This window comes from Aeromonas sp. Y293-4 (assembly GCF_027705905.1).
Classification (GTDB): Bacteria; Pseudomonadota; Gammaproteobacteria; order Enterobacterales; family Aeromonadaceae; genus Aeromonas; species Aeromonas veronii.
Genome location: NZ_JAPDCI010000005.1, coordinates 171,012 through 228,682, shown reverse-complemented (window position 1 = coordinate 228,682; position 57,671 = coordinate 171,012). Strand labels below are relative to the sequence as shown.

46 protein-coding genes, 3 tRNA genes and 1 riboswitch (2 of these 50 cut by a window edge) are annotated in these 57,671 nt (G+C 60.7%); of the genes, 22 read left to right on the top strand and 27 right to left on the bottom strand.

Annotated features, from left to right (window positions below; genetic code table 11):
- Nucleotides 1-1,138, top strand: the 3' portion of a protein-coding gene (argA, locus tag OKC31_RS08280; protein ID WP_270656747.1) for an amino-acid N-acetyltransferase. The gene continues 191 nt to the left of window position 1, outside the view; only the last 1,138 of its 1,329 coding nucleotides appear in the window; its start codon lies off the left edge, out of view; the stop codon is at nt 1,136-1,138.
- A 107-nt stretch (nt 1,139-1,245) separates the two neighbouring features.
- Nucleotides 1,246-1,469, top strand: a riboswitch (Lysine riboswitch).
- Nucleotides 1,470-1,559: 90 nt separating this feature from the next.
- The gene (gene lysC / locus OKC31_RS08275) at nt 1,560-2,912 is read left to right on the top strand and encodes a lysine-sensitive aspartokinase 3 (protein ID WP_270656746.1); all 1,353 of its coding nucleotides are present in this window, start codon (nt 1,560-1,562) and stop codon (nt 2,910-2,912) included.
- A gap of 82 nt (nt 2,913-2,994) precedes the next feature.
- Here lysC and OKC31_RS08270 read toward each other — a convergent pair whose 3' ends face one another.
- A complete protein-coding gene (locus OKC31_RS08270) occupies nt 2,995-4,080 on the bottom strand; it encodes a hypothetical protein (RefSeq protein ID WP_107684959.1) in 1,086 nt (361 codons plus the stop codon).
- 255 nt (nt 4,081-4,335) lie between these two features.
- On the opposite strand from OKC31_RS08270, the gene OKC31_RS08265 reads away from it, so the two are divergent.
- Nucleotides 4,336-6,591: an LTA synthase family protein gene (locus tag OKC31_RS08265; RefSeq protein ID WP_270656744.1), complete on the top strand. Its 2,256-nt coding sequence runs from the start codon at nt 4,336-4,338 to the stop codon at nt 6,589-6,591.
- A gap of 64 nt (nt 6,592-6,655) precedes the next feature.
- Here OKC31_RS08265 and OKC31_RS08260 read toward each other — a convergent pair whose 3' ends face one another.
- Complete coding sequence (locus OKC31_RS08260; RefSeq protein ID WP_270656742.1) at nt 6,656-7,672, bottom strand: S66 family peptidase; 1,017 nt, start codon at nt 7,670-7,672, stop codon at nt 6,656-6,658.
- A gap of 265 nt (nt 7,673-7,937) precedes the next feature.
- On the opposite strand from OKC31_RS08260, the gene OKC31_RS08255 reads away from it, so the two are divergent.
- From OKC31_RS08255 to cysG, 5 genes are all read left to right on the top strand, one after another.
- Complete coding sequence (locus tag OKC31_RS08255) at nt 7,938-8,780, top strand: patatin-like phospholipase family protein (protein WP_270656741.1); 843 nt, start codon at nt 7,938-7,940, stop codon at nt 8,778-8,780.
- 200 nt (nt 8,781-8,980) lie between these two features.
- Nucleotides 8,981-10,039 (top strand): anaerobic sulfite reductase subunit AsrA, encoded by a 1,059-nt coding sequence (asrA, locus tag OKC31_RS08250; protein ID WP_257696711.1) that lies wholly within the window; start codon nt 8,981-8,983, stop codon nt 10,037-10,039.
- 1 nt (nt 10,040) lies between these two features.
- Nucleotides 10,041-10,880: an anaerobic sulfite reductase subunit AsrB gene (asrB, locus tag OKC31_RS08245; RefSeq protein ID WP_257696712.1), complete on the top strand. Its 840-nt coding sequence runs from the start codon at nt 10,041-10,043 to the stop codon at nt 10,878-10,880.
- An 11-nt stretch (nt 10,881-10,891) separates the two neighbouring features.
- Nucleotides 10,892-11,902, top strand: coding sequence for a sulfite reductase subunit C (gene asrC, locus OKC31_RS08240; RefSeq protein ID WP_270656737.1), 1,011 nt, complete (start codon nt 10,892-10,894; stop codon nt 11,900-11,902).
- A gap of 197 nt (nt 11,903-12,099) precedes the next feature.
- Nucleotides 12,100-13,491, top strand: a complete 1,392-nt coding sequence (cysG, locus tag OKC31_RS08235; RefSeq protein ID WP_270656735.1) for a siroheme synthase CysG — start codon at nt 12,100-12,102, stop codon at nt 13,489-13,491.
- A 100-nt stretch (nt 13,492-13,591) separates the two neighbouring features.
- On the opposite strand, the gene OKC31_RS08230 is transcribed toward cysG, so the two are convergent.
- The 9 genes from OKC31_RS08230 to OKC31_RS08190 all read right to left on the bottom strand — a co-directional run bounded on the left by OKC31_RS08230 (nt 13,592) and on the right by OKC31_RS08190 (nt 23,858).
- On the bottom strand, nt 13,592-14,194 hold the full coding sequence (locus OKC31_RS08230; RefSeq protein WP_139731061.1) for a hypothetical protein: 603 nt from the start codon (nt 14,192-14,194) through the stop codon (nt 13,592-13,594).
- A gap of 252 nt (nt 14,195-14,446) precedes the next feature.
- Nucleotides 14,447-14,764 (bottom strand): heavy metal-binding domain-containing protein, encoded by a 318-nt coding sequence (locus tag OKC31_RS08225; protein ID WP_005333757.1) that lies wholly within the window; start codon nt 14,762-14,764, stop codon nt 14,447-14,449.
- 170 nt (nt 14,765-14,934) lie between these two features.
- Complete coding sequence (gene dedD, locus OKC31_RS08220; RefSeq protein WP_005352757.1) at nt 14,935-15,735, bottom strand: cell division protein DedD; 801 nt, start codon at nt 15,733-15,735, stop codon at nt 14,935-14,937.
- Between the two features lie 74 nt (nt 15,736-15,809).
- A complete protein-coding gene (gene folC / locus OKC31_RS08215; protein WP_270656732.1) occupies nt 15,810-17,069 on the bottom strand; it encodes a bifunctional tetrahydrofolate synthase/dihydrofolate synthase in 1,260 nt (419 codons plus the stop codon).
- 2 nt (nt 17,070-17,071) lie between these two features.
- Nucleotides 17,072-17,935 carry an acetyl-CoA carboxylase, carboxyltransferase subunit beta gene (gene accD / locus OKC31_RS08210; RefSeq protein WP_005333765.1) on the bottom strand — a complete coding sequence of 288 codons (864 nt, stop codon included), beginning with the start codon at nt 17,933-17,935 and terminating at the stop codon, nt 17,072-17,074.
- A 119-nt stretch (nt 17,936-18,054) separates the two neighbouring features.
- A complete protein-coding gene (truA, locus tag OKC31_RS08205) occupies nt 18,055-18,864 on the bottom strand; it encodes a tRNA pseudouridine(38-40) synthase TruA (RefSeq protein ID WP_005361297.1) in 810 nt (269 codons plus the stop codon).
- Between the two features lie 200 nt (nt 18,865-19,064).
- Complete coding sequence (locus OKC31_RS08200; protein ID WP_270656729.1) at nt 19,065-21,254, bottom strand: FimV/HubP family polar landmark protein; 2,190 nt, start codon at nt 21,252-21,254, stop codon at nt 19,065-19,067.
- Nucleotides 21,255-21,525: 271 nt separating this feature from the next.
- A complete protein-coding gene (locus tag OKC31_RS08195; RefSeq protein ID WP_005344937.1) occupies nt 21,526-22,542 on the bottom strand; it encodes an aspartate-semialdehyde dehydrogenase in 1,017 nt (338 codons plus the stop codon).
- A gap of 194 nt (nt 22,543-22,736) precedes the next feature.
- Nucleotides 22,737-23,858 carry a 4-phosphoerythronate dehydrogenase gene (locus tag OKC31_RS08190; RefSeq protein WP_270656727.1) on the bottom strand — a complete coding sequence of 374 codons (1,122 nt, stop codon included), beginning with the start codon at nt 23,856-23,858 and terminating at the stop codon, nt 22,737-22,739.
- Nucleotides 23,859-24,105: 247 nt separating this feature from the next.
- Here OKC31_RS08190 and OKC31_RS08185 point away from each other — a divergent pair, with 247 nt between their 5' ends.
- The 3 genes from OKC31_RS08185 (at nt 24,106) to OKC31_RS08175 (ending at nt 27,222) form a co-directional block, all read left to right on the top strand.
- A complete protein-coding gene (locus tag OKC31_RS08185) occupies nt 24,106-24,849 on the top strand; it encodes a phosphatase PAP2 family protein (protein WP_270656726.1) in 744 nt (247 codons plus the stop codon).
- Between the two features lie 99 nt (nt 24,850-24,948).
- On the top strand, nt 24,949-25,626 hold the full coding sequence (rnt, locus tag OKC31_RS08180; protein WP_005333780.1) for a ribonuclease T: 678 nt from the start codon (nt 24,949-24,951) through the stop codon (nt 25,624-25,626).
- A gap of 273 nt (nt 25,627-25,899) precedes the next feature.
- Nucleotides 25,900-27,222 carry a Na+/H+ antiporter family protein gene (locus tag OKC31_RS08175; protein ID WP_270656723.1) on the top strand — a complete coding sequence of 441 codons (1,323 nt, stop codon included), beginning with the start codon at nt 25,900-25,902 and terminating at the stop codon, nt 27,220-27,222.
- Nucleotides 27,223-27,713: 491 nt separating this feature from the next.
- On the opposite strand, the gene OKC31_RS08170 is transcribed toward OKC31_RS08175, so the two are convergent.
- From OKC31_RS08170 to ydiJ, 4 genes are all read right to left on the bottom strand, one after another.
- On the bottom strand, nt 27,714-29,615 hold the full coding sequence (locus OKC31_RS08170; RefSeq protein ID WP_042053100.1) for a DEAD/DEAH box helicase: 1,902 nt from the start codon (nt 29,613-29,615) through the stop codon (nt 27,714-27,716).
- 180 nt (nt 29,616-29,795) lie between these two features.
- Nucleotides 29,796-30,257 carry a hotdog fold thioesterase gene (locus OKC31_RS08165; RefSeq protein WP_270656720.1) on the bottom strand — a complete coding sequence of 154 codons (462 nt, stop codon included), beginning with the start codon at nt 30,255-30,257 and terminating at the stop codon, nt 29,796-29,798.
- 168 nt (nt 30,258-30,425) lie between these two features.
- Entirely contained in the window at nt 30,426-30,914 is a 489-nt protein-coding gene (locus OKC31_RS08160) for a hypothetical protein (RefSeq protein WP_129503821.1), read from the bottom strand.
- A complete protein-coding gene (ydiJ, locus tag OKC31_RS08155) occupies nt 30,914-33,985 on the bottom strand; it encodes a D-2-hydroxyglutarate dehydrogenase YdiJ (protein ID WP_270656718.1) in 3,072 nt (1,023 codons plus the stop codon). Before ydiJ ends, OKC31_RS08160 begins: the two co-directional genes overlap by 1 nt.
- Before the next feature lie 167 nt (nt 33,986-34,152).
- On the opposite strand from ydiJ, the gene OKC31_RS08150 reads away from it, so the two are divergent.
- From OKC31_RS08150 to OKC31_RS08135, 4 genes are all read left to right on the top strand, one after another.
- On the top strand, nt 34,153-35,079 hold the full coding sequence (locus OKC31_RS08150; RefSeq protein ID WP_005361338.1) for a cation diffusion facilitator family transporter: 927 nt from the start codon (nt 34,153-34,155) through the stop codon (nt 35,077-35,079).
- A 302-nt stretch (nt 35,080-35,381) separates the two neighbouring features.
- A complete protein-coding gene (locus OKC31_RS08145; protein ID WP_127007501.1) occupies nt 35,382-36,917 on the top strand; it encodes a TerC family protein in 1,536 nt (511 codons plus the stop codon).
- A gap of 196 nt (nt 36,918-37,113) precedes the next feature.
- Nucleotides 37,114-38,235, top strand: a complete 1,122-nt coding sequence (locus tag OKC31_RS08140) for an alkene reductase (protein ID WP_270656715.1) — start codon at nt 37,114-37,116, stop codon at nt 38,233-38,235.
- Nucleotides 38,236-38,382: 147 nt separating this feature from the next.
- Nucleotides 38,383-39,369 (top strand): zinc-binding dehydrogenase, encoded by a 987-nt coding sequence (locus OKC31_RS08135; RefSeq protein WP_270656713.1) that lies wholly within the window; start codon nt 38,383-38,385, stop codon nt 39,367-39,369.
- 111 nt (nt 39,370-39,480) lie between these two features.
- Here OKC31_RS08135 and OKC31_RS08130 read toward each other — a convergent pair whose 3' ends face one another.
- A complete protein-coding gene (locus tag OKC31_RS08130) occupies nt 39,481-40,545 on the bottom strand; it encodes an adenosine deaminase (protein ID WP_270656712.1) in 1,065 nt (354 codons plus the stop codon).
- 197 nt (nt 40,546-40,742) lie between these two features.
- On the opposite strand from OKC31_RS08130, the gene OKC31_RS08125 reads away from it, so the two are divergent.
- From OKC31_RS08125 to OKC31_RS08105, 5 genes are all read left to right on the top strand, one after another.
- Nucleotides 40,743-41,492, top strand: coding sequence for an HAD-IIA family hydrolase (locus OKC31_RS08125; protein ID WP_005337281.1), 750 nt, complete (start codon nt 40,743-40,745; stop codon nt 41,490-41,492).
- Nucleotides 41,493-41,546: 54 nt separating this feature from the next.
- Nucleotides 41,547-43,121, top strand: coding sequence for a cation:proton antiporter family protein (locus tag OKC31_RS08120; RefSeq protein WP_270656710.1), 1,575 nt, complete (start codon nt 41,547-41,549; stop codon nt 43,119-43,121).
- A 130-nt stretch (nt 43,122-43,251) separates the two neighbouring features.
- Nucleotides 43,252-43,620 carry a cupin domain-containing protein gene (locus OKC31_RS08115; RefSeq protein WP_270656708.1) on the top strand — a complete coding sequence of 123 codons (369 nt, stop codon included), beginning with the start codon at nt 43,252-43,254 and terminating at the stop codon, nt 43,618-43,620.
- A 192-nt stretch (nt 43,621-43,812) separates the two neighbouring features.
- The gene (asnB, locus tag OKC31_RS08110; RefSeq protein ID WP_270656707.1) at nt 43,813-45,477 is read left to right on the top strand and encodes an asparagine synthase B; all 1,665 of its coding nucleotides are present in this window, start codon (nt 43,813-43,815) and stop codon (nt 45,475-45,477) included.
- Between the two features lie 245 nt (nt 45,478-45,722).
- Nucleotides 45,723-46,247, top strand: coding sequence for an acyloxyacyl hydrolase (locus OKC31_RS08105; protein WP_167569946.1), 525 nt, complete (start codon nt 45,723-45,725; stop codon nt 46,245-46,247).
- A 611-nt stretch (nt 46,248-46,858) separates the two neighbouring features.
- On the opposite strand, the gene OKC31_RS08100 is transcribed toward OKC31_RS08105, so the two are convergent.
- The 11 genes from OKC31_RS08100 to OKC31_RS08050 all read right to left on the bottom strand — a co-directional run bounded on the left by OKC31_RS08100 (nt 46,859) and on the right by OKC31_RS08050 (nt 57,083).
- Nucleotides 46,859-46,945, bottom strand: a tRNA-Leu gene (locus tag OKC31_RS08100).
- A 41-nt stretch (nt 46,946-46,986) separates the two neighbouring features.
- Nucleotides 46,987-47,060: transfer RNA gene (locus OKC31_RS08095), tRNA-Cys, on the bottom strand.
- Nucleotides 47,061-47,095: 35 nt separating this feature from the next.
- Nucleotides 47,096-47,171: transfer RNA gene (locus OKC31_RS08090), tRNA-Gly, on the bottom strand.
- A 181-nt stretch (nt 47,172-47,352) separates the two neighbouring features.
- Nucleotides 47,353-47,907 (bottom strand): CDP-diacylglycerol--glycerol-3-phosphate 3-phosphatidyltransferase, encoded by a 555-nt coding sequence (pgsA, locus tag OKC31_RS08085; protein ID WP_031227442.1) that lies wholly within the window; start codon nt 47,905-47,907, stop codon nt 47,353-47,355.
- A 199-nt stretch (nt 47,908-48,106) separates the two neighbouring features.
- Entirely contained in the window at nt 48,107-49,960 is a 1,854-nt protein-coding gene (gene uvrC / locus OKC31_RS08080) for an excinuclease ABC subunit UvrC (protein ID WP_270656706.1), read from the bottom strand.
- Nucleotides 49,961-50,087: 127 nt separating this feature from the next.
- Entirely contained in the window at nt 50,088-50,732 is a 645-nt protein-coding gene (gene uvrY, locus OKC31_RS08075; protein ID WP_005337448.1) for a UvrY/SirA/GacA family response regulator transcription factor, read from the bottom strand.
- A 212-nt stretch (nt 50,733-50,944) separates the two neighbouring features.
- A complete protein-coding gene (kdsB, locus tag OKC31_RS08070; RefSeq protein ID WP_236367081.1) occupies nt 50,945-51,712 on the bottom strand; it encodes a 3-deoxy-manno-octulosonate cytidylyltransferase in 768 nt (255 codons plus the stop codon).
- Entirely contained in the window at nt 51,709-51,897 is a 189-nt protein-coding gene (locus tag OKC31_RS08065; protein WP_005347033.1) for a Trm112 family protein, read from the bottom strand. The genes kdsB and OKC31_RS08065 overlap by 4 nt, the downstream gene beginning before the upstream one ends.
- A gap of 121 nt (nt 51,898-52,018) precedes the next feature.
- A complete protein-coding gene (gene lpxK / locus OKC31_RS08060; RefSeq protein ID WP_236367080.1) occupies nt 52,019-53,014 on the bottom strand; it encodes a tetraacyldisaccharide 4'-kinase in 996 nt (331 codons plus the stop codon).
- A complete protein-coding gene (gene msbA / locus OKC31_RS08055; protein WP_005359702.1) occupies nt 53,014-54,777 on the bottom strand; it encodes a lipid A ABC transporter ATP-binding protein/permease MsbA in 1,764 nt (587 codons plus the stop codon). The genes lpxK and msbA overlap by 1 nt, the downstream gene beginning before the upstream one ends.
- Nucleotides 54,778-54,881: 104 nt before the next feature.
- Entirely contained in the window at nt 54,882-57,083 is a 2,202-nt protein-coding gene (locus OKC31_RS08050; protein ID WP_270656705.1) for a DNA internalization-related competence protein ComEC/Rec2, read from the bottom strand.
- A gap of 27 nt (nt 57,084-57,110) precedes the next feature.
- On the opposite strand from OKC31_RS08050, the gene OKC31_RS08045 reads away from it, so the two are divergent.
- Nucleotides 57,111-57,629, top strand: coding sequence for a DUF2062 domain-containing protein (locus OKC31_RS08045; protein WP_005350890.1), 519 nt, complete (start codon nt 57,111-57,113; stop codon nt 57,627-57,629).
- Nucleotides 57,623-57,671: the 5' portion of a DUF2062 domain-containing protein gene (locus OKC31_RS08040; protein WP_042081972.1), read on the top strand. 455 nt of this gene lie beyond the right edge of the window; 49 of the gene's 504 nt are visible here — the first part of the coding sequence; the start codon lies at nt 57,623-57,625; its stop codon lies beyond the right edge, outside the window. The genes OKC31_RS08045 and OKC31_RS08040 overlap by 7 nt, the downstream gene beginning before the upstream one ends.

Sequence of the window (57,671 nt, the reverse complement as noted above, 5' to 3'; positions counted from 1 at the left end):
ACGTCCGCAAAACGATGAAGCGCTGGCCCGCGCCGGTATCGAGGCCCAGTATCACAAGCGGATCCGGGTCACCGATGACGAGAGTTTTACCATCATCAAACAGGTGTGTGGCGGCCTGCAATACGACATCACCGCCCAGCTCTCCATGGGGCTCGCGAACACACCAATGCAGGGAGCGCGGATCAGCGTGGTGAGCGGTAACTTCGTCACCGCCCAGCCGCTGGGGGTGGATGATGGCATCGACTTTTGCCACAGCGGCCGGGTGCGCCGCATCGACGTGGAGGGGATCACCCGCCAGCTCGACCAGAAAAGTCTGGTGCTCATCTCCCCCATCGGCTGCTCGGTCACCGGCGAGAGCTTTAACCTGAGCTCGGAAGAGGTGGCCCGCCGGGTGGCGGTCGAGCTCAAGGCGGACAAGCTCATCTGCTTTAGCAGCACCCAGGGGGTGATGGACAGGCGCGGCGAAGCCATCTCCGAACTCTTCCCCGAGCAGGCCGAAGAGCTGCTGGTGGAGCTGGAGCAGGCGGGCGAAGAGATGTCTGGCACCGCCCGCTATCTGCGTGCGGCCATTGCCTCCTGCCGTGGCGGGGTGCCCCGCTCCCATCTGGTGAGCTATCAGGATGATGGCGCCATGCTGCAGGAGCTGTTCAGCCGTGACGGCCTCGGCACCCAGATCGTGCGGGAAAGTGCCGAGCAGGCCCGCGCCGCCACCATCGAGGATATCGGTGGCATTCTGGATCTTATTCGCCCGCTGGAGGAGGAAGGCATTCTGGTGCGTCGCTCCCGCGAGCAGCTGGAGATGGAGATCGACAAGTTCACCATCATCGAGCGCGATGGCCTGATCATCGGCTGCGCGGCCCTCTACTGCTTTATGGAAGAGGCGATGGCGGAGATGGCCTGCGTTGCCATCCACCCCGACTATCGCAACTCCAACCGGGGGGATCAGCTGGTGGCCAAGGTGGCCGAGCGGGCCAAGCGGCTTGGCATTCGCCGCCTGTTCGTGCTCACCACCCGCTCCATCCACTGGTTCCGGGAGCGGGGCTTCGATCCGCTGGAAGTGGAAGATCTGCCGGTGGCACGCCAGCGTCTCTACAACTGGCAGCGCCGTTCCAAGGTTTTGTCAAAGACCATTGCCTAAGCCATTGATTCTGTGTTGAGTTAGCCGACAATTTGAACTTTTTCACAAACTCGATTGACAGTGCAATCCAACGCAGGGTATTTCTAAATGCACTCCACCGCCCTGGTGGAGCCAGAAGAGGAGCGCTGCCCAGGCAGCCCAGGGGAGGACGCCAGCGTCCGGTGAACTTGGGTCAGGGGGAGCAGCGCCGAGACGAGTGAGGAGACTGGTAACCTCAACGTCGGCTGCGGGGGCTGAATCCCCCGGGTTGTCATCGGTAGTGATCATCCCCCACCGCGCCCTGTCAGGGGCGGTACGGGATGGGCTCTGCAGGTGGAGTGCTTCTGGCCGGGATAGCTTCGTTCATTCCTGCCATTTTCAGCCTCCTCCTCTCTTTTTTGCCCGATGGAACCGGAATCTTAAAATAAGACAGGAGTAAGCAATGAGCCCGATCAATGTCGCCAAGTTTGGCGGAACCAGTGTCGCCAACTTCCCGGCCATGAATAACTGCGCCGACATCGTGCTGGCCAATCCCGCCACCCGGGTGGTGGTACTGAGCGCCAGTGCCGGTGTCACCAACCTGCTGGTCGCTCTGGCACAAGGGGAGCTGGACGAAGCGGGCCGCGACGAGCAGCTGGCCAAACTGGCCGGGATCCAGCAGGCCATTCTGGCCGATCTCGGCAGCCCCGTTGATGTGAGCGCCCTCATTCATGGCCAGCTGGACGAAATTCGCCTCATGGCCCAGCAAGCCCACCAGCATACCGATGCGGAGCTGGCCGACCGCCTCATCGCCTGCGGCGAGCTGATGTCTACCCGCCTCTTTACCGAGCTGCTGCGCCAGCGCGGCGTCAAGGCCCACTGGCAGGATGTGCGCCAGCTGATGCGCACCGACAGCCGCTTTGGCAAGGCCACCGTCGATCTGGCCACTACCCGTACCCTCTGCCAGCAGACGCTGGGCCCGCAGCTTGGCGACAGCCTCATCATCACCCAAGGCTTTATCGGTGCCGATGGCGATGGCCGCACCACCACGCTGGGGCGCGGCGGCTCTGACTACAGCGCAGCCCTCTTGGCCGAAGCGCTCGATGCCGCCAGTATCGAGATTTGGACCGATGTGCCCGGCATCTACACCACGGATCCGCGCCTCGTCACCCGCGCCCGTCCCATTCCCGAAATCAGCTTTGTCGAGGCGGCAGAGATGGCCACCTTCGGCGCCAAGGTGCTGCACCCCGCTACCCTGCAACCGGCGGTGCGCCAGAATATTCCGGTGTTTGTCGGCTCCGCCAAGGAGCCCGCCGCCGGTGGTACCTGGATCCGCGCCAGCACAGATTCAAACCCGCTGTTTCGCGCCGTCGCCCTGCGCCGCCAGCAGGTGCTGGTGACTCTGCACAGCCTCAACATGTTCCACGCCTACGGCTTTCTGGCCGAAGTGTTCGGCATTCTGGCCCGTCACCGCATCTCGGTCGACCTCATCACCACGTCGGAGGTGAGCGTATCGCTGACGCTGGATCACACCGGCAGCCAGAGCAACGGCGAACCGATCCTGAGCGACAAGGTACTGGCCGAGCTGGGGCAGCTCTGCAAGGTGGAGGTGGAAACCGGTCTGGCACTGGTGGCGCTCATCGGCAACCGGATGAGCGAAGTGAACGGGGTGGGCAGTCAGGTCTTTGACGCCCTGCGCGAGCACAACATCCGGATGATCTGCTACGGCGCCAGCGCCCACAACCTCTGCTTCCTGGTCAAGGAGAGCGAGGCGGGCAATATCGTCAACCGCCTCCATCAGGAGTTGCTGGACTGACCCTCACCGCGAGGCAATTCCGGCCATGCAACAGGGCGCCAACACGGCGCCCTGTTCATTTGTACTCCGCAAAGGTATTGGCTCAGGCAAGGCTGGTGGCTGGCAACTGACAGGCGACGGCTTCCCGGCGCAGCTGCTGCAAGCGGGCCAGCAGCCCGGTCTGGCCGAGCTCCGTCTCCTGAGGCGAGAGATTGTCCACCAGCAGCGAATAGTGATCCGTCACCGCCTGCATCAGCCAGTCGAGGCGACGCAGGGTGAGCGGGCCGCAGCTCTGGCCGCTCAGATCATCGGCCACATCGAGCCGGTGGCTGCGATACATGTCCCGCCACCAGTTGGCGACCAGCGCCTCGTCGCTCGCCAGCGCGGCGCTCCACTCCCCTTGCAGGGCATGCAGGCGGGCCAGCACGGGCGCGCTGGCCCCTTCACGGATCAGGTGGTGGATCTCCCGTTTGACCCATTTCAGACAAAGCTCGCGCCAGTAGCGAAATTGCGGCAGAGGATCGGCCTCATCGAGCCAAAGCCCCGAGAGGGTGCGGGTCTCCAACCGCTCCGGCACATGGAACTGCGGGTCGACCAGACCGTTGGAGTTGTATTCAAAGCGGGGATCGAAGGTCCACATATAGCCAAAGTCGAACACGCAGATCTGCTCGCCGTCATCGAGCAGGTTGCCCGGGCTCGGGTCCCAGTCAAACCAGCCCCAGCGGGCCAGCTCCCCCTGCACCTCCAGCATCTGGGCCAGATTGCGCTCGTTGAGCTGATGGACCGGCACACCCCGCAACCAAGGGGAAACCAGCACACCGGCCCGCGCCGAGCCGAAGCTGGTGCAGACCACGTGGGAGAGGACGGTAGGGTGCAGCTCGCGCAGCGCCTCGATTTCGCGCCGCCGCTCCAGCTCGGTCAGAAAGGCGGTCTTGCCATCGAGGTTGGCCACCAGTGAATCCTGACGGCGCCGCTTGAGGCACCAGTGATGCCCCTCCACCTTGAGGTGAAACACCTCGGCGGTGAGACCGTGGCGATAGACCTTGACCACAGCCGGATGGCTATCCTTCAGCTTGACCAGTTGGGCCAGCGGCAGCGGGCAGTCGCGCTCGCGTCCGATCCGGATCTCTTCCTTGCTCTCCAGCATGCGCAGCAATCTGGCCTGACGTGCCATCACTTTGGGATTCATACATGTACCTCCAGTCGCTATCGAGAGACTAAACAGCAGATCCCTCCCAAGCCAGTGGCAAAACCCCATGATGACGCTTTCATCACATATTCCGAACAACCCCTCGATCGGGATCACAATTTGCAAGGTTGAGCTGTAACCAAATATTCATTAAGTGGTCATTAAATTGACAAGCTGAAACAAGGCCCGCACCATCGGGTCAAACTCTATGCGGATGAACGATCTCTCCCTCACTCGCTCAAAGGATGAGCTTATATGAATCGCCCCTCCTCAGGCCGCCCCCGCGTCCTGAGTCTTCCCTCTCTGCTGCTTGCCCTGCTGGGCGGATTGCTGCTGCTGACCCTGTTATTGCCGCTGCTCAATCCCGGCAACTGGCTGGGCCGCGCCCAACCGCTGGTGTTGGGGCCCGCCGACAACCCGCTGGCCACCCTCACCCGCCACGCCCTGCTCTATAAAAGCGACAGCCGCGGCCTCTATCTGGTGGTACGGAGCCAGTGGCAGTTGCGAGGGCCGCTGCAAGCGGGGGATAAGGTGCGAGTGGAGCTGCTCAACGACAAGGGAGAGCGGATCGACCAGCTCAGTCAAGCGGTGGATAAGCGTCAGGTGTGCCGCAATAACCGCTGCTCGCTGGATCTCAACAGCACCTTGCGCGCACCGGACGATGCGCTGGCCAGCCGTTATCAGCTGCGCATCGGTCTGCTGCTCAAAGATCGCCCCGAGAGCGGCGACTTCAGCCAGATCCTGCAAACCCTGCCGGAGCAGGGCTTCAACCTCACCTATCTGGTGGTGAGCCTGACCCTGGTACTGCCCCTGAGCGCCGCCGTGCTCAAGACGGTGCTGCCAAAGCTGCGCCGCAACCTGCGCTGGCGGATCATCGGCAGCCTGCTGCTCGGCAACCTCACCTTCGTGCTGCTGCACGGCTTCGTGGTGTTCAAGCTGGGGGAGTTTCTGCTCTGGTCAGGCTTTCGGCCGGAGCACTACTATCTGGCCTGGGGCAGCATGGTGCTGGGCTGGAGCCTCTGCGCGCTGGCGGGCTTCAACCTCTATATGGGGCTGGTCTTTACCGCGCTTTCGGGCATCGGCCTGCTCGCCAACTTTATGAAGATCGCCATCTACGGCGTGCCGCTCGGCGGGGACGATTTTGGCAACCTGCTGGCGCTGCTGCGGATCCTGCTCGACCAGCACCCCATCCTGCCCATCTTCACCGTGTTGCTGGCACTGTTTCTCTGCTGGCGCTTTGCCCTGTCACGCTGGGTGCTGCGCACAGCCGCTGCCACCGTCGCCTTCTTTGCCCTGTGCGTCTTTGCCACCCAGACTGGCAACAAGCTGCTGGGAGCCAACATTCGCTACGTGGATCGCGCGGTCAACTACCACAGGGACATCATCCGCTCCGGCCCCGGCCTCTATCTGTTCAATCTGGTGGACGAGATGCTGCAAAGCGGCAGCGTGTTTCGCTACCCCTTGCAGATCAACGAGCTGACCCCGCAGCTGAGCTATCCGCCTCAAGGCATAGCGCCGCGCTGGGATCTGGTGATCGTGCTGCAATATGAGTCGCTCTGGCTCGACTGGAAGGGGCGGATCTGCGCCCTGGCTCCCACCCTCTCCCTGCCCGCCAGCGTGCAGCAGTGGCAAAAAACCATCCACTCCCCCACCACCGGCGGCATGACGGTACTGGCGGAGTTCGAGATGAACACCGGCCTGCCGGTGGGCTTGCTCAAGCAGGGTGTGGTGCCCTACTACTACCTTTCGCAGCAGGTGCCGGGGCTGGCCCAGAGCGCCAGACAGAGCGGCTACCAGACCCTGTTCGCCCACCCCTATGTGGAAAAATTCTGGGGCCGCGCCAAGGCGATCCCGGCGCTCGGCTATGAGGAGCGCTGGTTCGACACCCGCTTCACCACCCTTGAGCACAAGGGACTCTATATCTCCGATGATGCGCTCATCGACCACCTGCTCAAGCGCAGCGAACAGGATGACAAACCGCTGTTTGCCTATGCGGTCACCATGCAGGGGCACGGCCCCTTCGATGGCCCCCGCTATCAGGGGCAGGAGCGCAGCGGCGCCTGCCCGAACCAGAGCGAGAGCGACACCCAGCTGCTCAACACCTATTACACCGGGGTGGTGGATGCCATGGCCTCGCTGGAGCGGCTGCTCAAGACCCTCGACCAGTCGGGCAAGCGCTATCTGGTGGTGGCCTTTGGCGATCACCAGCCGTTTTTGATGTCCGCCGGCAAGGGGATTCACGGTGACAAACCGGCGCGCGATGCCACCTATCAGATCCCCATGATGGCCTTCACCCGCGCAGATGATCCCCTCAATCTGGCGACCCAGTTTGCGCCGGTGCGCCAGCTCTACCAGATGGGTCAGGCCACCCGCCAGCTGCTGGCGGGGGATATCACCCCCATCGAAGAGAAACCCCTGCTCCATCCGGTGCTGGGAGAAGAGAAAGGATTCGACCCATCAAGCCTGGTGCCGCAGATCCGCGCCAGCTTCCGGCCCGATGCCCTGCCCTGATCACGCCCCACAAAAACAGACAAGGCCGCATCCGCGGCCTTGTTGTTGGACATTCATTTAGCACTCATTCTGCTCGCCACCAGGGCTCAAGTAGCGTGAGCTGCTGGCGGTCGAGATCGAGCGCCACCTCGATACCCAGCGGCAACGTCAGCATGGGGTGGGTATGGGCGCAGTCAAACTCCGCCAGAATGGGGAAAGTTGGCTCCCCCACCACCTCCAGCAGGATATCGAGGGGGCGCTTGCCGCTACCCTGATCGTTGAACAACTCGTGCTTGCCGAGGATAAGCGCGCCGATCCTATCAAAGACCCCGCACAGCTTGAGATGGGCAAAGGATCGCTCCACCGTCTCGGCAGATTTCAGGCTGTCCTCCAGCAGCAAAATGTCGCCGTGCTCGATGACGGGCATATAGGGGGAGCCCCAGCTCCCCGCCATGGTGTTGAGGTTGCCGCCGATCAGTCGCCCCACTACCCGGCCAGAGCCCACCGAGATCAGCCGATTGGGCTGGCACTGCTTGGCCCGGGTCTGGTTCTCCCAGTCCAGCCGTTCATCGCTCCACTTTACCGGGGTGGGCAACGTGCAGGGGACGCCAGCTTCATCGGCCAATGCAATCTGTAAAAAACTGGCCAGTGTCTCATCCACCAGCGGCGGCAACTCGCCAAAGGAGCCCACCAGCGCCGGGCCATAAAAGGTAACCAGGCCAGTTTGGGCATGGATGCCGAGCAGCAGCGCCGTCACATCGGAGTAGCCGACGATGATCTTGGGATCGCGCCTCAGCGCCTCAAAATCGAGGTAGGGCAGCAGGGAGTTGGAGTTGCTGCCGCCAATCACCGACATGATGCAGCGTACTTCGGGGTCGCGAATAAGGGCATTGAGCTCTTCAGCCCGCGCGGCGATGGAGCCGGAGCGCCAGTGATCCTGCTGGCCGGTGAGGCTGCCCGCCTTGAGCCTAAAGCCCTGCCCCTCAAGAAAGGCTTTTGCGCGGGCAAAACGGTTGGGTGCCCAGGCGGTCGCCGCGCTGGAGGAGGAGAAAAAAGCGATGGTATCGCCACGTCGGAGCAGCGGGGGAACCAATAACGTCATGACACACTCATCCTTGCCAATATCCAGCCATCACAGAGTCGTTGAGACTCCTACACAACCCCTTTGATCACAACGGGTTTATCACTGTTGTTTAGAAATACAAAACACTTGATTCATTATTAACAGATATTCTAAACACCATCCCCTTCCTAGAATGACCTCATTGCGATGGCCAACCCCGGTTGGTTGTCAGAATGGTCGGCCTGACAGCCCGGACGTTCTCTTTCCCACTTTTTCTCTCTGACTTATCAATGAGGTGCCTGTCATGAACAAAAACGCATCCCCCAGCGCATTGGTTGTAGAAGGCGGTGCCATGCGCGGCATATTTGCCAGCGGCGTGCTGGATGCGTTTATCGAGCATGACTATCGCCCCTTTGACTTCGCCATCGGTGTCTCGGCGGGGGCCACCAACTTGCTGGCTTATCTCGCCAGCCAGCATGGTCGCAGCCACGAGATCCTGACCAAACTGGCGTGCAGCCAGCAGTTTATGGATCCCCTGCGTTTTGCCAAGGGGGGCAATCTGGTGGATATCCACTGGCTGTGGAACACCAGCTGTCGCAAGTATCCCCTCGACATTCACGCCTACCGGGAGACCGGCATCCCCTTCTATGCGGTGGTGACCAATACCCTGACCGGCAAGGCGGAGTACATCCGGGTCAAGCCGGAAAACATGAACGAGGTGCTGCCCGCCAGCTGCGCCATTCCCCTCGCCTCCCACGAATACCCGGAGGTGCACGGGGTGCCGATGACAGATGGCGGGGTGGCCGACTCCATCCCGGTGATCGAGGCCTACCGCCGCGGTGCCCGTCACCTGACGGTGATCCTCTCCGAGCCCCTTGGCTATCGGCTCAAGCCGATGCCCTTCCCCTGGATGATCCGCACCCTGCTCAAGACCCGCCCCGCGCTGGCACAGGCGCTGGAGCAGCGGGATCGCAGCTACAACGAGGCGCTCGATTTTATCGCCAATCCGCCGGATGACTGCCAGATCGAGGTGATCGCTCCGGCCGACTACTTCCCCGTCTCCCGTTTCACCCGCGATATCAACAAGCTGGAGATGGGATACATGATGGGCAAGTGCGCAGGCTATCAGGCCGCCCTGCTCAATTGATAAGGGTTTTACAGGCATGACCCGACCTGCCGCGACGCACGCGCCGCCAACACAATAACAATCGGGTCAGTTGAGCAACATGAGTCATAAAAACAGACCGTGGCGAGGCAAGCGCGGCCAGAACCGGTGCCAGACACCCTGACTAGCCCGCTCCTCATCCCTATGCCAGGGCATCTCACCCTCATACAAGGTGTTTATTTATGTCGTTTCTTCTCACCCATCCCGCGCTGGGGCAGCTGTTCGAGCGGCTGCTGCCCGATTACCGGATCATGGCGCCCGCGGCCGAATATCGGGGCGGCCGCTTCTCCGACACCGACAACGTCACCTACCACAGCATCCGCCATCCGGCCGAGCTGGTGTGGCAGGAGAAGTCCCACTTCTCCCCGAAAGAGGTGGTGCTCCCCATCACCCAGACCCTGTTCCACTTCGACAATCTGGAGCTGCGCGAATCAAAGGTGGAGGCCAAGCCCACCCTGCTGTTCTTGCGCAGCTGTGATATCCACGCTCTGCGCAGGCTGGATCAGGTCTACCTGAAAAACGGCCAGAACAGCGACGTCTACTACGCCAGACTGCGCAGCAAGCTCAAGCTGGTACTGCTGGAGTGCCGCGAGAGCTTCGAGAACTGCTTCTGCGTCTCCATGGGCAGCAACGAGACCCGGGACTACGCCGCCGCCATTCGTCTGAGCGATGAGGGTGCCCGTATTGAGGTGAAGGATCCCGAGCTGCTCGGCTACTTTGCCGAACTGGGTGAATCCGACGACTTCACCCCGGAATTTGTCCAGAGCAACCCGGTCAAAGTACGCACTCCAGACAGCGTCTGTGACGACCCCCAGCGGATCCGCCAGATCCTCACGGCCCATCCGGTCTGGGCCGAGTACGACAGCCGCTGCATCGGTTGCGGCCGCTGTACCACCTCCTGCCCGACCTGCAGCTGCTACAGCGTGCATGACCTCACCTATGCGGAGAACCCCAAGCAGGGCGAGCGCCGTCGCCAATGGGCCAGCTGCATGGTGGATGGCTTCAGCGACATGGCAGGTGGCCACGGTTTTCGCGCCAAACATGGCGAGCGCCTGCGTTATCGCGCCCTGCACAAGGTCAACGATTACAAGGCCCGTCAGGGAGAGGAGCACATGTGCGTCGGCTGTGGCCGCTGCGACGATCGTTGCCCTCACTACATCTCCTTTAGCAACATCATCAACAAAATGACCGATGTGGTCGAACAGACCATCGCAGCCGACAACGCGCAGGGGGCGAACTGATATGTGCCAGTGCCAGCAAACCGCAACAGCAGAACCGCAGCAGGACGTGGTCGAAAACCGCCTGCTGCCCAAGGCCTACACCATTCTGGCCATCGAGCGCCACACCGAGCTGGAGTGGAACTTTCGGGTCTCCCGCGACTTTGATGTCCACTACGGCCAGTTTGTGGAGATCTCCCTGCCCACCGTGGGCGAAGCGCCCATCTCGGTCTCCGACTATGGCGATGGTTATGTGGATCTGTTGATCCGCAAAGTCGGCAAGGTAACCGATGCGCTGTTTGCCCTCGATGTGGGCGACAAGGTGTGGATGCGCGGCGTCCACGGCAACGGCTATCCGCTGGAGACCTACCGCAACCAGCACCTCATCGTGGTGGCGGGCGGCACCGGCGTCGCCCCGGTCAAGGGGTTGCTGCGTCGCTTCAGCAAGCATCCGGAAGAGGTGAAGTCCCTCGACATGATCCTCGGCTTCAAGAACGAGCAGGCGGTGCTCTATCGCCACGAGATGCCGCTCTGGGCCGAGCAGCAGAACCTCATCGTCACCCTGGATGAGGGCAAGGAGAGCGAGCAGTTTCGCATCGGCCGGGTCACCGACTACATCGACCAGCTGGATCTCGCTGACAAGGAGGATATCCAGGTGATAGTGGTTGGCCCCCCCATCATGATCCGCTTCGTAGTGCTCGCCCTGCTTGAGCGCGGCATCCCCAAGGATCGCATCTGGGTCGACTACGAACGCCGCATGGCCTGCGCCGTGGGCAAATGCGGCCACTGCCGGATGGGCGACACCTATATCTGCGTGGATGGACCGGTCTTTCGTTTTGACCAGGCCCAGCATCTGATCGACTGAGGAAGAACACCATGAGTCTCGATATCGACATCATCAAGGCCCGCGCCAAGAACGAATACCGCCTCTCCAAGGTGCGCGGCGAAGCGATGATCAGCGTACGCATTCCCGGCGGGATCATGCCCGCCCACCTGCTGGCGGTGGCCCAGCAGATCGCTGAACAGTATGGCAACGGCCTGATCCACCTCACCACCCGCCAGAAGCTGGCGATGCCCGGCATCAAGTATCAGGACATGGACAAGGTCAACGCCGCCCTCGAACCCTTTATCAAGGAGATCGAGGTGGAGACCTGCGGCATCGAGGTAGAAGACACCCAAGCCGGTTACCAGACCATCGGCGGGCGCAATATCGTCGCCTGTCAAGGCAACACCATCTGCCAGAAGGGCAATATCGACTGCACCGGGCTGGCTCAGCGGATGGAGAAACACCTCTACCCCAACCCCTATCACCTCAAGATGGTGATCGCCGGCTGCCCCAACGACTGCGCCAAGGCCAACATGGCCGACTTCGGCATCCTCGGCATCGCCAAGATCCACTTCAATGCCGAGCGCTGCATCGGCTGCGGCGCCTGCGTCAAAGCATGCAGCCACCACGCAGTGGATTGCCTCGCCATCAAGCATGGCAAGGCGGTCAAGGAGGAGAGCAAGTGCATCGGCTGTGGCGAGTGCGTGTTGGCCTGCCCGACCTTGGCCTGGCAGCGGGCTCCCAAACAGCTCTACATGGTCAAGCTGGGGGGACGCACCAGCAAGAAGACCCCCCGTACTGGCAAGCTGTTCCTCAACTGGGTCACCGAAGAGGTGCTGCACGCAGTGATCAAGAACCTGTTCGAGTTCGAGGCCGAGATGCTGGATGGCAAGCCCATCTACCTGCACATGGGTCACCTTATCGACCGGGCCGGTTATCACAAGTTCAAGGAGCGGGTGCTGCGCGGCGTAACCCTCAACCCGGAAGCCATGGTCGCTGACCGCATCTTCTGGGCCGAAGATCAGTACGTCGCCAACATGCACGTCAAAGCGGTGCAATAGGAAAAACCTCGTTTGGGGAAGCGTGATCAAGTGGCCGACACCGGTGGGGATCTGTCGTTGGCCCGGGCGTAGATCACCCTTCCCCTTTTTTATTCCCGTCGGGGGATCTTTCCCCCGACCATCCGGGGTACGTCACGGCGTGCCCTGCTATCTCGCCCGGCGCGGCATTGCGAGCGGGCAAGCATCCGGAGCCTGTTATGGACTTTCTCCCTCTCTTCTGTCAGTTGCAAAACAAGCCGGTCCTGATCGTCGGCGGCGGTGAGGTGGCGGTGCGCAAGGCGCGCCTGCTGCTCGATGCCAAGGCGAAGATCACCATCAATGCCCCGCACCTGGAACCCCAATTGATGAGCTGGGCCGAGCAGGGTCGCCTGACCGTTTGCGCCGCCGGCTTTCATCCCGAACTGCTCGATGGCAAGTGGCTGGTGATCGCCGCCACCAACCAGCAAGAGGTCAACCAGCAGGTCTTTCACGAGGCGAACCTGCGCCAGATCTTCTGCAATGTGGTGGACTATCCTGCCCACTGCAGCGCCATCATGCCCGCGATCATCGACCGCTCGCCGCTGATGGTGGCGATCTCCAGCGCAGGCACGGCGCCGGTACTGAGCCGCCAGCTGCGGGAAAAACTTGAAGCGTTGCTGCCGCAACACCTCGGCCAGCTCGCGGCGCTGGCGGGCAAGCTGCGCGAGCGGGTCAAACTCATTCCGGACAAGCTAGCCCGCCGCCGCTTCTGGGAGCGGCTCTTTAGCCACGATCGCCTCGCCCGCCAACTGGCCCGCGGCCAGCAGCAAGCTGCCGAACAGAGCGTCGCCGAGCTACTCGATGAGCAACAGCAGAGCAAGGGAAGCGTAACCCTGGTGGGCGCAGGCCCCGGCGATGCGGGACTGCTTACCCTAAGCGGTCTGCAACAGCTGCAACAGGCGGATGTGGTGGTCTATGACCGGCTGGTCTCGCAGGAGGTGCTGGCGCTTGTTCGCCGGGATGCCGAGCGGATTTTTGTTGGCAAGGAGGCGGGCCGCCACTGTGTGCCCCAGCAGGCGATCAACCAGCTGTTGCTGGAGCAGGCGCAGCTGGGCAAACAGGTGGTGCGGCTCAAGGGGGGCGATCCCTTTATCTTTGGCCGGGGTGGCGAGGAGCTGGAAACCCTAGCCGAGGCGGGCATCCCCTTCTCGGTGGTACCGGGCATTACGGCAGCCTCAGGCTGCGCTGCCTACAGCGGCATTCCCCTCACCCACCGCGATCATGCCCAGCGAGTACAGTTCATCACCGGTCACGACAAGGAGGGTAATATCGCCCAGGAGTGGTCGGCGCTGGCGGCCCCACGCCAGACTCTGGTCTTCTACATGGGGCTGGCCCACGCCGCCCGCATTCAGGATGCGCTGCAAACCCACGGCATGTCCGGTCACACCCCGGTGGCGCTGGTGGAGCAAGGCACCCAGCTCAGCCAGCGGGTGGTGCGCGGCGAGCTGCAGCAGTTGGCCGAACTGGCCCGTCAGGTGAAGAGCCCGAGTCTCATCATCATCGGCTCGGTGGTCACTCTGGCCGACAAGCTGGACTGGTATGGGGAAGCCAACGCCATCCACGGCATCTAACCCCGCACGGCTATCACCCAATAGAGACAACAAAACAGAGAGCGGCCATGCCGCTCTCTGTTTTTTGCATCAATGACCAAGCCGTGGCACGGCGTGTCTGTTACTCGAGCCGGATGGGGCCGGTATTCTGAACATCGCTGTCATTCCAGTCGCTCTCATCGCGAATACGCGGATCCCCCTGCAAGGTGTAGAGGATGGTGCCCTGACGAAACTGCAGCGCGCCATCGGCCCGCTTGGCCTTCACCTTGACTCCGTTGACCCACACCTGCTCCTTGCCATCCACCTGAATATTGGCCACCGTGGCACCTGTCTCGCGGTTCTTGGCTACCCACTTGCCCTGATAGGGCGAGTCTCCCTTGGCCATCGGCAGTGCGGCTGCCTTGCCCGCCGACCAGGCGTGCACGGTGCAAAAGCCGTGGGCTCGCCGATCATGCTTGATGACGTAATCCAGGATGGGTTCGCTGGCGGGCAGATCGAAGGTGATCCCGATGACCACCTTGCCGTTTGTGGCCGAATAGGCGGCGGGCGCCAGCGTTTTCAGGGTCGCCTTCTTGCCATTGATAAAGACGTTGCCCCCTTGCGACTTGACCCGGATATCGGTGGGGCAAGTGGCGCTGAAGTTGGGCAGCGCCGCGAGGGCACTGCCGGCATGGGCGGTCATGGCCAACATGACAAGGGTCAGCAGAGCGGGTGTTTGATTCATAGTGATACGCCTTCAAGAGAAGAGAACCTCGTCCGTGAGCGGTGTCGTTCCTGATGGCGGCACTCTAGCTTGACCCTCTCGGGCCACCCAGTGAAAAAAAATAAAACCGGTCCGTGGAATTATCAATAAATATAAATATTTAAAATCAATGACTTAAATGATAACCCTGCCAGCCACCACGTATCAGACAGGCAATAAAAAAGCCGATAACCCAGTTATCGGCTCATTGCCCATGCAGAGGCGGAGGCCCGATCAGACCACCACAGCGGTGCCACTGATGCTGACCATCAGCATGCTGCCGTTTTGCCCCACCACTTCGTAGTCGATATCGATGCCGACTACCGCATTGGCGCCAAGGGCGGCGGCACGCTCTTTGAGCTCATCGAAAGCGATCTCGCGGGCACGGGCCAGCTCTTTTTCATAGGCACCGGAGCGGCCGCCGATGATGTCGCGGATCCCGGCAAAGAGATCCTTGAAAATGTTGGCGCCGAGAATGGCTTCGCCAACCACGATGCCGCGGTATTCACGAATGGTTTTGCCTTCCAGCGTGGGGGTCGTCGAGAGGATCATCTTGAACTCCTGTGAGTAGCAGAAGGGCTCAGACTACCCCAACTGCCCGAAAATCCCAACCGGGGGGTGACCTGTACGACGCCGTCCTTAAAAATCACGACGGCCAGATAAAAAACACCGCGCACGGGGCGCGGTGTTTGTTTCAGAGGGCCATTGCCAACGGCAAGCCGTCACGGATTGTAAGAGACCACCGAGCCACTGAGGCCGGTCATCTGGGAGATCCGACCCTGCATCCCTTGCAGTTTGGCCTTGGAGACATCCGGCCCGATAAAGACCCGGTTGAGCTGACCCTGCACCGGTGTGCGCGGCGAGGTGTGGGCAGAGTAGCCCGCCGCCCGCAGCTTGCTCACCAGCGCGTTGACGCTGTCGACGTTCTTGAAGGCGCCAAGCTGGAGGATCCAGCTACCCTGTGCCGGTGCCGCAGCAGGCGCGGGTGTGGTCGGCTGGGTCATCTTGCTTTCAATCAGATCGTCGAGGGACTTGATCTGACCCGCCTGCGGCTTGGCCGGTGCGGGGGCCTTGGCCACTTCAACCGGTTTGGCTGGCGTCGGCTTGGGTGCTGGCTTGGGCGGTTCGACCGGTTTTTTGGCCACCACTTCCGGCTTGGGCTGTGGCTTGGGTTGGGCATTCTGTTGCGGCTGGACCGGTGCCGGTGCGGCAGGGGTTGTCGCCGGCTGCGCACCGTTGCCCTGACCGGCGAGGGTCATGGGGTCAGCCACCTCTTCCACTTGCCACTGCTGGGCCGCAGAGGCCTGTTGCTGGCTGGCCAGATGATCGGCTGGCAGGCTGCTGGCAGCCGAGACCTGCAGCGCAGGCTTGGCAGGCTCCAGCTCGGGGCGCAGCGGGATCTTGGCAAAGGCCTCCTCCTTTTGTGCCAGCTTGTGACCATCCAGCAAGTCCGGCAGGAAAATAACAACCAGGGCCACCAGGATGACGGTGCCCACCAGACGGTTTTGAAACTTCGAGGCCAAGTTGAATCCTACCTTTACGTAACTCAATATGCGATTTGGCTCCCCGCCCGAAGACCGGGGAGCCGGGGTGTGGCCTAGACGGCGACACCCGCCAGAATGTCGGCGACAGTGTAAAACGAACCAAACACAATGACCATATCGTCCGGACTCGATGCGGCCAACGCTGCCTGATAAGCGGCGCTGACATCATCAAACTCCCTGGCAGGGCCCTTTCCCTCCCCCAACGCCGCAACCAGTTGCGCAGCGGTGGCGGCGCGCGGGCCGGTGAGGCTGGCCAGATACCACTCGCCAATCAGACCATCGAGTTCGGCAAGGGAACCCGCCATGTCCTTGTCTTTGAGCATGCCGACCACGGCGCGGCGCACACCCGAGCAGGGCATCTTGCGCAATTGCGCGGCCAGATAGGCCGCCGAATGGGGGTTATGGGCCACATCGACGATCACCAGCGGCGCACTTTGCAACTGCTGCATCCGGCCAGCCAGCCGGGCATTGGCAAGCCCGTCACGAATGGCGGACTCCGGCAGCGGCAAGCCGAGGGATTCCAGCGCCGCCAGCACGGTCACCGCGTTCATCAGTGGCAGCGCCGGTTTTGGCAGATCCCGCCACTGGTTAAGGCCATGATAATCCCAACCGCTCTCGTGCTCATCGCCACGAAAATCGATACCGACCTGACGCAGGTTGGCGCCAAGACGCTGTGCTTCGCTCGCAATAGTCGCAGGCGGATTGGGCTCACCGCTGATGGCGGGTTTACCGGCGCGATAGACGCCCGCCTTCTCCACCGCCACGGCTTCGCGGGTATCACCCAGCCAGTCGCAGTGATCGAGGGCAATGGAGGTGATCATCGCCACATCGGACTCCACCACATTGGTGGCGTCGAGCCGACCGCCCAGCCCCACTTCCAGCAGCAGCACATCGGGCGCGGCGCGGCAGAAGAGCCACAAACCGGCCAGGGTGGCGAACTCGAAGAAGGTAAGGGCAATCTCGCCACGAGCAGCTTCCACCTCGGCAAAGGCGGCGCAGTGATCGCTGTCGGCCAGCTCTTGCCCGTTGACCCGCACCCGTTCGGTAAAGCGCAGCAGATGGGGCGAGGAGTAGACGCCGACCTTATAGCCTGCGGCCATCAGAATGCTGGCCGCCATGGCACAGCTGGAGCCCTTGCCGTTGGTGCCCGCCACCGTGATCACCTTGAACGGCAGCTGGGTAAGCCCCATACGCCGGGCGACAGCACCGACCCGATCCAGCCCCATGTCGATATTGACCGGATGGATCTGCTCCAAATAAGAAAGCCAGTCGACAAGCGACCGGCTTTGGGATTGTTGCATGTTTGAACTCATCTTCACTCTTCGATGACGTGAGTATTCAGCATTTTGGCGAGCAGGCTGGCCAGACGGTTACGCATTTCGCGGCGATCGATGATGATATCGATGGCACCCTTTTCCAGCAGGAACTCGGAGCGCTGGAAGCCTTCCGGCAGCTTCTCGCGCACGGTCTGCTCGATAACGCGCGGGCCGGCAAAGCCGATCAGCGCCTTGGGCTCGCCCACGTTGATGTCACCCAGCATCGCCAGACTGGCAGAGACGCCACCCATGGTGGGATCAGTCAGCACGGAGATATAGGGCAGTCCCGCCTTGGTGAGTCTGTCCAGCGCAGCACTGGTCTTGGCCATCTGCATCAAGGAGAAGAGGGCTTCCTGCATGCGAGCACCACCAGAGGCGGAGAAGCAGACCAGGCCACGGCCTTCCTTGATGCACTCCTCGACGGCGCGCACGAAGCGGGCACCGACCACGGAGGCCATGGAGCCCCCCATGAAGGAGAACTCGAACGAACAGGCGACAACCGGTACCCCTTTGAGGGTCCCTTTCATCACCACCAGCGCATCTTTCTCCGCCGTCTCTTTCTGAGCGGCAGACAAACGATCCTTGTAGCGCTTGGAATCCTTGAATTTCAGTACATCCTGCGGCTCCAGCTCGGCACCGATCTCGGTACGACCCTGCTCATCGAGGAAGCTCTCGAGACGGGCGCGGGCGCTGATGCGCATATGATGATCACACTTGGGGCACACTTCGAGGTTGCGCTCCAACTCTGCCCGGTAGAGCACCTGTTCACAAGCACTGCACTTGGTCCACACCCCTTCCGGAATGTTGTGACGACGGGGCGCAGTGATCTTGCTCTTGGGAAGAATCTTCTCAAGCCAGCTCATGGAATTCCTTAATGCTTTTGTGCCTGACAAAACGCATCGAGCCTAGATTGTTCAATGACTTAATAGCTCGATGGCAACAAATGACGGGTCATTAAACCACAATTTTTCGGGCGCAGTTACTAAAAACTGGTCGTACCCGGTGCCGAGTCGGGCAGCCACAGCGGGCCGAGCGGCAACTGCGGCAGAGCAAACTCGGCCGGGTAATCCACGTCGACCAGATAGAGTCCACCAGCCTTGGCGGTCGGCCCGGCCAGATTGCGATCCTTGGCAGCCAGCACCTCGGCAATCCACTCCACCGGTTTGAGCCCCTGCCCCACCAGCAGCAGGGAGCCGGTGATGTTGCGCACCATGTGGTGCAGGAAGGCGTTGGCGCGAATATCCAGCACGATATAGGGCCCCTGACGGCTGACACACAGATGGGTCACATTGCGCCACGGGGTGTTGGATTGGCAGGCGACGGCGCGGAAGGTGCTGAAGTCATGCTCCCCCAGCAGGCTCTGGCCCGCCTGGTGCATCAGTTCGGCATCGATGGTCTCGTGATAGTGACTGACGCCACTGCCGAGGATCGCCGGCCGGTAGTTGTGGTTGTAGATGACATAGCGGTAGCGACGGGCGGTGGCGCTGAAGCGGGCGTGGAAGCTCTCGTCCACCTGCTTGACCCAGCGCACGGCGATATCCGGCGGCAGGTTGGAATTGAGCCCCAGGGTCCAGGCCCCTTCGGCGCGGTTCGCCTCGGTATCGAAGTGGATCACCTGACCGGTCGCATGGACACCAGCATCGGTGCGTCCGGCACATTGGATGGAGACTGGGTGGTTGGCGATCCGGCTCAGCGCCGTCTCCAGTTCAGCCTGCACGCTGATCACTTCACGCTGACGCTGCCAGCCGAAATACCGGCTGCCGTCATATTCAATACCTAGGGCAATTCGCATGGATAAACTTGTCTTGTTGTGAAAACGCAGTGAAAGAAACGGGGCGGATTATACGCGCTCAGCCCGAAAAGTCCCACCACACGCCGCAATTGGCCTGGATGGTCAGCCTGCGCGGCCATGACCCCCCATCGCAAATCGCCAAAAGAAGAGGGCAGCCTTCTGGCTGCCCCCGTTTTGCTGATCCCGTGATGGGAGATGCTTTAGCCCAACCGCTTGAGCAACTTCTCGGCTTCGGCGCGCTGGTGATCACTACCCTGCTCCGCCGCCTCTTGCAGCAGCTCGCGGGCGCTATCCTTGTCGTCAATCTCGAGGTAGGCACGGGCCAGATCCAGCTTGGCACCCACACCGCCGTCGTCGGCATCCACGTCAAATCCGGTGGATTCCGGCAGCACCTCGGGGAAGCCATCGAGCCCCACATCCAGCGAGAAGCCCTGATACGGCTCCTGCTCCGGCGCGGTGGCATCCGCTTCGGCCAGCAGCTTGTCGATCTCGACGTAGCCGCTCTCCTGTGCCTGCTCACGGGGCTGGAGATCTGCCGGATGAGATTCCACCTCGGCGAACGCATCTTCGAAATCGGAGAGCGCCAGCTCGTTGGGATCCCACTCCAGATCCAGCTCAGCTTCCTTCGCCTTGACAGGCTCAAGACCGAGCTCGGCCAGCATGGCATCCGCACTCTCGTCAGCGTCCTCTGCGGCACTGAGATCAATGGCGTTATCATCTTTGCCAGCAGCAGGCTCGTCGAGGGCACTGTCGAAATCGCCGAGATCGAAGCTGGCCAGATCGTCGTCAGCGGCGCCGACTTCGTCGATGGAGCTCAAATCGGGCTCGAGGTCGGCTGAGAGATCCGCATCCAGCTCGGCAAACAGGGCTGCCTGCAGCTCCTCTTCGCTCATGATCTCGTCAGCGGCCTTGGGCTTGGGGTTGAACTCGCTGGCCAGATCCATGGCGGGCTCGTTGGCAAGCGCGATGGGCTCATCCAGCGAGAGATCGAGATCCGGCACAAGATCCGGGTCACGACTGGCTGGCTGGGCCGCCATCCGCTCGGGCTCGAAGCCCTGCAGCTCCATCTCGCCCTCGTCGCTGAACACCAGATCGACATCCGGCTTGGCGGCCGGCTCGTCGGGCTCCATCGGCATAAAGCCATCGGGGGTGTTGAGATCCGGTACCGGGCGCACCGGCTCGTTGTCGGTCACATCGACGCTCAGCAGATCATCAAACTCGCTCTGCTCCTGATCCATCATCATGGCGGTGGATTCGGAGAGGCTCTTCTCCTGCTCTTCCAGTTCGCGGCGGGCACGGGCACGCAGCCACAGAGTCACCAGTGCCAATACCAGCAGCACAGGCAGCAGGATGATCATGGCGAGGTTGAGCGGTGAGGAAAGCAGATCCATCAACCAGTTTTTCTCAGGCTCAGGCTCGGCTGCCACCGGCGGGACCGGTTGGGCCTTGAGCTCGGCAATCTCTTTTTGCAGCGCCGTCTGATCCTGCAACTGGGCCTTGAGGGTCTCCACCTCTTCGGTCAGGGATTGCAGACGCAGCTTGAGCCTGTGGTTCATCTCGGTCACCTGGCCGAGCTGGGCATTGGCATCTTCCAGTGCCAGCGCCATCTCGGTAGCCGGTTTGCCCACCGGTTTATCCAGATCGGAAGGCAGAGGCGCCGGTGTGGTGCCTTCTGCAGAGCTAGGAGCAGGTGCTACCGCCTCTTTCGGCGCAGGCTCGCTCACCTTGGCCACTTCTTTGGTTTCAGCCGCCGGTTGCGGTGCCACCACCGGGGCTGGAATGGGGGCGGCTTTCGCCACTGGCAGCGGCGCAGGCGCAGCCTTCACCGGCTCGGTCTTGGCGGGTTTGGCGGCAGCCGGCTTGGCGGTATGGGTCTGCTTGTCAGCCAGATATTTGGGGCTTAACCCCTTCCAGCTGGCGTTGTCGCTGCGGAACTTGGCGCGGGCCTCGGCATCAGTGATGACGCTCGCCTCCGCCGCGGTCGGCAGCAGAATGCGGGAGCCCACCAGAATGTGGTTGATATTGCCATCGGCAAAACTGCGGGGATTTTTCTCGTAAATCGCCACCATGGTCTGGTAGACGCTGACCCGATTGGAGGGGCGATATTTGCTCGCCAGGCTCCAGAGGGTATCGGTCGGACGAACAGGGCCATAGCTACCGGCATTGGCAGTGACCTGACGCACCACCGGCTGGGCGGTTGCACGCACCGGTTGCGCGACGGGTCTGGCGATCGGCTGCGCCAGCGGCTGGGAATTGACGGCGGGAGGTGCGGGTTCGTCTGGGCCTTTTAGCTCGACAAAAAAAGGCTCCCGCGCCGAGTCTTCAGCCTGGACGGTGCCCAGCAGACCCAATGCGAGTAGCGTTGCCAATGTTATGCGGGAATGTCCCATATTCGTTCCTTCGTATGACGGCCCTATCACATTGAAAAATCTGGATAGTTACCCCAAAACAGTCGGTTCAATATAAATCAGGCTCGCCTGGCAAGCCAGCAGTCCGACACATTTAGCACCCAACTTGACCCTGAGTGTAGGAAAAAACTTAATCAGTTGATATCGCAACAGAATCTTGAAGTGACGGAGTGCGGCATGGGTCACACCCCGGTTTGATCACAGGCCGGATGCGCAGCACTCCCTGCTGCGCATCTGTGGCATCTGACCAGCCTTACAGATAGTCGCGAACCAGCAGCTCGGCAATCTGTACACTGTTGGTTGCCGCGCCCTTACGAACGTTATCGGCCACGATCCACATATTGATACCACTCGGGTGAGAAATATCCTGGCGCACCCGACCCACCAGCACCTCATCCTTGCCGGTTGCGTCACGCACCGGGGTCGGATAATCCCCTTCGTCATCAAACAGGGTCACGCCCGGCGCATTGCGCAGCAGGTCCTTGACCTGTTCGGCATCGAGCGGCTGGTGCAGCTCGACGTGTACCGCCTCGGCATGGCCGTAGAAGACCGGCACCCGCACGCAGGTGGGGTTCACGGCAATGCTGGCATCGCCGAGGATCTTCTGGGTTTCCCATACCATCTTCATCTCTTCACGGGTGTAGCCGTTGTCAGTGAAGCTGTCGATCTGCGGGATCAGGTTAAAGGCGATCTGTTGCGGATAGAGGGTCGGTTCCACCGGACGACCGTTGAGCAGATGAGCGGTCTGACCCGCCAACTCGCTGACCCCCTCTTTGCCGGAGCCTGACACGGATTGATAGGTGGCCACGTTGATGCGGGCAATGCCTACTTCGTCGTGCAGCGGCTTCAGGGCCACCAGCATCTGGATGGTGGAGCAGTTGGGATTGGCGATGATGTTGCGATTGCGAAAATCGGCCAGCGCATCCGGGTTCACTTCCGGGATCACCAGCGGGATATCTTCGTCGTAACGGAAGCAGGAGGTGTTGTCGATGACGATGCAGCCGTGTTCGGCAGCAATCGGCGCCCACTTGGCAGAGACCTCGGCACCGGCGGAGAAGAGTGCGATCTGCACCTGGCTCCAGTCAAACTCCTCCACATCGAGGATCTCGAGGTTCTTGCCGCCAAAGCGCACGGTATCACCGGCGCTACGGCTGGAAGCCAGCGGATAGAGGGTCGCTACCGGAAATTCGCGCTCTTCCAGGATCTCGATCATCGCCTGACCCACGGCGCCGCTGGCACCCAATACCGCTACGTTAAACTGCTGGCTCATTCTGTTCTCCTCTGATAATGCTGCAATGGCGCCGGGTGGCGCCATGGTCGGCAGGCGCTCGCACGGCGAGATGACGCTGCCTGATATGGCTGAGCCAGCGCAGTAGTATCTGCGCCAGCTCAGTAAAAAAATGGGGGCGAGGTAGCCAGTACGGCTCACCCCTTCCGGTTATCTTCCAACTCCTAGGCCCCGATTCAGGGGCGTGACAGCGCAAATCCCAGCTCGCCCAGCGCCTGGTCGGCAAACGCACCCTCAACCTGCAGGGAGGATAGTTCACGGCGCTCGGGATAGTGTTTGCGCTGCTCGTCAAAGCTGCCGGGCAGGCCGAGTCGGGCCCGGAAACGGGCATCATCGCGACGCACATCATAGACCAGATGCACCAGCTGCTTGATCAACGCCTGATCCGGTGCGCGGCCCGGCACCACCGCCTGCACATCGGGGGCAGGCAGGAGCTTACTCAAATCCTGACGAGGCTGGCGTCCCAGCTGCTGGCAGAGCGCCTGATAGAGCATCCAGGTACCGCGGGCCTTCCCCTCCAGGCTGTAACCGGCGATATGGGGAGTGGCAATCTCGGTATGGGGCACCAGCACAGCCAGTGGCTCGGGCTCGTTCTCCCACACATCCATCACCAGTCGTAAAGGCTTATCGCTCAGCTGGCGTGCCAGCAGGGCCCGGTTATCCCACACCTCGCCACGGGATGCGTTGATCAGGATCTGCCCTGCCGGGCGCGCGGCAATCTGTTCGGCATCGAGCAGATGGTAGGTGGCATCCAGCCCTTCACGGGTGATCGGCACGTGGAAGCTGACAATATCGGCGCCAAGAGCGGTCTGATAATCGACAAAGCCCGCTGCGGGATTTTCCCGCGCCTTGGGCGGATCGCAGCGCAGCACCCGAATGCCGAGCGCTTGGGCCTTGTCAGCCACACACTCGCCAGTATTGCCCGCGCCAATCACCGCCAACGTCATGGCCGAGAGGTCGAGTTCGTAACGCTCCGCCAGCACCAGCAGGGCGGAGAGCACATAATCCCCCACCGAATACTTGTTGCAACCGGGGGCGCTGAAGAAAGGAATATTGCGGCTTGCCAGCAACGCCTTGTCCACATGGTCGGTGCCTATGGTGGCGGTGCCAACAAACCCGAGTTTGGGGCTGGTCGCCAGCAAATCGCCGTTGACGCGGGTGACCGAACGCACCAGCAGCACATCGGCATCCAGCAGATCGCGGGCCTGCATCTGCCGTCCGGGCAAGGCGACCACCTCGCCAAATTCGGCAAACAGCTCCACGGCATGGGGCATATTCTCATCAACGACTATCTTCATCGGGCTCTCTTTGGTCACAACCGCCACGGGGGCGCCATTCTAGCGCAAAGCCGCCCGAGATTTCAGCCTGTGATGCAATCCGGCGCGAAACGGGACCACATTGCGCGGCAGCCGCTCCATGCGCCCGCTCAAACAGAGGATGTCGCCACAAATGTGTAAGCAGAGGTAACAAACCGACTGCTCGGCTTTGTCCGAGCATATCTCGGTGGCACAATGCCCCTCTTTTTCGCGATCGCCCATACCCACCATGCCGCCACACGCTCCGCCGCTCCCAGCGTCAACCGCCTCACTCACCCGCAGTCAGGTGCTTGGCTTCACAGCCCTGTTAATCCTGCCCCTGTTACTACTCGCCACCCTGCCCTGGCAGCCTTTTCTGACCGGCTCCCTGCAATCAGGCTGGCTATGGTGGTCATACGCCCTCACCCGCATGGTCGATCTTCCCGGGATCGGGGTCAGTGGCGCCCTCTTGCTGTTGCTGACCCGCTACAAACTCAAACTGGAGCTGGCTCCCTTCATTACGCTGGGGTGTACGCTGGCAGCCCTGCTCGCCAACGACTGGGTGCTCAAGAGCCTGATCAAACACCTGACCGAAGAGCCCAGACCCTATCTGCTCTGGCTGGAGAGTCAGTCGCTGATCCCGGCCATCAAGCACTTCTACGCCAGTAGCGTCGATGTGCGCAGTGAACAGGTTCACGCCGCCAGCCAGTTGCTGGCCCTGCCAGAATGGCTCGGCCACCACTGGCAGGCCGAGGTGAACTACGCCTTCCCCTCTGGCCACAGCATCGCCGCCATCAGCCTGGCCCAGTTCTTTGGCCTTATCTGGCTTGCCCGAGCCCCCACGGGCGTCTGGCTGCTGCCGTTGTGGGCGCTAGGGGTTGGTCTGTCGCGCATGGTTATGGGGATGCACTGGCCGGTGGATGTACTGGCCAGCGCCTTGCTGGGGTCGCTCACGGCGCTAATTGCCGCCCGCTGGTGGCTGCACAGATATTGAATCCGGCGCCATCTTGGCGCGGCCGACTGCGTGGGATGGGAGGACAAGCCTGTGCTTTTTTGCCATAATGCCGCCTCATTTTATCCCGACCGAGATCCCATGACCGACGCAGTTCATACCCTCAAGGGCCGTTTCCGTGGTTTTTACCCCGTCGTCATCGATGTTGAAACAGCCGGGTTCAACGCCAAGACCGATGCCCTGCTCGAAATCGCGGCTTACACCCTGAAAATGGATGAGCAGGGCTGGCTCGTTCCCGATCAGGTATTCCACTTTCATGTCGAGCCCTTCGAAGGGGCCAACCTGGAAAAGGCCGCGCTGGAGTTCACCGGCATCGACCCCTACAACCCGTTGCGTGGCGCTGTCTCGGAAAAAGAGGCACTGACCGAGATCTTCAAGGGGATCCGCAAGGGGATGAAGGAGCAGGATTGCGGCCGCGCCATCATAGTGGCCCACAACGCCACCTTCGATCACGGCTTCGTGATGGCTGCCGCCGAGCGCGCTGGCCTCAAGCGCAATCCGTTCCACCCGTTTGCCACCTTCGACACCGCTGCTCTCTCCGGGCTGGCGCTGGGCCAGACCGTGCTGGCCAAAGCGTGCCAGAGCGCCCGCATCCCGTTTGACAATAAAGAGGCGCACTCTGCCCTCTATGACACCGAACGCACCACAGAGCTGTTCTGTCATATCGTTAACCGCTGGAAGAGCATGGGGGGATGGCCGCCAGCGCATCCGGATGATGACACAACCGATGCTCCTGCCGATGATGAGGGGCAAGAATAAACGGATGAAGGCTGCCACTGGCAGCCTTCGCTTTTTGGGGAAATGATTGATTGCACGGCGCACCGGAAATCGCCATCAACGTCACTATCCACCGCTGCGCACGGGATGCACGGAGACAAACAGGTCACAAACCCTCATGTTGAGCAACCTTGTGCCACATGCTGCTGCGATATGAGGGGTTTGACTGATTTTTTTCTCGACATTTGTCACATTTTTCGCAAACTAACTCCCCTTCACATGACAGACAGCAATAACAAACTATAAGGAAATCAAATGAATCCAGTTGTTATCGCAGTCGGGCTGATGCTGGTGCTCAGTCTGCTGCGGATCAATGTGGTGGTCTCGCTGGCGCTGGGTGCCATTGCTGGCGGCCTGGTCGGTGGGCTGTCGTTGACCGATACCCTCACCACCTTCAGCGGTGGCCTGGGCGGTGGCGCCGAGATTGCTCTCTCCTACGCCATGCTGGGCGCCTTTGCGGTTGCCATCTCCCGCTCCGGGATCACCGACCTGCTGGCCCGCAAGGTGATCAGCCAGTTGGGCAAGGATGCCAGCTCGACCCGAATCATGTGGGTCAAAACCCTGCTGCTCTCTTCCGTGCTGGCCGTGGCGATCTCCTCCCAGAACCTTATCCCGGTTCACATCGCCTTTATTCCCATCTTGATCCCGCCGCTGCTGAATGTGATGGCACAGATGCAGATCGACCGTCGTCAGGTGGCCTGTGTCATCACCTTTGGCCTGACAGCTACCTATATGGTGCTGCCGGTCGGCTTTGGTGGCATCTTCCTGAATAACATTCTGGCCAAGAACCTGATCGATAACGGCGTGCCCATCACCACCAGCCAGATCCCGCTGGCTATGGCCATTCCGGTTGCAGGTATGGTACTGGGCCTGCTGATCGCGGTATTCATCAGCTATCGCAAACCGCGCCAGTACGATCTGGCCAAGATCCTGGATGCCGAGCCCGAAGCGGTCGAGCTCAACCTCACCCACATCTGGGTGGCCCTGCTGGCCATTGGCGTGGCGCTGGGGCTGCAACTGATGACCAACAGCATCGTACTGGGTGCGCTGGCCGGTTTTGTCATCTTCACCTGCGGCGGCGTCATCAAGTTTCGCGAAAGCCAGGATGCCTTCACTCAGGGGGTGCGGATGATGTCGCTGATCGGCTTCATCATGATCTCCGCAGCCGGTTTTGCCGCGGTGATGAAGGCAACCCACGGGGTCGACTCTCTGGTTCAGGTGGTCGCCTCCGGCATCGGTCAGCACAAGGGGATCGCCGCCTTCCTGATGCTGCTGGTGGGTCTGCTCATCACCATGGGGATCGGCTCTTCCTTCTCCACCGTGCCCATCATCGCCACCATCTATGTGCCGCTCTGTCTGCAGCTTGGCTTCTCACCGATGGCGATCATCGCACTGGTCGGTACCGCTGGCGCGCTGGGGGATGCGGGTTCACCGGCATCCGACTCGACGCTGGGCCCCACCTCCGGCCTCAACGCCGATGGCCAGCATGACCATATCTGGGACAGCGTGGTGCCCACCTTTATTCACTACAACATCCCGCTGGTGATCTTCGGCTGGATTGCCGCCATGGTGCTCTGATAGCCCCTCGGGCTGCGAACTCTGCACGTCACAATGCACAACAAGAAGGCGACCAGATGGTCGCCTTCTTCATTGATGCCAACCAATTACCCCACTCGATATGAATAATGGCTGCCAGCCAGACAAAGCCTCTGAGCGGCCAACTAGTCGCCACCCCTTGCGACCGCCGGAGTCAGCGGGCGCAATGCTGTCACTCCCCATCCAACTATCCGCCCAAGTGCACACGTCCCAACGCTTGCCAATACAAAGAAACGGCTGCCAGCCCAGACCTATGGCAGAACGGCGGATGATACCCAACCACGTCACAACCGCCTGTCGAGTAGAAAAGGTATTCTCTCTTTCCCCGACATCCAGTCATCAAATAGTGGCCATCATGCGCTCCCCCATTTAACGGCTTATGCCGATCTGGCGTTCAGTAAGAACACAGGGTAAACCGCAGGCAGAAAAAAAGGCCGCTCAATGAGCGGCCTTCTTCATAACGGGATCAGCAATCAGCTTTCGCGACGCTTGCCACCGAATTTGCGATCTTTGTTGAAGCCACCTTCACGGCGCTCCCCGCTCTTGTTGAACGGACGGTCACCCTGGGGACGGCGATCCTTGTTGAAAGGACGGTCGCCACGGAACGGACGATCACCACGGGGCGGACGGCTGCTGGTGTTGCCACCGGCCGGCACTTCGGTGTAGCGAGTGATCTGCAGCGGACGCTGGCAAACACGGGCCTTCTTGATCACTTCCAGCACATCGGCGCTCATACCCTTGGGCAGGTCGACGGTAGAGAAGTCGTCAGCGATGTCGATGTTGCCGATGAAGCGGCTCTCGATGTTCGCTTCGTTGGCGATGGCGCCCACGATCTGGCCCGGCTTGACGCCGTGATGGGCACCCACGTCTACGCGGTAGCGCTCCATCTCCACGTCCGGGTTGTCTTTCAGCGGACGCGGCTCCAGGGAAGGCATGCGACGGGCAGGACGATCGCCACGGTCACCGAAGTCACGACCGCCACGATCGTTGAAGTCACGGCGCTCGAAGCCACCACGATCGTTGCTGTTGTTGAACAGCGGATCCGGAATGGAATCATCCAGCAGCAGCGGTTGGTCACCCTGTACCAGCTTGGCCAGTGCAGCAGCCAGCTCCAGCGGATCGGCAGAATCTTCTTCGATCAGCTCGTTGACCAGGTTGTGGTAGATCTCGAGCTCTTCACCCATCATGGTTTCGCGGATGCGCTCTTTGAACTTGGCCAGACGATGCTGGTTGATGTCCTCGGTGCTCGGCATCTTCATCGGCTCGATGGCCTGACGAGTTGCGTGCTCGATAGCGCGCAGCATGCGGCGCTCGCGGGGAGCCACGAACAGGATGGCTTCGCCCTTGCGACCGGCACGGCCGGTACGACCGATACGGTGAACGTAAGATTCGGTGTCGTACGGAATGTCGTAGTTCACTACGTGAGTGATGCGCTCAACGTCCAGACCACGGGCGACAACGTCGGTGGCGATCAGGATATCCAGCTGGCCTTGACGCAGTTTGTCGACGGTACGCTCACGCAGTTTCTGCGGGATGTCGCCGTGCAGCGCTTCACAAGCGTGGCCACGGGCGGCCAGCTTGCCAGCCAGCTCTTCAGCGGCGTTCTTGGTACGCACGAACACCAGCAGGGCTTCGTAGGATTCCACTTCCAGCAGACGGGTCATGGCGTCCAGCTTGTGCAGACCGGTTACCTGCCAGTAGCGCTGGCGAATAGTGGTAGCGGTAGCAGTCTTGGAGGCAATCTTGATCTCTTTGGGCTGCTTCAGGTGCTTCTGGGCCACGCGACGGATCTGCTCCGGCATGGTGGCAGAGAACAGGGCAACCTGACGAGTGCTCGGGCACTGCTCCATGATCCAGTCAACGTCGTCGATGAAGCCCATACGCAGCATTTCATCAGCTTCGTCCAGTACCAGAGCTTTCAGGCCGGAGAGGTCCAGGTTCTTGCGACGGATCAGGTCCATCACGCGGCCCGGAGTACCGACGACAACCTGGGCACCGCGACGCAGGGCGCGGGTCTGGGTTTCGTAGGAGGCACCGCCGTAGATGGGCAGTACGTGGAAATCAGGCATGTGGTGGGCGTAGCGTTGGCACGCTTCAGCCACTTGCAGCGCCAGTTCGCGGGTAGGCGCCAGCACCAGGATCTGTGTGTTGCGGTTACCAGCTTCCAGACGAGACAACAGAGGCAAGGCAAAAGCAGCGGTCTTCCCTGTACCGGTTTGCGCCTGCCCCAGCAGATCGTGTCCCGCCATCAGGTGGGGAATTGCTGCGGCCTGGATCGGTGACGGGCGCTCATAGCCCACGTCCTGCAGCGCTTTCAATACAGGCGCGGCCAGTCCAAGCTCACTAAAAAGGGGCAGTTGTTCGGTATCAGACATAGATTCTTCCAGATTAAGGCAGGCGGCTAACACCGCGGAATAGCAAAAAGGCGGCGATTATAGCGCCACTTTGTTCTGCTGTCTTGAAAAATGTGATAAGCCTCTCAAGACGTTGGCAATTATAGAGGGATCTGACGAGTATGGCTTGCTTATTTTGCACTCATAGTGCGTTATTGCAGATCACTCCTCGCTGGAGTCCTTGCCCCGCTTGTGTTTGAGCACCGCCATGGTCAGTCGGCTGGTGCACAATAAACGCTCACGTTCGTCCCGAATTTCAATCTGCCACACCTGGGTTGTTGCTCCCAGATGGAGCGGCGTGCAACGCCCGGTCACCACCCCTTCCCGCTTGGCTCGCAGATGGTTGGCATTCACCTCCAGCCCCACACAGTAGCTATCTGGCCCGACCGCCATATTGGCGGCAATCGATCCCAAGGTTTCCGCCAGCACCACAGATGCGCCGCCATGCAGCATGCCAAGGGGCTGGTGAGTGCGATGATCCACCGGCATGGTCGCTTCAAGCCAATCGGTGCCAAAAGCCGTGTAGACGATATCGAGATGGGCCATCAGGGTGTTGCGAGAGGTGGCGTTGAGCCCCTCCAGACTCATGGGTTTACGCCAGATGGGCGCAATATCGAGACTCATTGCGAGCAGACTCCTTATGTAAGCGATGAATGCGTACCGATATGAGTGAAACGCACTCCATCGGCAACATGGTTCTGTTATATGAGTTGTTGGTTACCAGGTGACGTGTTAACAACGCAGCCTCGACCCGGAGCTGCGTGTTACACAATCATGCCCTTAAGCGGGATGTCACCAGGGGTAGGTAACGCCGGGCCACTCGGACCAAGGCACATCTCGCCCCGGCAAGCGGGGGGCTGGCCACTGCCACACCCTGGCGAGCCACTCGCGCAGCTGAATCTCCAGCTCCTCATCCGTGATAGGCGCCTCGGCCACCTTCCAGAAGAAGAGCTCCACCGCTACCTCTGGCAGCACCGAGGGGTAAAGATAAACCCCGCCCCAAAATTGAGGCTCCCGATCCGGGCTCCAGAGGCCATAGGCGAACGAGCGCTTGGCCAGAAACTCCGACTGCTGCCACTCCAGATCCCCTTCGTGCTGGCTCAGGCTGAAGTTGGCGGAGGGCCAGAGATCGTGCGGGCGAAACAGCTGATGGAGCTGCTCGCGCTCGCGCAACATGGCAACAAACTCCACCACCGCCTGAGCAGGAGTGGCGGGTAACAGCAAGAAACGCGGGTGCCGATAGGCCTTCGGCACCCGAAACCGCTTGGGAAACGTCAGCATCAGAGCAGCTCCAGCAGGGCTTGCAATGGATGTTTGAGCTTTTCCCCCTCCATCCGCTTGACCTGACTGCGACAGGAATAACCGGTCGCCAGACAGCGCTCCTGTGGCAAACGGGCCAGCGGTTCGGCCCAGCTCAGTCCATAGATCCCCTTGGAGTTCTCCACCTGTTTGACGTCGTGACCATAGGTGCCCGCCATACCGCAGCAACCCACAGAGACCGGCTGCAAGCTGGCCCCGAAGCGGCCAAACAGGGTGCTCCAGTCACCGTGAGTGGAGGGCTTGGCGGTCTTCTCGGTGCAGTGGGCAAACAGATACCAGGGCTCACTCCCCTCCTCAATCTTGGTCTTGTTGGCGCTAGCAGGCAGTTGATCTGCCGGCAGCGAGAGCAGCCACTCCTGCGGCAACAACACCTGAAAATCACCGCGGGCCGACCCCAGCGCCTTGGCGTACTCGTCGCGATAGCAAAGCACCATGGCCGGATCCAGCCCCACCATGGGAATGCCAAGCGCCGCTACCTTATTGAGGAACTGGGCGCTGCTCGCCGCTGTGCGGGCAAAGGCGCGCAGGAACCCCTTGATATGCTGGGGTTTACCGTTGGGTTTAAAGGGCAGCAGGTAGGGCTGGAAGCCGAGCTTGCTGGCGAGTTTCACCAGGTCGCGCACCACGGGGGCGTCGTAATAACTGGTGAAGGGATCCTGCACGATGAGCACCACCTGCTTGCGCTGCTCGACGCTCATCCGCTCCAGTCCCGGCAGATCAAAATAGCGGGCACGGTTATCGTGCAGGCTCTCGGCAAGGGTCGGCACCGAGAGCAGCGGCACATCGACCATGCCGATGCTCTTCTCGGTCGCCTTCTGGGCCCACTCTTTTTCGAGGAAAAAGTTGACCAGCTTCGGCGCCTTGGCAAGCAACGGCGCATAGCTCTCCACCGTGCCGACGAAGTAATCCTTGGGGGCGCGCAGGTAGCGGCCATGATAAAGCTGCATAAAGCGGGCGCGAAAATCGGGCACATCCACCTTGATCGGGCACTGGCTGGTGCACGCCTTGCAGGCCAGACAGCCAGCCATCGCCTCCATCACCTCGTGGGAGAAATCATACTCGCCGCGCTGTTTGGCCCAGCTGTTGCGCACCTTGTCCACCAGCTGTTTGAAGCGCACACCACCTGATTGCAGCGCCACCTCTTCCGCCAGCGGGTCGAAGCCCTGCTCTGCCAGCTGACGCAACCATTCACGCATCAGGCCCGCCCGTCCCTTGGGGGAGTGGCGACGATCGCGGCTGATCTTGACCGAGGGGCACATGGGGGAGTCGGTCTCGAAGGTGAAACAGAGGCCGTTGCCGTTGCAATCCATGGCGCGGGTGTAGCTGGTGCGCACCGCGAGCGGGATCTGGCGGTCATACTTGCCGCGCTTGGGCCCATCCACCGACACCAGCTCGGCGCCGCTGCCATACGGAATACAAATTTTGCCCGGGTTGATGCGGTTGCCCGGGTCGAACGTCCCCTTGACCCGCTGCAGCTCTTCCCACAGCTCGCCAAAGAAGGCGGGGCTGTATTCGGAGCGAAAGCCCTTGCCATGTTCCCCCCACATCAGGCCGCCATATTTGGCAGTGAGCGCTACCACCTGATCGGAGATGCGGCGCAGTAGCACCTCCTGCTCGGGATCGCACAAATCCAGCGCCGGGCGCACGTGCAGCACACCGGCATCGACGTGGCCGAACATGCCGTAGTCGAGGCCGTGGGCATCCAGCAGGGCGCGAAACTCCATGATGAAATCAGCCAGTGACTCGGGCGGCACGGCGGTGTCTTCAGTGAAGGCCACCGGCTTCTTGCGCCCTTCGGCGTTGCCCAGCAGCCCCACCGACTTCTTGCGCATGGTGTAGATGGTCTCGATGCTCGGCAGGTGGTCACACACCTGATAGCCGATGATCCCCGCCTCGCCCTTGGCCAGCAGCGCGTCGATACGGCGGCAGAGCTCCGCCACCTTGGCCTTGTGTTCTACCTCGTCGGTATCGGCAAACTCGACAATGTTGAGTCCCTGCAGATCCTTGCCGGGCACATCCTGAATAAGTTCTTTCACCGAATGCCAGATGATGTCGGCGCGGGCCAGCCCGAGCACCCGGGAGTCCACCGTCTCCACCGAGAGAGCCTGCGCCTGCACCATAAAGGGGGCATTGCGCAGGGCGGAGGGGAAGCTGTCGTACTTGACGTTGACCAGGGTACGGTAGCGCGGGATGGGGGTGATGTTGAGTTTGGCTTCGGTGATAAAGCCGAGAGACCCTTCAGATCCGCACAGCACCCGGCTCACATCCAGCGTGTCGGTATCGGGTTGATAGAGGTGCTTGAGATCGTAGCCGGTCAGAAAGCGGTTGAGCTTGGGAAAGGTCGCCTCGATGTCGGCTCGGCGCTCCTTGCCGATGCGATAGAGGGTGCGATAGATCTCCCCTTCCCGACTCTCCAGCGCCAGCTTGTCGGCCAGTCGCTCACCGGTCAGCGGTTCGGTGGCCATGATGTCGCCATTCTCCAGCACCGCTTTGAGCCCCAGCACGTGATCCGAGGTTTTGCCGTAGACCAGCGACCCCTGCCCCGAGGCATCTGTGTTGATCATGCCCCCTAAGGTGGCGCGGTTGGAGGTGGAGAGATCCGGCGAGAAGAAGTAGCCATGGGGCTTGAGATAGGCGTTGAGCTGGTCTTTCACCACCCCGGCCTGGGCGCGCACCCACCCCTCTTCCAGATTAATTTCCATGATCTGGTTCATATAACGGGAGAGATCGACGATAATGCCGCCGCCCAATGACTGACCATTGGTGCCGGTACCGCCACCGCGAGGGAAAAAACTCAGAGTGTGGTACGCCGGCTCCGCTGCCAGCTTGAGCATCACTGCTATGTCATCCGCACTGCGCGGATAGAGAACCGCCTGAGGTACTACCTGATAGACGCTGTTATCCGTCGCCATCGCCAACCGGCTTGCATAAGACTTTTCGATATCACCACGAAATGCGCTGCGCTCTAGCAACTCAAGAAACTGCAGGGTTGCGGGTGACAAACTGTCCTGGTAATCGAGTCTCGGGATCATGAATCCTTGTTCCCATCCTTTGCTTGATGCCGGCACGCCGGCGACAACGACTGGCCAGCCGCCTGTCAATGGCAGTCAGGCCAGTCCGCTCACATGTGAGCGGGCAGTATATCAGCTAGAAAACCGCTTGCGCTTGGCAATATTCACCATTTGAAAGGAGGACTTTTATGGCTCACCACAGCCATGTTATCAGTACGCTGGTCACCACCGAAAAACAGGCGCTTACCCTGTCGCTGTTCGGTTGTATCACCTTTGCCATCTTCGGCATCGGCTACGGCCTCTTTGTCGGTTCCAACGCCATCATGCTCGATGGTATCTTCACCCTGTTCAGCATGGGTATGACGGGCCTCGGTCTTGTTACCGCCTATCTCGTTACCCGCCCTTCCGATGCGCGCTTCCAGTATGGCTATGCCCACTTCGAGCCCATCACCAACGTTATCAATGGCACCATTATTCTGCTGCTCTGCCTTGGCGCTCTCTATAGCGGCATCACCACCCTGCTGGATGGCGGACGGGAGATCGATCTCGGCCACGCCCTTATATATGCCGCCGTCTCCACCTTCTTCTGCGCCATCATCTATCGCATCGAAGCCCAGGTTGCCGAACAGGTAGACTCCGAGCTGGTGCGGGTCGACTCCAAGGAGTGGCTGGTGGATACCCTGCTCAGCGCCACCCTGCTTATCGGTTTCGTGGTCGCCATTGGCCTCGATGCCATCGGCTACGGCCAATACAACCGCTACATAGATCCGGTGCTGGTCTCGCTGCTGGCCCTCTGCGCCACTCTCATTCCCATCAAGGTGCTCGGTCGCAACCTGCGGGAAGTGTTGAAGATCGCCCCCAAGGGGGATGTGCCACGGCAAGTAGAGCAGGAGATCGAGGCGTTGCGCCAGCGCCACGGCATAGAGTGCTACAGCCATCTGGCCAAAAGCGGTCGCCGCTTCGATCTGGAATTGAACATTCTGGTGGCACCGGGTCAGGAGTGGCCCGTCGAACGTCAGGATGCCCTGCGTCAGGAGCTCTGGTCTCGCCTTGGCGACACCCTGGGGGATGCATGGCTGTCGGTCTGTTTCACCCGCGAAAAGCGCTGGTTGTAACGACCGCACGGGGGAGCGCGGCACCGCCGCCTCCCCCTGTCGCATCACAACCCCCGATTACGCCCACTGACGCGGCTCTTGCCAAATTGGCGCCAGCCGTTATCATCAGGGCTCATTTTTCACCCGAGGTTTTATTGCCCATCATGGACAATCCCCGAAGTTGCCCTTCGTCTCTCTCTGTCAAAGCCTATCTTTTTCTGCTTAATCAGCGCCTCTGAATAACACCTTTGCCTTGCTGTTACTGCGGCCATCGCGCGCCGTGATCACTCTCTGCTCTGTCTGTTTTTATTGAGGTCGTCACAATGGAATTGCTGCTGGATCCCCATATCTGGATCGGTCTGTTTACCCTGATCATTCTGGAAATCGTGCTGGGGATCGACAACCTGGTCTTTATCGCCATTCTGGTGAAAAAACTGCCCCCCGCCCAACGGGACAAGGCGCGCATTATCGGCCTGTCGCTGGCCCTGCTGATGCGACTTGGGCTTCTGAGCGTCATGTCATGGCTGGTCACCCTGACCACCCCGATTTTGCACCTGTGGGATCACCCCTTCTCCGGTCGGGATCTGATCCTGATGGGTGGCGGCCTGTTCCTGCTGTTCAAGGCCACCTCCGAGCTGCATGAGCGGCTGGAAGCCAAACCCCAGGATGACGGCCCGGTCGGCGCCTACGCCAGCTTCGGCGTGGTGATCGCCCAAATTTTGGTGCTCGATGCGGTCTTCTCGCTCGACTCCATCATCACTGCCGTCGGCATGGTGGAGCACCTTGGCGTGATGATGGCCGCCGTGACCATCGCCATGGTGGTGATGGTGCTCGCCTCCAAGCCGCTGACCCGCTTCGTCAACGCCCACCCCACCGTGGTGGTGCTCTGTCTGAGCTTCCTGCTGATGATCGGCTTCAGCCTGGTGGCGGAAGGATTTGGCTTCCATATTCCGAAGGGCTACCTCTACGCGGCCATCGGCTTCTCGGTGCTGATCGAGTTTTTCAACCAGCTGGCCCAGCGCAGCGCCATGCGTCACGAATCCAAACAGCCGCTGCGCGAGCGCACCACCGCCGCCATCTTCAAGCTGATGGGCAGCAAGGCCTATCAGGATCAGCCGGATGACGATCTGGATGCCCCTGCCGTAGCGCCGGTGAGCTTTGGCGAGGAGGAGCGCTATATGGTGACCGGCGTACTGTCGCTGGCCGAGCGCTCCATTCGCACCATCATGACCCCGCGCTCGGAGATGGCCTGGATCGATATCAACGACTCCAGCGACGAGATCCGCGCCCTGCTGCAGCGCGAGCCCCACAGCCTGTTCCCTATCTGTGACGGGGATCTGGACGAGGTGATCGGAGTGGTCAAGGCGCGGGACTTGCTGTTTGCTTTGAACGAAGGGCAATCTTTGAGCGAACTGGCCAAGCAGAACGATCCCATAATCGTGCCGCAGACCATCAACGTGATCCGCCTGCTGGCGGAGCTGCGCAAAGCCAAGGGGAGCCTTATTCTGGTCTCCGACGAGTTTGGCGTGATCCAGGGGCTGGTCACCACCCACGATCTGCTGGAGGCCATCGTCGGCGAGCTGCCGGACGAGGACGAAACCCCGGATATCGTGCGCGATGGCGAAGGGTGGCTGATCAACGGCAGCACCAACATCCATCATGTGGAGCAGGTGCTGGAGCACGAGGGGCTGGTGAGCGAGAGCGATGAATACGTGACCTTGGCGGGCATGCTGCTCTCCCACTTCGGCACTCTGCCCACCCCGGGTCAGCAGTTGCAACTGCAGCAGCTCAACTTCGAGGTGATCGAGGTGAGCGAGCGGCGCATCGAGCGGGTGAAAGTGATGCCCGCCACGGCTTGAGCCTGCCACCAGCAGAACACCAAAGAGGGCCATATGGCCCTCTTTTTTATGCTTCAACTTTATGCCTCAACGCCTCCTTTCCCGGCGGTTTGTGCCGATTGCTGCATCAAGCACAATTCTCTTGTGCAATTACCCCTCTTTTTCACAACAAGATGGCGGCATAAAGTGGCCTCACTTCCACCATGAGGAACTCAAGATGAGCCACGATCACCTGTTCTGCCCGCTGCGCCTCGGCCAGCTGCACCTTGCCAACCGCATCGTCATGCCCCCCATGACCCGCTCCCGTGCCAGTCAGCCGGGTGATGTGGCCAACGCCATGATGGCCAGCTACTACGCCCAGCGCGCCGAGGCGGGCCTGATCATCAGCGAAGGCACCCAAATCGACCCCATGGGCAAGGGCTATGCCTGGACGCCGGGGATCTACAGCGCCGAGCAGGTCGCTGGCTGGAAACTGGTGACCGATGCCGTGCATGCCAAGGGGGGCACCATCTTCGCCCAGCTCTGGCACGTGGGCCGGGTCACCCATCCCGACAACATCGGCGGCGCCCAGCCCATCTCCGCTTCAGCCCTGCCCGCAGTGGGCGTCAAGGTGTTTGTCGATAACGGCAGCGATGCGCCGGGCTTTGTCGAGACCGTCACTCCGCGCGCCATGACCCAGGCCGATATCGATGCGGTGGTGGGCCAGTTCCGTCAGGCGGCCCGCAACGCCATCAGCGCCGGTTTTGACGGCATCGAGCTGCACGCCGCCAACGGTTATCTGATCAACCAGTTCCTCGACTCCGAATCCAACGCCCGCACCGACAGTTATGGCGGATCGCTGGAGAACCGGCTGCGTTTCCTCAAAGAGGTGACCGAGGCGGTCAGTAGCGAAATCGGGGCTGACCGGGTCGGGGTGCGTCTTGCGCCACTCACCACCCTCAACGGCACAGTCGATGCCAATCCGCAGGAGACCTATCTGGCGGCCGCTCGTCTGCTGGGCCAGCTCAACGTGGTCTACCTGCACATTGCCGAGGCGGACTGGGACGATGCCCCCCTGATGCCGGAGCACTTCAAGCAGGGTCTGCGGGATGCCTTCCCCAACACCCTGATCTATGCCGGCAAATATGATGGCGAGCGGGCTCGCGCCGCCCTCGAAGCCGGCTGGGCCGACATGATTGGCTTTGGCCGCCCCTTCGTCGCCAACCCGGATCTGCCGAACCGTCTGCGTCACGGCTATCCGCTGGCCCCCCACGATCCGGCCACCCTGTTTGGCGGCGGCGAAAAAGGGCTGACAGACTACCCCGTCTATCAGGCCGAGGACGCAACCACCAGCCGCTGATTGCCGATGGCCAACCGGCTATGTAACGCAGGCTCCACGGGTTGGGGCCTGCCGTATTGTTGCCCATTAGCAACAGTGATATGACTGACCGAATCACTGTTGCAATGATCTCGTTGTTCTCTCCCCTCGCTTTCACAAGGAGTCATCATGAATCACACCCAAGCCTGGTGCTGGCATGCCCCCGGTGAACCGACCCAGCTTACCCTCGCCGATCTGCCCCTGGCACCGCTCGCCCCTGACGAGGTGCTGGTGGCAAACCGGGTCATCGCCTTCAATCCGGTGGACTGGAAGCTGATCGAATATGGCCACTCCAACTGGCAGGAGGGTCAGGTGCCCGGCGTTGATGGCATGGGCACTATCGTGGCCCTCGGCGCCAACGTCAGCCATCTGCGTCTCGGTGCCCGGGTCGCCTACCACACCGATCTGCGCCACCACGGCAGCTTTGCCCGCCACACCTGGGTACCAGCCCGCGCCCTGCTGCCAGTGCCCGATGCCCTGAGTGACGAGGCGGCAGCCGCCCTGCCCTGTCCCGGCCTCACCGCCTGGCAGGCGCTGGCCAAGCTGCCGCGCCTGCACGGGGAAGCGCTGCTCATAACCGGCGCTGGCAGCAGCGTCGGCCGCTTTGCGGTGCAGCTCGCCCTCCAGCAAGGAGCGCGGGTCTTTGCCAGCGCCAGCTCACGCCACCATCACTGGCTCAAGCAGATAGGTGTGCAGGGGGTGGCCGATTATCGGGATCCCGACTGGCTGGCCACCTTGCAGACTGCCAACGGCAACGAGCCGTTCGAGGGGATCATCGATCTGGTCTCCAGCCAACAGGCAGAGAGCTTGCTGCCCGCGCTGGGCTACTACGGTCACATGGTGACTGTGCTCGGGCGCATCCCGCACAATCCGTTGCCCGCCTTTAGCCATTGCCACTCATTGCACGAGATTGCGCTGGGCGCCCAGCACGCCTTTGGCAGCGACAAACAGTGGAGCCGACTGGTGGCCGCCGGTGTCGCCATGATGGCGCAGATGGCGAGCGGTGAGCTGACCCTGCCGCCGCTGGTGGTGGGCGACTTTGAGGCACTGCCTAACCTGCTCGAGCGCTTCAAGCGCGAAGGACAGGGCGAGAAGTTTCTGGTGCGAGTGGCATAACGCTGACCTTCCCTGATAACCACACCGACCATTGAAACGAAAGAGGCCCGCCAGTGATGGCGGGCCTCTCTTTATATAGTGCATGTCATCTCGACTTCATTGGCGCCTGACTCAGTGCAAGACCACCCCGTGGGTCTCGGCATAACTGCGGATCTCCCGGGTCAGCCGCGCCTTGTCGGCCAGAGAGAGCCAGCTCGCCTCCACCGCATTGAGCGACAAGCGGCAGAGCTGGCTCATGGTCGCGCCGAGGCCATCGGCCAGCGCCACAAAGTTGGCATTCATATAGCCGCCAAAGTAGGCAGGGTCGTCCGAGTTTATGGTGACGCAAAGCCCCTGCTCCAGCAGCCGCAACACATTGTGCTGGGCCATATTGCCGAACACCTTGAGCCGGGTGTTGGAGAGGGGGCATACGGTGAGCGGCAGCCGGGTATCCGCCAGATAGCGCAGCAGCTCGGGATCGTCTGCCGAACGCACTCCGTGATCGATGCGGCATACCTGCAGCTCGTTGATCGCCTGCCAGATGTAGTCGGCAGGCCCCTCTTCACCGGCGTGAGCCACTACCGGCAGCCCCAGCTCGCGGCATTTGGCAAAAATCCGGGCAAACTTGGTCGGCGGATTGCCCTTCTCCCCCGAGTCGAGGCCGATGCCATGAATGCGCGACAGGAAGGGCATAGCCTCTTCCAACGTCGCAAAGGCATCCTCTTCGCTCAGGTGGCGCAAGAAGCTCATGATAAGGCGCCAGCTGATGCCAAACTCCTTCTCCCCGCTCTGCAGCGCCCGCTCGATACCGCCCAGCACAGTAGCAAAGGGGATACCGCGGGCGGTGTGGGTCTGCGGGTCGAAGAAGATCTCCACATGCACCACCTTGTCAGCGGCGCAGCGCGCCAAATAGGCCCAAGTGAGGTCGAAGAAGTCCTGCTCGGTCACCAGCACGCTAGCACCGCGATAGTAGAGGTCGAGAAAGGATTGCAGGCAGTCAAAGTCATAGGCGGCGCGCACGCTGGCGACATCGGGCCAGGGCAGCGGCACACCGTTGCGGTGGCCCAGCTCAAACATCAGCTCGGGTTCGAGGCTGCCCTCGATATGCAGGTGCAGCTCCAGTTTCGGCAGTCCGGCGATAAATTGCGCGGCGGTGAGGTGTTCGGTTGTGACTGGCTTGGGAATCGGGGTGTCCATAGCGACGGCTCCATCAGCAAAGTGATCCGGCGTCAGCCCCTCCACCAGACTGACCCGACGGCAGCTTTATTGTGCACCGAAGTGGCGAGACAGGGGAGACTTGTCATCAAACAGACTTATAATGGCGTCACAAAAATCATAAATGATTGAACATCTTAACGATTGGCGGCTCGCCTGCGCCCTGACAAGGAGTTTTCATGAAGAAGAACGTCATCTGCGATATCGACGGTGTCATCCTGCACAACAACGATCTCATCCCCGGTGCCGACCGTTTCGTCCATCGCCTGCTGGAGCAGGGCAGCAAGCTCTTGTTCCTCACCAACTACCCGGCCCAGACCCAGAAAGATCTGCAAAACCGCTTCCGTTCCGCAGGTATCGAAGTGCCGGAGGAGTGCTTCTATACCTCCGCCATGGGCACCGCCGACTTCCTCAAGCGTCAGGATGGCAAGAAGGCCTATGTGATCGGTGAAGGGGCGCTGACCCACGAGCTCTACAAGGCCGGTTTCACCATCACTGACATCGACCCGGACTTCGTGGTGGTGGGCGAGACCCGCAACTACAACTGGACCATGATGCAACAGGGGGCCAAGTTCGTCGATCAGGGGGCCCGCTTTATCGCCACCAACCCCGATACACACGGCCCCATGATGCACCCGGCCTGCGGCGCCCTGTGCGCCCCCATCGAGCGGATGACCGGCAAGAAGCCGTTCTATGTCGGCAAGCCAAGCGCCTGGATCATCCGTGCGGCACTCAACCGGATGGAGGCCCATTCCGACGACACCATCATCATCGGCGACAACCTGCGCACCGACATTCTGGCGGGCTTTCAGGCCGGTCTCGAGACGGTGCTGGTGCTCTCCGGGGTGAGCAAGGTCGCCGATATCGACCGCATGCCGTTTCGCCCGAACCATATTTTCGACTCCGTGGTCGACATCGATATCGTCTAATCACCACCCAAGCGTTAAACAGGGCAGGTCTCTCCTGCCCTTGCAGGATCTGTTATGGAACCCATTCTGATCGCCGTGGCTTTTGGTTGCGGCATGGTAGTCAATCTGATTGGCCTGCCTCCCCTGCTCGGCTTTCTGGCCGCCGGTTTTATCCTCAACGGCATGGGATATCAAAATACCCCCGCCCTGAGCGAGGTGGCCGATCTCGGCGTCACCCTGCTGCTGTTCACCATCGGCCTCAAGCTCAATATCAAGACCCTGATGCGGCGCGATGTGTGGGGCACCACCAGCCTGCACCTGCTGCTCTCCACCCTGCTCTTTACCGTGGTACTGCTGGTCTGCAAGGGACTGGGGCTTGAACTTGCCCTCTCGCTGGACTGGAAACTGGCGCTGCTGCTGGGCTTTGCCCTCTCCTTCTCCAGCACTGTCTTTGCGGTCAAGGTGCTGGAAGATCGCAGCGACATGAATGCCCTCTACGCCCGCATCGCCATCGGGGTGCTGGTGATGCAGGATGTGTTCGCCGTGGCGTTTCTGGCCTTCTCCAGCGGCAAGTGGCCCAGTATCTGGGCGCTCTGGGTACTGGGATTGCCGCTGCTGCGCCCGCTGCTGTTCAAGCTGCTGGAGCGTGCCGGGCACGGCGAGCTGCAGGTGCTGTTCGGGGTGTTTCTGGCGCTGGTGGTCGGGGCAGCCGGTTTTGAAGTGGTCGGCCTCAAGCCGGATCTGGGGGCGCTGATCATCGGCATGCTGCTCGCCTCCCATCCGGCGGCGGCAGGGCTTGCAAAGGCGCTCTTCAATCTCAAGGACCTCTTTCTGGTCTGCTTCTTTCTCACCATCGGCCTCAACGGCCTGCCGACCCACGACACCATGTTGCTGGCACTGGCGCTGGTGCTGGCCCTGCCGCTCAAAAGTGTCCTCTACTATCTGGTCTACAGCGGCGCTCACCTGCGGGTGCGCACCGCGCTGCTCTCTACCCTGGCGCTCACCAACTTCTCGGAGTTTGGCCTGATCGTCGCCGCCATCGCCGCCAAGGCGGGCTGGCTCTCCCACGAGTGGCTGGTGGCGGTCTCGCTGGCGCTGGCGGCGAGCTTTATGATCTCTGCCCCGCTCAATGCCCAGAGCGAACGTATTTATCACCGCATCGGCCACTGGCTGCGAGGATTGCAGGCGAGCAACCTCCATCCGGAAGACAGACCCATCGAATTGGGCGATGCCGAGGTGATCATCCTCGGCATGGGACGGATCGGTCAGGGGGCCTACTTCGAGCTGGAGAACAAGTACGGCAACGTCATCCTCGGGGTGGAGAACGACAGCGAGAAGCTGCCTACACTGCGCGCCCAGGGGATGAACGTCATCGAGGGGGATGCCACCGATACCGACTTCTGGGACAAGGTGCTGCTCTCCAATCAAGTCAATCTGGTGCTGCTGGCGATGCCCCACCACTCGGGTAATCTCTACGCCATCGAGAAGCTGCGCAGCCACGGATTCAACGGCAAGATCGCTGCCATCGTCCGCTTTGAGGATGATATCGCCTCTTTGCAGGAGCAGGGGGTGGATGCGGTGTTCAACGTCTACAACGAAGCAGGCAGCGGCTTTGCCCGTCATGTGATTCGCCGCTTGCAGCCGCTTTGAGTCGTCGGCCAGCAGCCCTTGGCAAGGGAATGCACATCGTTTAAGTTATGCATAAGCTCGTTTAATAAAACGAACAAACGTGGGGCCGGGATAGCCCCGCGTTCCTATCTGCCGAAGCCAAGGAGGCACCATGAAGACCCTTAACGACTGGATTTTGCTCGATCGCCACGAGGCGGCCCCTACCCCGCTGATGCCTGCCCCCGAGCGCATTAAAGCGGGCAACCCGAGTCAGATGGTGTGGAACCACTACTCCGACCCCAGCCAGCAGTTTCACGTGGGCTTCTGGAGCTGCGAGCCCGGCCGCTGGGCCATCCACTACACCGAGCACGAGTATTGCCAGCTGCTGGAGGGGGATGTGGTGATCCACGACAGTCAGGGCGGCCAGCTGGCCCTCAAACCCGGCGATCAATTCGTCATTCCCGCCGGTTTTGTCGGAGAGTGGGAAACCCTTACCCCCTGTCGCAAGGTCTACGTCATCTTCGAACCCGCCTCGGCTTGACGTTCACGTCAGCCTGCCCCGTTTTAGCAATCCTTATCTTGTTGATCCGCTTGACGCTTACGGCATGATTTTCTGCGGTTTTCCCGCTTGCAAAAGGTTTTTCCGCTAGGCATTGTGTCTGACGAGGAATGTAAATGGAATTTCGAGCCCAAACGTGGGGGGCTCATATAAAAATCAAGAGGATTACCGCCAATGTGTTCAATTTTCGGCATTCTGGATATCAAGTCCGATGCAGTAGCCCTGCGCAAATCGGCGCTGGAGATGTCCAAGCGACTGCGTCACCGCGGGCCTGACTGGTCCGGCGTCTATAGCTCAGACAAAGCCATTCTGGTGCACGAGCGTCTGGCCATCGTCGACCCGGGCAATGGCGCCCAGCCGCTCTACAACCCCGAGCGCACCCATGTGCTGGCGGTCAACGGCGAGATTTACAACCACAAAGAGCTGGAGAAGAGCCTCAAGGTCGACTTCCAGTTCCAGACCAAATCTGACTGTGAAGTGCTGCTTGCCCTCTACAAGGAGAAAGGCCCGGCGTTTCTCGACGATCTCAACGGCATCTTTGCCTTCATTCTTTATGACGCCGAACAGGATGCCTACCTGATTGGTCGCGACCACATGGGGATCATCCCCCTCTATACCGGCCGCGACGAGCACGGCAATTTCTATGTCGCCTCCGAGATGAAGGCGCTGGTACCGGTCTGCAAGAGCGTCGAGACCTTCCCGCCGGGACACTATCTGTGGAGCAAGGATGGCGAGCTCAAACAGTGGTACAAGCGCGACTGGATGGAGTACGCCGCGGTCGAGCACAACGTCAGCGACAAGGCCGAGCTGAAAGCCGCGCTGGAAGCCGCGGTCAAGCGCCAGCTGATGTGTGACGTGCCCTATGGCGTGCTGCTCTCCGGCGGGCTGGACTCCTCCGTTATCTCCGCCATTACCAAACTCTATGCGGCGCGCCGCATCGAGGACGATGGCAAGAGCGAAGCCTGGTGGCCGCAACTGCACTCCTTCGCCGTCGGGCTGGAAGGGTCGCCGGATCTCGCCGCCGCCCGCAAGGTGGCTGACCATCTGGGCACCATCCACCACCAGATCCACTTCACCGTGCAGGAGGGTCTGGATGCCCTGCGCGACGTCATCTATCACCTCGAGACCTATGACGTCACCACCATCCGAGCCTCCACGCCCATGTACCTGATGGCTCGTTACATCAAGGCGATGGGGATCAAGATGGTGCTCTCCGGCGAAGGCTCCGACGAGCTGTTTGGTGGCTACCTCTACTTCCACAAGGCGCCCAACGCTCGCGAGTTCCACGAAGAGAACGTGCGCAAGCTCGCCTCTTTACATCTCTATGACTGCCTGCGTGCCAACAAGTCGATGGCCGCCTGGGGGGTGGAGGGTCGCGTGCCCTTCCTCGACAAGGAGTTCATGGACGTGGCGATGCGCCTGCAGCCCGCCGACAAGATGTGCGGCCATGGCAAGATCGAGAAGCATATCCTGCGCGAAGCGTTCGAAGATCTGCTGCCCCACGAAGTGGCATGGCGCCAGAAGGAGCAGTTCTCCGACGGCGTAGGTTATTCGTGGATCGACAGCCTGAAAGCCATGGTGGAACAGGAAGTGACGGATCAGATGTTCGAGGCGGCCGCATTCCGCTTCCCCATCAACACCCCGCTCACCAAGGAGGCCTACTTCTACCGCGCCATCTTCGACGAGCACTTCCCGCTGGAAGCCGCCGCCCGCACCGTGCCCTACGGCAAGTCGGTCGCCTGCTCCACTCCTACCGCGCTGGAGTGGGATGCCAAGTTCAAGGAGATGGCCGACCCCTCCGGTCGCGCCGTGATGGACGTGCACCAGCAGGGCTACTAAGCCTGCACGCCAACCCGAGCGGGTAACGTCAGATAGCAAAAAGCCCTTCACCATGGTGAAGGGCTTTTTCATCTCCCCATTGCCACGCCCGCCAAATCACATCAGGCCATGCAGATAGTTGATTTTTCATAAATATTTAATTTTTTTACCGAGTGACCATGCATTGACAGGGAGCGCGTCGATTGACTATGCCTGAAGGGTGATCAACAGGATCACCACGATGACAACAAGGATCGGGAGGGGGCATGGACGCTAACACTCTATCAAGGATCGGCCTGCTGACAGCACTGCTCGCCAGTCCGTCTGCAATGGCGAATGACAATATCGTGGTACTGCAGCTTGGCAAGGCCTTCAGCAATGAAAAGCTCGACATCAACATCGCCGACGCCAAGTTCCACCACATGTTCTGGCGCTGGGAAGACTCAAGCTGTCAATTTGGGGTGGGGGTACGTGCCGGAACGCTCAAGGTAGAAGATGAAGAGACCGCCAGACTGGGGGGCGGCGCCCGTATCGAATGCCAATGGGGTAACTGGGTGACCTGGCTCCCCGGCGAAATGGTCTGGCTCGATCAGTACCAATTTGGGACTCGCGGCCACGGCTACAAGGATTACGGCGGCCCCTTCCAGTTCGCTCTGGGTATCGGCCTCGGCTACGCCATCACCAAGAATTGGCTGATCGGCTATCAGTATGAGCACATGTCCAACGCCTATATGTATGACAAGAACCCGGGGCTGGACAGCCATACCCTCCATATCGAGTACCGGTTCTGATTACAGGCTTATGCCTTGGTCTGTAGACTACGCTGCGGAATACAGGTGTGCATGGTCCAAAACGACCAGACGATAACATCGTTCACCAACGGCGATGCAACCCAGAAGAAGAATATCGACGTGCAGCTAGAAGAAACGCAGGAGTGATAACTGGATCCGAGAATGGCCCCACAATGTGAGGCCATTCTCATTTCTGTCTGACAGCACACCGAAACATGGCCAGGGAAAGTCGCCGCATGAAGTGCGCCGTCAGGCAGAGCGGCATCATACAAGAAGATCCTGTTGCTCAACATTACAGGAAGGGTGAACCGCTTAAAAAAGCGCTGTCGCCACTTTGTCGCCATTTAGGCAAAATAAAAAGGCCACTATTTCTAGTGGCCTTTCGTAACTCTTTGATTTTAATGGTGCCGAGCCGCAGCCCAGACAGGGCACGGGTTAGGCACAATTGGGGGTACTTTTTACCCCTATCAGAACCAATACCCCCAGATGTACCCCCAAAGCTGGGGGTATGTTGTGACTAGACATGATACGACAAGATATAACAAAAAACCCGCAAAGCCTTGGGCCATGCGGGTTTCAGATATGTGGTGATACTATGTGATATTAACTAATGGTGCCCGAGGCCGGAATCGAACCGGCACGCCTCGAAAAGCGAGGGATTTTAAATCCCTTGTGTCTACCGATTTCACCACTCGGGCACCGCAATCGGTATCAAGCTCGCGTGGCGGGCTTGTCAATATGGAGGCACGTTCCGGAGTCGAACCGGACTAAACGGATTTGCAATCCGCTGCATAACCGCTTTGCTAACGCGCCATGCAAAAGAGAGTTTGCTCTCTATTGTCTGAATTTGGAGCGGGAAACGAGACTCGAACTCGCGACCCCGACCTTGGCAAGGTCGTGCTCTACCAACTGAGCTATTCCCGCATTGGTCTGGCTGACTGCCTGACTACGAGGACGCATTCTAGCGATGTTCCTCGCCCAGTCAACCAGAAATATTTAATTACCTGATCGTTCGGGCATTTTTTGCCCTTTTTGAACAGTTTTAGCGCCTTTGGCCGTTTCCTGCCTCAAATCAGCGGAAACCTCACCTTGCGGCGCAAGTGACTCACAGGTTGGCGTGGTGGGTCAAATCGCCCCAGGCCGCCTTCATGTACTGGAACATCGACCAGAAGGTGAGCACGGTGGCGACATAGAGCATCACATAGGCGAGCCACACCATCCAGACGTTGTATTGCCAGATAAGACCGGTGAGCGACACCATCTGGATCATGGTCTTCCACTTGCCAATCCAGCTGACCGCCACCGAGGAGCGTTTGCCGAGCTCGGCCATCCATTCGCGCAGGGCGGAGATGATGATCTCGCGGCCAATCATGGTCATGGCGGGGATGGTCACCCAGATGGTGTTGTAGTGTTCGACAATGACCACCAGTGCAGCGGCAACCATGATCTTGTCGGCAACGGGGTCAAGGAAGGCGCCAAAGGCGGTGGACTGATTGAGCTTGCGAGCCAGATAGCCATCAAACCAGTCGGTGGCAGCGGCCAGAATAAAGATGATGGCGGCAGCCAGATAGGACCATTGATAAGGCAGATAGAACAGGATGACGAAGACGGGAATGAGCAAAATCCGGAAAAACGTCAACAGGTTAGGTATGTTTGTCATTATTTTCAGCCACTTCTTGTACGTCGCTACATAGTGCGCCAAAGCCGAATTGCTATGCAACCGCACTGGCGCCCGTCTTGGTCTTTTTAATCCATCAATCTTCTCAAAATGCGAGAGCCATTATGGCATTTACGGCCCCCCCGCGTCACGGCTCTTGTGCATCAAGGAGTTAGCGATTTTACCATGCTGCTAACCCTGCTCAGGCGCTGTGCAAGCCATCGTGGATGGTCTGGGCCAGCTCCTGACTGATGCCGGGTACCTTGGCCAGTTCATCCACGCTCGCCTTTTTGACCTCCTGCAGGCCGCCCAGATATTTGAGCAGCACCTGCCGCCGCTTTGGCCCCACCCCCGGAATATCCTCCAGACTGCTGCTGGTGCGGGCCTTGGCCCGTCTGGCACGGTGGCCAGTAATGGCAAAACGGTGGGATTCATCGCGAATATGCTGAATAAGGTGCAAAGCGGGCATATCTGCCGGCAAATGCAGCTCTTCGTGGCTCTCCCCCATGATGAGAGTTTCCAACCCCGCCTTGCGGGTGACCCCCTTGGCAATCCCCACCAGCAGCGGATATTTGCCCCCGAGAAACTCCAGCTGACGGGCCAGGATCTCTTCGGCGCGGCGCAACTGGCCGAGGCCACCATCAATAAACAGCACATCAGGCACCTTGTCCGGCTCCTGCTGCTTGCCAAAGCGGCGCTCCAGCGCCTGCTCCATCGCCGCGTAGTCATCACCACCAGTGATACCGTCGATGTTGAAACGACGATATTCCGATGAGAGCGGCCCCTCCCGGTTGAACACCACACAAGAGGCCACGGTGCGCTCCCCCATGGTGTGGGAGATATCGAAACACTCCATGCGGGCAATGGGGCGCTCCAGCTCCAGCAGCTCTTCCAGCTGGTCGTAGCGGGCGGTGATGGTGCTCTTGTGAGCCAGCCGCGAGCGCAGCGCCGTCTCGGCGTTGATGGAGGCGAGCTTGATAAAGCGGGCCCGCTCGGCGCGGGTACGGCTCACCACCCGCACCTTGTAGCCGGCGGTCTGGCTCAGGGTCTCGGCGATGACGCTTTCGTCCTCGAGGGCCACATCGAGCAGCACCTCGCTCGGGATCTGCCGCCCCCCCTGCCCCGACAGATAGAACTGCAGCAGGAAGGATTGCACCACCTCGTCAAGCGGGGTATCGGCCGGCACTTTCGGGAAGTAGCTGCGCGAACCGAGCACCTTGCCCTGACGGATAAATAACACGTGAATACAGGCAGCACCTTGCTGGAAGGCCACCCCCACCACATCCAGCTCGTCCAGCACGTTGCCGCTCACCGACTGCTGTTCGGTGACCCGGCGCAGCGCCAGGATCTGATCCCGATAGCGGGCTGCCTCTTCAAAGCGCAGATCGCCGCTAGCGGACTCCATCTTGCCCACCAGCTCGCCAATCACCTGCTGGTTCTTGCCCGCCAGAAACAGCTTGGACAGCTCCACCTGCTGGGCATATTCGGCCTCGCTCACCAATCCGGCCACGCAAGGGCCAGCGCAACGCTTGAGCTGATAGAGCAGACAGGGACGGGTGCGGTTGGCATAGACCGCATCCTCGCACTGGCGTACCGGAAATATTTTCTGCATCAGGTGCAAGCTCTCGCGCACCGCGCCGCCAGAGGGGTACGGGCCGAAGTACTCCCCCTTCACCTTGCGGGCGCCGCGATGGACGCCGATACGCGGATGCTGGTGCGCGGTGATGATGATCCAGGGGTAGGATTTGTCGTCCCGCAGCAGCACGTTATAACGGGGCTGGTACTGCTTGATGAGATTGTGCTCGAGGATCAGCGCCTCGGTCTCGGTGTGGGTGACGGTGACCTGGATATCGGCGATCTGTCGCACCAGGGTGCGGGTCTTGATGCTGTCGACGTTGGTGCGAAAGTAGGAGGCGAGCCGCTTTTTCAGATCCTTGGCCTTGCCCACATAGATCACGGTGCCACCGCTGTCATACATGCGGTAGACGCCGCTCTGATGGGTGACGGCGCTCAGAAACGCCTTGCTGTCGAAGAGAGGTTCGGGAGAGAGGGTCATCAGCTACTCGGCTCACACAAAGGCAAAAATTGACGGGCAGAGCATACTGCCCCCGCCGCCTGAAAAGCAAAAGGGCAGAAAAGCAAAAAGGCGGCACGCGCCGCCTTTGTGACCACACGCTACCCGATTAGAGGGTATCGGCATCCAGCATGCCATAGCGAATGGCCAGATGGGTCAGTTCCACGTCACCGTTGATCCCCAGCTTGCTGAACAGACGATAGCGGTAGCTGTTGACCGTCTTCGGGCTCAGGTTGAGCTGCTCGGAGATATCGGTCACCTTCTGCCCCTTGGTGATCATCATCATGATCTGCAGCTCGCGCTCGGAGAGGGACTTGAAGGGATTCTCGTCAGCGGAGGCAAATTGGCTGAGGGCCATCTGCTGGGCAATCTCCGGGGAGATGTAGCGCTGACCGGAGTGCACCAACCGGATCGCCTGGATCATCTCGTCAGGGGCAGCCCCCTTGGTCAGGTAACCGGCGGCGCCGGCCTGCATCACCTTGGTGGGGAACGGATTTTCTGAATGAATGGTCAGCACTATGATGCGCACATCGGGGCGGATCCGCAGAATTTTGCGGGTCGCTTCCAGACCACCAATACCCGGCATGTTCATGTCCATCAGGATCACGTCCGGATGGTGTTGGCGACAGAACGTAACTGCTGTCTCGCCGCTCTGTGCCTCACCCACCACCTTGATCCCGCGCACATCTTCAAGAATGCGTCTTATCCCTGTACGCACCAGCTCATGATCATCGACCAGGAATACATTTATCACCCAAACACCCCGTTTTATCTCGTTTTAGCCGCCCGGTTAGGGTTAACAGGGCGTCTTGCATCATAACCAAACTCGTCGCTTTGGCAAACCATGCACGCCAAAAGTTTGAGAAAACCCATGTTTAGCGTTTAAAATCAAATAATTATATAAATTTTCAAAACAAAAAACGGTGCCTTGCGACACCGTTTTTCATGACGTTAGTGCTGTGGCCATCACTTGGCCAAAAAGGCGCGCACCTTCTCCAGATCGGCCTGGGTATCCACCCCGACCGGCGGCGCTTCAAGGGCCTGGGCGACGTGGATCTTCTCCCCGTACCAGAGCACCCGCAGCTGCTCCAGCGCCTCGACCTGCTCCAGCACGCTCGGTGCCCAGTCTACGTAACGCTGGATAAAGCCGGCGCGATAAGCGTAGATGCCGATATGGCGCTGGTAGTGGTCACCAATCTGCTCGTGGCTCCCAGCAATGCGGTCACTGGCAGCAAAGCGATCCCTATCCCAGGGAATGCTGGCGCGGCTGAAGTAGAGGGCGTAGCCATCCTTGTCAGTCACCACTTTCACTGCGTTCGGGTTGAACGCCTCCTCGGCATCCTTGATCGGCACCGACAAGGTCGCCATCGGCGCCGTGGCGGCGGCCAGATTATCCGCTACCTGACGAATGATGGCGGGCGGAATGAGCGGCTCATCCCCCTGCACATTGACGATGATGGTATCGGCGGCAAAGCCGTAGTGACGGCACACCTCGGCCAGACGCTCGGTGCCGGACTGGTGATCCGGTGAGGTCATGCACACCTCGACGCCGGTGCTCTGCAGTGCCTGCTGCACCCGCTCGTCATCGGTGGCAACGATCACCCGATCGGCACCGGATTGCAGAGCTTTCTCCACCACGTGCTGCACCATGGGTTTACCATGGATATCCGCCAGCGGCTTGCCCGGCAGACGAGTTGACGCATAGCGGGCAGGAATGACGACGACGAAACTCATGACGGCAGCTCATCGCTGTTGAGCGGACGGGCACGGTTCTCCAGCAGTACCGGGATCCCCTCCTCCAGCGGATAGGCCAGCTTGTCAAAGCGGCAGACCAGCTCATGAACTGCTTTGTTGTAATGCAGCTTACCCTTGCAGACCGGGCAGGCGATGATGTCGAGCAACTTGATGTCCAAAGCCAAAACGATACTCCTTCAACGATGTCGCGCTGGCGGCTTCATCACGCCAGCGATGGATGTCGAGCAACCAGATATTCCATGCGGGGCATATTCCCCCCCTGCTCCCCCGCCGAGGCGAGAGAGATTAATCTTGCGCCCTGGTCGCGCCCTTTGCCTTCGCCCCCAGCTTGTGCAGCAGGGTGTCGAGCAGAGAAGCAGGCAACTCGGCACTGACCGGCAGATACCACCAGTTATCGAGGGCAAACGCGCGGCACTTGACCGCATCCTTCTCGGTCATCAGCAGCGGCTTGCTGGCAAAGCGGCCCACCAGCTCATCCCGATCGAAGGGGTGATGATCGCCGTAGGCGGCCTGCTGATCCAGCTGATAGCCGAGCCCTTCCAGGGTGGCAAAGAAGCGGGGTGGATGGCCAATCCCCGCCAGCGCATCAACCGGCCCCGACAAGGGGGCGGCAAGTGGTGCATCGTCGCGCACCCGGCGCGGGGTGTCGGCGACCAGTTGCATGGGGTACTCCCCCTTGCCCGGCTCGCCGCCGTTGCAGATGATGGCGTCCACCCGTTTGAGACGAGTGATCGGCTCGCGCAGCGGCCCCATCGGCAGCAAGCAGGCGTTGCCGAAACGGCGCGCGCCGTCCACCACCACCAGCTCGATGTCGCGGGCCAGCGCATAGTGCTGCAGGCCGTCGTCGGTGATGATGATATCCACCTCACCGCTCTGCTCCAGCAGTCGTACCGCGTCGGCCCGTTTCGGGGCAACCACCACCGGACAGCCGCAGCGCCGGGCAATCAGCACCGGCTCATCTCCGGCTTGCGCCGTGGTGCTGGTCTCATCCAGACGATAGGGATAATGGGGCGCCTTGCCACCATAACCACGGCTCACCACCCCGGGTCGATAGCCACGGGCTTGCAACTGCTCCACCAGCCAGACCACCACCGGCGTCTTGCCGTTGCCCCCGACCGAAATATTGCCCACCACGATCACCGGCAAGGAGGCGCGATACCCCTTGCGCCAACCGTGACGATAGGCATAGCGGCGGCTGCCGCTGATGATGGCAAACAGCAGGGCAAAGGGGGCCAGCAACCAGCGCCAGCCACTCTTTGCATACCAGAGCCGTTCCAGCATCAGGCCTTGCTTCCCGCGTTGCCAAACTGAATGGCGCGCAGCTGGGCATAGGTACCGCGCTGCTCCATCAATGCTTCGTGGTTCCCGCGCTCGACGATATGACCTTCGTCGATCACCAGGATCTCGTCTGCCTTCTCGATGGTAGAGAGACGGTGGGCGATCACCAGCGAGGTACGGGCCTTGCAAAGCTCGTCGATAGCCGCCTGAATGTGGCGCTCGGACTCGGTATCGAGGGCCGAGGTGGCCTCATCCAGCAGCAGAACCGGCGCATCGCGCAGCAGAGCGCGGGCGATGGCCACACGCTGGCGCTGACCACCGGAGAGGGATGCACCGTTTTCGCCAACCACAGTGTCATACCCGTTGCTCATCTTGCTGACAAACTCGTCGGCGTGAGCGATACGGGCGGCCTGCACGATCTGGTCGCGGCTGTATTTGTCTTCAGCGGCGTAGGCGATGTTGTTGGCCACCGAGTCGTTGAACAGGTGAACATGCTGGGAGACCAGCGCGTACTGCTTGCGCAGCTCGCTCAACTTGTATTCGCGGATGTTGATACCGTCCAGCAGGATCTCGCCCTGATCGATGTCGTAGAAGCGGGTCAGCAGGCTGGCAATGGTACTCTTGCCGGAGCCGGAACGGCCCACCAGCGCCACCGATTTACCCGCCTCCACCTTGAAGCTGACGTTGTGCAGCGCCGGGGTGTCCTTGGTCGGGTAGGTGAAGGTGACGTTGCGAAACTCGATCTCGCCGCGCGCACGCTCCAGAGTGCGGGTGCCGGTATCCTGCTCCGGCTCGGTGTCGAGCAGGCCAAACAGGCTGTGGCAGGCGGTTATGGCACGCTGGAACTGGTTGTTGACGTCGGTCAGGCTTTTCAGCGGCTTGAGCAGCATCATCATGGAGGTGATCATGACGGTAAACGTACCGGCAGTCAGAGTTGACTTGACGCTGTCAATGGTCGCGACGTAGAGGAAGGCCGCCAGCGCGATGGAGGCTACCATCTGCACTACCGGGCTGCCGATGGCATCGGCGGCGACCATTTTCATGGTCTGCTGGCGCATGTTGTTGCTGACCTGGAAGAAGCGTTTCTCTTCCACCTTCTGGCCACCAAACATCAGCACCTCTTTGTGCCCTTTGAGCATCTGCTCGGTGGAGGTGGTGATATCCCCCACCGCCTGCTGGATGTGACGGCTGATCTGGCGGAAACGACGGCTGATAAGGCCGATGATGACCCCCACCAGCGGGCCAACCACCAAAAAGATCACCGACAGCTGCCAGGAGTGCCAGAACATCAGGCCGAGCAGGCCGACCACGGTCGCCCCTTCCCGCACCAGGGTCACCAGCGTGGTGCTCGCCGCCGAGGAGACCTGACTGGCGTCATAGGTCACCTTGGAGAGCAAATGACCGGTGTTCTGACGGTCGAAGAAGCTCATCGGCATCGCCACCATGTGATTGAACACCTGCTGTTGCAGACGCATCACGACGTGGTTGCCAACCCAGGCCATGCAGTAGTTGGAGAGAAAGTTGGCGACACCGCGCAGGGCCACGATGCCGAGGACGAAGAAGGGCATCCATTTCAGAACGGTGCTGTCGTTGCCATTGATGCCCTGATCGATCAGCGGCTTGATGGAGTAGACAAAGGTGGTATCCACGGCGGCGTAGCCCAGCATCCCGATGATGCCACCGACCAGGCCCAGCTTGCGATCACGGACATAACCGAGCAGGCGTTTGAATACTGGCCAGCTCTCTTGTGAGGTTTCTTGTTGCATGAATAGCCGTTAGTAATGGAAATGACGGGCTATTCTAGCCAAAGCGCAGGCTTACACCAAGCGCCGCCACCTATATCGCATTCCTACACGGCAGAAATGGCCGATTATTGCTCAAACCACACTCGCGGTCGCCACCAGTCGCCACTGCGCCGGTACCAGGGCCCCACATCTCGCTCGGCGGTGACGCTCAAGCCCGCTGCGGTGGGTTCGACCAGCATCGCCCCTTGCTGACCGGTGATCCACTGGCGGGCATCCCGATAGCGGGCCACTACATCGGGACGAGGAAAGCCCCACTGATTCATAAAGCCGGCGCTGTGGATCACCTCCTTTGCCGCTACCGCCGCAACAAAAGGGGGCGTGGAAGAGGTGCGACTGCCATGATGGGGGCTCACCAGCAAGGTGCTGGCCAACCCCTCCCCCTCCAGCGCCACCAGTCGTTGTTCGGCCTGCCGTTCGATATCGGCGCTCAGCAATATGCTGCGCTCGCCATCGCTGATGCGTACCACGCAGCCATCGTTGTTACGCCCACCGCCTGGGTATTCGGGCCAGAGCACCACAAACGAGAGCCCCTGCCAGCGCCACTGTTGCCCACGCTGGCAGAGCGTTGTTCCCTCACTGAAGGGGTAAGAGGAGAGTTCGTGGCGCACCGGCATGGCGCTGAGCAGTCGCTTGCGATTGCCGGCATGGTCCCGATCCTTGTGGCTGATGATGAGGCGATCGATGAGCCGGATCCCCAGATGGCTCAGCTGGGGCAGGATCACCGCATCCGCCATGTTGTAGCCTCCGGGATAGCGATCGCCGGTGTCATAGAGGATGGCACGCTCCCCCTTGCTGATCAGCACCGCCAGCCCCTGCCCCACATCCAGCACCCGCAGTTGCCAGCGGGCAGGTGTTGGCCAGAGTGCCAACAACAGCGCACACAGACCCGGTAGCAACAGCCAGCGTGCCGGGCGCCACTGTGCGGCGAACCAGAGCAGCAACAGCAGGGTGCAAAGCGGCAGCCACCAGCCAGGCAGTGGCCACCACAGTTGCAGTTGATCGGAAAGCCAGTTCAGGATCGTCAACACCCACCCGAGCCCCAGATCCGCCAGCCAGAACAGGACATAGGCAAGCGAGGTGGAAAGCGGCGCAAGCAGCACACCGATCAGGGCCAGCGGAATGATAGCGATACAAAAGAGCGGCACCGCCAACAGGTTGATCACCATGGCGAGCGGCGCTATCCCCTCGAACAATGCCAGTTGCAGCGGCAGCAGACCGAGCAACAGCCAGAGCTGGATATGCCAGAGCCCCGGCTTGTCGTGGACATATCCCACCAGCAGCAGGATGGCCACCGCCAGAAACGAAAGCCAGAAGCCGGCCGAATAGAGTGCGAAGGGATCCCATAGGGTCAGCACAACAAAGGCCCACAGCCAGATGCGCCAGGCCGGCCACTCCCGCCGGCTCCAGCGCAGCACACTCCACACCAGCACCATGATCAAAGCCCGCTCGGTCGCCACCGCAAACCCAGCCAACGCGCTGTAGACGGCGGCAAACAGCAGGGAGGTGATGATGGCGCCACGCAGGCCAAACAACCTGCCCAGCCACCACCCGAGCACCGCCACCAGCGCAATGTGCTGCCCTGAAATGGCGATGATATGGGTCAGGCCGCTACCGCGAAACAGCTCCCACTGGGCATCCGTGATGCCGCTCTGCTCGCCAAAAGTGAGCGCCGCCAGCAAGGGGGCATGGTCAAGCGGACGCCAACTCTCGGTCGCGGCCCCCAACCAGCGTTCACGCCAACCCGCAGGTGCCTGTTGAATATCTATCACCCGACGCAGATTGCCAGTGGCGGTGATCCCCTTGCCCAGCAGCAGACGCCGCCCATCCAGCCCCGCCTCGTTGGCCAGACCGTGAGCCGGTTTCAACGAGGTCACCAGGGTGATCCGGCTGCCTACCGTCATGGCGGGTAATGCCTGATAGGCATTGACCCGGATCAGGGGCTCAGGTGTCACCGGTTGCTCGTCGAGGGTGCTCACCCGCAGCAGCAGCCGGACAAATTTATCCCCCTCGGGCTCTGCACTTTGCAGCTGTGCGGTTATCATGTGGCTCGTCTGATCGCCCAACCGCTCCAGCCAGGCCAGCCGATAGGCAAGATTGGCCTGCATCCAAAGGATGCCGAGCAGGAGAAACAGCCACCGCCAGGCACGGCAATATGCAAGGGGGATCAGCAGGGACAGCAACAGGCCCCCCCATGCGAGTGAAGGTAACCATGGCCAGAGCAGTGAGGAGCTTGCCCCCAGGGCAAACGACAACAGACGCAGATCCATGGAGCAAGTATTTAGCAAGGTTTCAATATGCCCAAACGACTCATTAAACGCTGGATGCCCGATCAGCAAACCCTGAAAGAACACAAGCACCTGCGACTGTTCGGCAAACTGCTGCTCGATGCCAACCTCTGGCACCTCAACCGCCGCTCGGCTGCCGGGGCATTTGCGGTGGGCCTCTTCATGGCCTGGGTGCCGCTCCCCTGCCAGATGCTGCTGGCTGCCGGTGGCGCCATCCTGTGCCGGGTCAATCTGCCGCTCTCGGTGGCGCTGGTCTGGCTCTCCAACCCCTTTACCATGCCGCCCCTGCTCTATGGCGCCTATCTGGTAGGTTGCCAGTTGCTGGGACATTCGGCGCAGCAGATCGAGATTGAATTCACCTGGGAGTGGCTGGTCTCGGTACTGGGCACAGTGGCACCGCCGCTGTTGCTGGGCTCGCTGATCCTGGCCCTGCTCAGCTCCCTTATCGGTTACACCCTGATCCGCACCTTCTGGCGGATCAGCACGGTGCGCCAGTGGCAAAAACGCAAGATGGCCCGCCCATGCTGAGTCGCTGGTTTGCCCGCTTCAAGCTCGATCCCGATACCCTGC

Excerpts from the sequence above, each read along its gene's own strand:
- OKC31_RS08045 (WP_005350890.1), top strand. The coding sequence starts at position 57,111 with ATGCCCAAACGACTCATTAAACGCTGGATGCCCGATCAGCAAACCCTG.
- OKC31_RS08195 (WP_005344937.1), bottom strand. The coding sequence starts at position 22,542 with ATGAGCCAGCAGTTTAACGTAGCGGTATTGGGTGCCAGCGGCGCCGTG.
- OKC31_RS08255 (WP_270656741.1), top strand. The coding sequence starts at position 7,938 with ATGAACAAAAACGCATCCCCCAGCGCATTGGTTGTAGAAGGCGGTGCC.
- OKC31_RS08260 (WP_270656742.1), bottom strand. The coding sequence starts at position 7,672 with ATGACGTTATTGGTTCCCCCGCTGCTCCGACGTGGCGATACCATCGCT.
- msbA (WP_005359702.1), bottom strand. The coding sequence starts at position 54,777 with ATGCAACAAGAAACCTCACAAGAGAGCTGGCCAGTATTCAAACGCCTG.
- rnt (WP_005333780.1), top strand. The coding sequence starts at position 24,949 with ATGACCGACGCAGTTCATACCCTCAAGGGCCGTTTCCGTGGTTTTTAC.
- kdsB (WP_236367081.1), bottom strand. The coding sequence starts at position 51,712 with ATGAGTTTCGTCGTCGTCATTCCTGCCCGCTATGCGTCAACTCGTCTG.
- asrB (WP_257696712.1), top strand. The coding sequence starts at position 10,041 with ATGTGCCAGTGCCAGCAAACCGCAACAGCAGAACCGCAGCAGGACGTG.
- OKC31_RS08105 (WP_167569946.1), top strand. The coding sequence starts at position 45,723 with ATGGACGCTAACACTCTATCAAGGATCGGCCTGCTGACAGCACTGCTC.
- accD (WP_005333765.1), bottom strand. The coding sequence starts at position 17,935 with ATGAGCTGGCTTGAGAAGATTCTTCCCAAGAGCAAGATCACTGCGCCC.
- pgsA (WP_031227442.1), bottom strand. The coding sequence starts at position 47,907 with ATGACAAACATACCTAACCTGTTGACGTTTTTCCGGATTTTGCTCATT.
- truA (WP_005361297.1), bottom strand. The coding sequence starts at position 18,864 with ATGCGAATTGCCCTAGGTATTGAATATGACGGCAGCCGGTATTTCGGC.
- OKC31_RS08175 (WP_270656723.1), top strand. The coding sequence starts at position 25,900 with ATGAATCCAGTTGTTATCGCAGTCGGGCTGATGCTGGTGCTCAGTCTG.
- OKC31_RS08115 (WP_270656708.1), top strand. The coding sequence starts at position 43,252 with ATGAAGACCCTTAACGACTGGATTTTGCTCGATCGCCACGAGGCGGCC.
- lysC (WP_270656746.1), top strand. The coding sequence starts at position 1,560 with ATGAGCCCGATCAATGTCGCCAAGTTTGGCGGAACCAGTGTCGCCAAC.
- OKC31_RS08120 (WP_270656710.1), top strand. The coding sequence starts at position 41,547 with ATGGAACCCATTCTGATCGCCGTGGCTTTTGGTTGCGGCATGGTAGTC.
- OKC31_RS08170 (WP_042053100.1), bottom strand. The coding sequence starts at position 29,615 with ATGTCTGATACCGAACAACTGCCCCTTTTTAGTGAGCTTGGACTGGCC.
- OKC31_RS08160 (WP_129503821.1), bottom strand. The coding sequence starts at position 30,914 with ATGCTGACGTTTCCCAAGCGGTTTCGGGTGCCGAAGGCCTATCGGCAC.
- OKC31_RS08140 (WP_270656715.1), top strand. The coding sequence starts at position 37,114 with ATGAGCCACGATCACCTGTTCTGCCCGCTGCGCCTCGGCCAGCTGCAC.
- OKC31_RS08225 (WP_005333757.1), bottom strand. The coding sequence starts at position 14,764 with ATGATCCTCTCGACGACCCCCACGCTGGAAGGCAAAACCATTCGTGAA.
- OKC31_RS08135 (WP_270656713.1), top strand. The coding sequence starts at position 38,383 with ATGAATCACACCCAAGCCTGGTGCTGGCATGCCCCCGGTGAACCGACC.
- OKC31_RS08150 (WP_005361338.1), top strand. The coding sequence starts at position 34,153 with ATGGCTCACCACAGCCATGTTATCAGTACGCTGGTCACCACCGAAAAA.
- OKC31_RS08125 (WP_005337281.1), top strand. The coding sequence starts at position 40,743 with ATGAAGAAGAACGTCATCTGCGATATCGACGGTGTCATCCTGCACAAC.
- uvrC (WP_270656706.1), bottom strand. The coding sequence starts at position 49,960 with ATGACCCTCTCTCCCGAACCTCTCTTCGACAGCAAGGCGTTTCTGAGC.
- OKC31_RS08270 (WP_107684959.1), bottom strand. The coding sequence starts at position 4,080 with ATGAATCCCAAAGTGATGGCACGTCAGGCCAGATTGCTGCGCATGCTG.
- ydiJ (WP_270656718.1), bottom strand. The coding sequence starts at position 33,985 with ATGATCCCGAGACTCGATTACCAGGACAGTTTGTCACCCGCAACCCTG.
- OKC31_RS08165 (WP_270656720.1), bottom strand. The coding sequence starts at position 30,257 with ATGAGTCTCGATATTGCGCCCATCTGGCGTAAACCCATGAGTCTGGAG.
- lpxK (WP_236367080.1), bottom strand. The coding sequence starts at position 53,014 with ATGCTGGAACGGCTCTGGTATGCAAAGAGTGGCTGGCGCTGGTTGCTG.
- folC (WP_270656732.1), bottom strand. The coding sequence starts at position 17,069 with ATGAGTTCAAACATGCAACAATCCCAAAGCCGGTCGCTTGTCGACTGG.
- OKC31_RS08145 (WP_127007501.1), top strand. The coding sequence starts at position 35,382 with ATGGAATTGCTGCTGGATCCCCATATCTGGATCGGTCTGTTTACCCTG.
- cysG (WP_270656735.1), top strand. The coding sequence starts at position 12,100 with ATGGACTTTCTCCCTCTCTTCTGTCAGTTGCAAAACAAGCCGGTCCTG.
- asnB (WP_270656707.1), top strand. The coding sequence starts at position 43,813 with ATGTGTTCAATTTTCGGCATTCTGGATATCAAGTCCGATGCAGTAGCC.
- OKC31_RS08130 (WP_270656712.1), bottom strand. The coding sequence starts at position 40,545 with ATGGACACCCCGATTCCCAAGCCAGTCACAACCGAACACCTCACCGCC.
- asrA (WP_257696711.1), top strand. The coding sequence starts at position 8,981 with ATGTCGTTTCTTCTCACCCATCCCGCGCTGGGGCAGCTGTTCGAGCGG.
- OKC31_RS08185 (WP_270656726.1), top strand. The coding sequence starts at position 24,106 with ATGCCGCCACACGCTCCGCCGCTCCCAGCGTCAACCGCCTCACTCACC.
- OKC31_RS08230 (WP_139731061.1), bottom strand. The coding sequence starts at position 14,194 with ATGAATCAAACACCCGCTCTGCTGACCCTTGTCATGTTGGCCATGACC.
- OKC31_RS08050 (WP_270656705.1), bottom strand. The coding sequence starts at position 57,083 with ATGGATCTGCGTCTGTTGTCGTTTGCCCTGGGGGCAAGCTCCTCACTG.
- asrC (WP_270656737.1), top strand. The coding sequence starts at position 10,892 with ATGAGTCTCGATATCGACATCATCAAGGCCCGCGCCAAGAACGAATAC.
- OKC31_RS08190 (WP_270656727.1), bottom strand. The coding sequence starts at position 23,858 with ATGAAGATAGTCGTTGATGAGAATATGCCCCATGCCGTGGAGCTGTTT.
- OKC31_RS08200 (WP_270656729.1), bottom strand. The coding sequence starts at position 21,254 with ATGGGACATTCCCGCATAACATTGGCAACGCTACTCGCATTGGGTCTG.
- OKC31_RS08265 (WP_270656744.1), top strand. The coding sequence starts at position 4,336 with ATGAATCGCCCCTCCTCAGGCCGCCCCCGCGTCCTGAGTCTTCCCTCT.